Source organism: Methylobacterium sp. J-088 (assembly GCF_022829295.1).
Taxonomy (GTDB): Bacteria; Pseudomonadota; Alphaproteobacteria; order Rhizobiales; family Beijerinckiaceae; genus Methylobacterium.
In genome coordinates this window covers 1-56,964 of the sequence record NZ_JAKSYH010000140.1, presented here as the reverse complement: position 1 = coordinate 56,964, position 56,964 = coordinate 1, and the positions used below count along the sequence as shown (strand labels likewise).

Below are 56,964 nucleotides of genomic sequence, written 5' to 3'. Positions count from 1 at the left end.
GGGGCTTGTAGCCGGCGCCGGCCCCTCCTCACGCGGCCAGCGCCAGCCCTTCCTCGGTCTCGGCCGCCATGAACTGCGCCCGGGCGAGCTCGGCGAAGCGTCCGCCCTCGGCCACCAGCTGGTCGAAGGTGCCGGCCTCGACGATCCGGCCCTCGTGGAACACCAGGATCCGGTCGGCGTCGCGGATCGTCGCCAGACGGTGGGCGATCACGAAGGTGGTCCGCCCTTCCATCACGGTCTCCAGCGCGCCCTGGAGCTTGCGCTCGGTGGCCGCGTCGAGCGCCGAGGTCGCCTCGTCGAGGATCAGGATCGGCGGGTTCTTCAGGAGCGCCCGGGCGATCGAGAGCCGCTGGCGCTCGCCCCCCGAGAGCGACCGGCCGCGCTCGCCGATCACCGTGTCGAGGCCGGCGGACTGGCGCGCCATGAAGGTGCTGGCCTGGGCCCGCTCCAGCGCGTCGAGCATCTCGGCATCCGTGGCGTCGGGACAGCCGACCTGCAGGTTCTCGCGGATCGAGCGGGCGAACAGCATCGGCTCTTGGAACACCACGCCGATGTTGTGGCGCAGGCTCGACAGGCCGACGTCGCGGATGTCCATTCCGTCGATCCGGATCGAACCGGCGGACGGGTCGAAGCTGCGGTGCAGGAGGCCCAGCGTCGTCGACTTGCCCGAGCCGGTGGTGCCGACCAGCGCGATCGTCTCGCCGGGGCGCGCCGAGAAGGACACGCCGTCCAGCGCCCGGCGGCGGCCATCGTACGAGAAGGCGACATCGTCGAAGGTGACCGCGCCCTCGAACCGCGCCACCTGCCGGGCCTGCGGCCGGTCGGCCACCGCCGGGACGGTGTCGTAGATCTCGAAGAACTCCGCGATCTTCGGCGCCTGCTGGAACAGGCCGTTGACGAAGCCGACCACGTGGTCGAGGCGCGCCACGAAGGCGGTGGCGAGGCTCATGAAGGCCACGACCTCGCCCACCGTGGTGGTGCCGGCCTGATACAGCCAGATGCCGGTGACGAAGATCGCCGTCATGGTGATGGTCGCGGACGCCCGGGTCGCCACGTTGGCGAGCGCCCACCAGGACAGGACCGGGATCTGCGCGGCCAGCAGATTGGTGATGATGCCGCGCATCGCGTCCTTCTCGGCCTTGGCGCGGGTGAAGGACTGGATCACCGCGACGTTGCCGAGCGCGTCCGAGGCGTGGGCGGCCAGCCCCGAATTGAATTCCTCGACCTGACACTGCAGCGTCTCGGTCCGGCGCATCACGAAGGTGGTCAGCGCGGTGAAGGCGAGCACCAGCACCACCAGGATCGAGCCGAGCTGCCAGTTGATCAACAGGGTCATCGGCAGGAGCACGCCGAGCGAGACCAGGGCGACCAGATGGTCGCGGAAGAAGCCGAGCCACAGCCAGGCCATGCCGTTGGTGCCCTCCAGCATCGCCTTCAGCACCCGGCCGGAATGGTTGGCCGAGTGGAAGGCGAGCGGCAGGTCGAGCACGTGCTCGAAGTAGCTCGCCATCGAGGACAGGCGGTTGCGGTGGGCCAGCCGGTCGGCGTGGAGCGCGATGAACACGCCCGCCGCGATGGTGAAGAACCCGAACGCCACCCAGGCGGCGAGCAGGGGCAGCATCGTGCCCATGGCGTCGCCGCCGCGCTTGAGATGGGTCAGCTGGTCGATGATCCGGCCCATCAGCAGCGGTTCGGCGAAGGCCGCCACCGCCAGCACGACGTTGGTGGCGGCCAAGCCGATCGCCAGCCGCCGCTCCGCCTTCAGGAATCCCAGGACCCGCCCGTACAGACGAACCATCACGACCGCTCCGCCACCCCTGGCGCGGCCCGTGTGACCCGGGTCCTGCGCCGTCTCTTAAAGAAGGTCGCTTGGCCGGCGGCGTCGCCGCCTCTGCCGTCAAACCCCTCGTACGACAGGCGTATGCCAGGTTCTGCCTGAACGCGCGATGACGGATCGATACAGGTTGGAAACATCCGCACTTACTGTTCGTTCAGCAAGGTCCCCTAATCTCGAGGGTTACCCGGCCGTTCCCGGTCCCGACAAGCCGGCCGGCGGGTGACGGTCACGCTGCTCCGGGCGGCGCTGCCGGTCCCGAACGGGACGGGGCCGCCCGATGGGCGACGCTACGATGGGCGACGCTACTTGGCGGTGAGCAGCGCCCAGTAGACCTTATACTTCGAGCCCGGCGCGTAGGCGGTGGCGATCCCCATCTTGGTCGCCTTCGGGTCGAGCATCGTGGCGTCGTGCGGGGGACTGTCGCGCCAGCCGGAAAAGGCCTCCGCCAGGGTGTGGTAGCCCGCCGAGAGGTTGGCGTTCACGTCCGCGTAGCCGAGCCGCTCCACCGCGGCCTTGACGGTCTGAGCCCGGCTCGGCCGGTCGGCCAGCGCCATCGAGGCCGCCTCGGCCTCGGCCAGCCGCTGCAATTCCGGGTCGACGGTGAGCGGCGCCGCACCGCGGTTGCGGCGGTACGACGAAATCATGTCGCGGGCCGCCTCGATATCGATATGCGCGCTGGTGTTGGCGAGCGGCAGATAGATGCTCGGCAGCGCCGAGGAGGCCGGCGCCTGGGCGGCGCAGGCGCCGAGAAGCGCAAGCGCCGGCAGGCAGAGCACCCGCGGCAGAGTCCGTCTCGTGTGTCGTGCGCCCACGTTTCCTGGTCCCCACCCCGGCAGCCGGCTCGGTTGCCGGAGCCATATAGGCCTTGTCGGACCCGCCTGCATCCGCGCTGCAGAATCACCGGCTCGACGTGATATGACGTTCGGTGTCATAACGTCCGAGGCTTTTTCGTCTTCCATGGCACGCGCGCGGCTCCTGCTCGATGACAAGAGGGTCTTCGCGGATGGTATGATCCTTCAGCTCAAACTGTGGGAACTTTAGCCTCCCGACCGGGTGCGTGGTTCAGTGCACGGCTTCAAATATCCGCTGTTCTACGGTGGTGAGGGTCAGCGGATCCTGGCTTACGACAATGAGGCGGGGAAGGGTGATCACGTCCATCGCGGTGCGGAGGAAACGCCCTACCTGTTCACGACGTTCGAGACGCTGCTGGATGACTTCCTGACCGAGGTCGGCGTGCTGCGCGGAGGTGATCGATGAGCGATGAAGTGACCGTCGTCATCGGCGGATCGGTGGAGGATATGCGGGGGCGTTTCCTCTCGGCGGTGCGGCGTGCGGAGGCGGGCGAAGCCGTGGAGCCGGAACGCGTCGTCACCTTCGAGAACTGGGCGACCTTCCTTAAGACCTTCTCGACGGCCCGCATCGCGGTGCTGGAGGCCCTGGCGGCAGGGCCGGCCGACTCGATCACCGCGCTGGCCGGCTCGCTCGGCCGGAATTACCGACGCGTTCACGACGACGTGGCGGCTCTGGAGAAGGCGGGCCTGCTGAAGCGGACCGGGACACGGGTGATGCTCGCCGCCGAGGGCGCGTGTGCGCATCTCGACCTGAGGCCTGCCCGGGCGCGCCCGTAGGGGCGCCCTCCTCCTGAAGGCAGAGCCCGGGGTTCGTCGCCTCAGCCCCCGGCGCTCCGCAAGCCGCGGTCGCGCGGCGCCCGGGCCGGCTCCTCTTCGGTCCCGGAAGCCGGCGCCGCCAGCCCGAACCGGCTGGCGATCTCGCCCATGGCGGTCTGCATCGAGTCGAGGCCCTGCACGGTCACGATGCTGGAGCCGGGGCCGAGCGGCGGGATGAAGCCCGCCTCGCAGAGGGTCGCGAACACGGAAAAATTCAGGTCGGTCAGCACCTTCTGGCCGAGGCTGACGTCGGTGATCCAGACCAGCAGCTCGAATTCGAGGAACGGGTCGCCGATCTTCTTGAACACCACCCGGGGCGCGGGCTCCTTCAGCACGTCGGCGTGGGCCGTCGCGCAGGCCGTGATCATCTCGGCGGCCCGCACCGGGTCCTGGTTGCGCAGGACGCTGACCGTAATGCTCACCCGCCCCGAGCGGTCGCCCCGCACCCGGTTCTTCACCACGCCGGAGATCAGGTTGGAGTTCGGCACGATCACGGCCGAGCGGTCGAAGGTCTGGATCTCGGTGGAGCGCACCGAGATCCGCTTCACGATGCCCTCGGAATCACCGATCACCACCTGATCGCCGACCCGGATCGGCCGCTCCCACAGGAGCAGCAGGCCCGAGACGAAGTTGTTGACGATCGACTGGAGGCCGAAACCGATACCGACCGACAGGGCGCCGGCCACCAGGGTGAGCTTTTCCAGGCTCAGGCCCAGATACGAGAAGGCGAGCGCCAGCGCGAGCAGGAAGCCGCAATAGCCCGCCACCGTGGTGATCGAGTTGCGCAGGCCGGCGTCGAGGTCGGTGGCCGGCAGGTAGGTGTTCTCCAGCCAGCGCTGCACGCCCTTGGTGATGAACACGCCGACCGCCAGGATCCCGATCCCCAACGCGATGCTGGACAACGAGATCGTGACGTCGCCGACCTTGAAGCCGAAGAAGGCCTGCCGGACCGAGGAGACGATGTCGGTCGAATCGAGCCCCCAGGGCGCCAGCACCAGCAGGGCCGCCACCAGAAACAGCACGACCCGGGCGCCTCCGGTCGCGAGGACCGAGATCTGGTTCAGCGAGCGCTTGCGCAGGCCGGTATTGGCCTGGAGCGTGGTAGCGAGCCGGGTCTCGTCGGAGAGCGCGCGGCCGATGAAGATGTCGACGCTCTGCACCAGCAGGTAGAGCAGCACCAGGATGCAGGCGGCCCAGATCAGCTGATCGATCAGGAAGGTCGCGAAGGCGACGTAGCCCACCAGCGCGCCGAGCCCGATCACCGCCACGGCGGCCCAGCCGAGGAGGCGGGCGGGACCGCCGATGCTCGTGGTCGATTTGGTCGGCACGTAGGGGCCGAAGCAGGCCTCTTCCTCCTGCTCGGTATCGGCGAAGCGGTGCAGTCCGATCGCCAGGATCAGGGCGGTCGCCACGGCGCCGAGGCCGCGCGTCGCGATGGAGATCGGCAGCGCGGCCGAGATCCCGGAATTCAAGGCTTCCACGGACTTCACCACCGTCACCACCGTGGCGATGCCGACCGCGAGCCGCGTCAGGCGCGTGGCCGCCGCGTCGCCCACGGGGGCGGGACGCCAAGCGGGCTTTTCCGGGCTCAGCAGCCCGTCGCAGAGCGCCTCCGCGAAGGCGATGAAGGCGAGCCCCCCGGAGATCGCGGCCGCCACCGGCAGGAGCCGGGACGGCAGGAGGTTGGTGGCATCGAGCGCGTAATAGACCGCGTAGGACCCCGCCACCGCCGGCACCGTCCCGAGCAGGATCACCCGCCAGGCGGCGAGCAGGCGCGCGCGCCGCGACGGATCGGTCGTGCCCACGTCCCGGTGGGCGCCCCGGGGCGCGATGTTGCGCCGCCCGAAATACAGCGCCACCGAGATCCCGAAGGCGAGCCCCAGGAACAGCAGGTTGGTGAGGCTGCCGTTGCGGGAGAACAGGAGGCCGATATCGGACACCGCGCTCTGCAGCGCGCGGGTATCGCGCGGCACGTCGGCCATCACCTTGGCCCAGAGGCCGGGGCCGATCAGCGGCTGGGAGCGCTGGAGCAGGTCGCGGGTGAAGGATTCGCGGCGGCGATTCGAGACGCGGTCGACGATCTGGTCACCCTGGACCACCAGGGAGCGGGCCAGCCGCTGGGTCTCGTCGATCCGGGTGACCGCGGCCTCGCGCTCGGCGCGCTGCTCGGCGACCTCCGGGCTCTCCTGCGTGTCCTTGGGCTTCGGTCCGAGCTGGGTCAGCCGCTCGCGGGCGGCCTCGAGGGGGCCGTCGAGCCGCGTGACGAGGCCGCGGATCTCGTCGGTGACCGTGGCGGCGCTGTCGCGGATGGCGGTGAGATCGGCCACCGTCAGGTCGGTATGGCCGAGCTGTTTCTCGCGGGCGTCGAGTTCTGACTTGGCGGCGTCGAGCTTGGCCCGAACCGCCTTGTACTGCTCGGGGACGTCCGCCTGGACCGGGGCGGGCTTGGCCGCGGTCGGTTTGGCCCCAGCGGGCGTGGTCTCCGCGGGCTTGGTCTCCGCAGGCTTGGTCTCCGCAGGCTTGGCCTCCGCAGGCTTGCCGGCAGGCGCCTGAGCCTGGGCGGGGGCCTGAGCCGGCGTCGGGGTGGGCGTCTCGGCACAGGCTGGCGGGGATGCGGCGGCCAGGCCGAGCATCAGGGCGGCAAACAGGGCGGGCAGGCGGGACGGGCGCGCGCCGCGATCCAGCGTGCAGGTACGCTCGGGCGTACGCGTCATGGGCGACCTCGCGTCGGGCGCGCCGGACGCACGGTCGGCATCCGGCATCGGCGAATCGGCGGCGATTAGGGGACCGGGCGGTCCCTGGCAGCCCCGCGCTCTGCGGGAGCAATAGGGCGAAACCGTGCCCCTGCCCACCCTGCGCCGGATCCGGCGGGTGCCCCCCGGGGGGCTTGGCCCGAGGATGGCATTCGGAGGCATCGGGTGGGTGCGTCCCCAGGGCCTGCCCGGAAAAGCTTCACAAGGGCGTCATGCTGGGATTACATGAACCCCTCATGGACAGGGCCTTTTCGTCATCACGCGAAAGGGCTTGGCCGGCGATCGCGCCGGCTCGGCCCGGCCGCGTTCCGGATCTGATCGCCCCGACTGGCGCCCCCACGCGCCGGCCCGCCGCCCTGTTGCTCCCTCCGCCGCTCCCCCCAGGTCGCCGCCCCGTGCGCCGGCCCGCCCGACATCGGCTTCCGGCCGGTTCGGACGGACCGGTGAGGCGTCGGCCCGGTCCCGCGCGTTATCCGCGTCAGAGCTAGTGTTGAAGAGTCGCGCCGATGATGGATCTCCAAACCCTCGTCCTCAACGCGGATTATCGGCCGCTCTCGTATAATCCGCTCTCCCTCTGGTCGTGGAAGGACGCCTTCACGGCCCTGTTCCTCGACCGGGTCACCCTGGTGGCGAGCTACGACGTCGAAGCGCGCTCGCCCTCGCGGTCGCTGCGGGTGCCCAGCGTGGTGGCGCTGAAGAACTATGTGGCGCTCGCCCGCAGCCCGGCCTTCACCCGCTACAACATCTACCTGCGCGACGGCTTCAGCTGCCAGTATTGCGGCCTGCGTCTGCCCTCGGGGGGCCTGACCTTCGACCACGTGGTGCCGCGCTCCCGGGGCGGCCTGTCGAGCTGGGAGAACGTCGTGGCGGCCTGCTCGCCCTGCAACCTCCGCAAGGCCAACCGCACCCCGGCCGAGGCCGACATGCCGCTGGCGATCGAGCCCCGGCGACCGACCCGCTACGAACTGCACCACCGCCAGCCGGAATTCGACCACAAGCAGTATCACCACACGTGGCTCGACTACCTGTACTGGGACAGCGAGCTGGAGAGCTGAGGCGGGCATTGCCGATTGCGTATTGCCTGCAGAGCGTCACCATGGAAACCTTCGCCACCGGACGCGTCGACACGCATCGAGCCGCCCAGCATCAACACGCCATTTGGAGGAGCGTGCGGCGCGAGCAGACGTACAGGCGGTGATCGAGTCCGTGCGCAAGGCCCCGGATGTCCCGGCCGAACCCGGCGATGACAGGCCGGACACACGTCGCAGCCAGCAACTCGGCCGGTCGGCTCATGGCGTCCCCGGCGGCCCGCCTCACCAAGCCGGCGTGAAGCGGGGCGGCTCGTTGTACATCGGGACGTTGTGGTTGCGCGGCAGGTAGTCCCGCACCAGCACGGGCGGCGGGACGACCGGGACCACCGGAACGGGCCGCACCCGGACCCGGTGGCGGATGACGCGCGGCTCGGGCCGATCCCCGGGCCAGGCCACGGGGGACGCCAGGACGGGCCCTGCGACGAGCAGGGCCGCGGCGACCGCGAGACAGCGACGACCACGCATGAACAGGCTCCCGCCGACAACCAAGACCAGACCGTGCCGTATCAGAACTTGATGGCCGCGCCGGCGCGGACGGTGTTCAGGTTGACCTTGTGCCCGTCGAAGCTGTCGAACAGCACGTACTGATACTCGGCGCGCAGGAGGATGTTCGGCGTGATCGCGTATTCGATGCCGGCCCCCAGCGCGACGCCAGCGACGACCTTCGTCCGCGACCGCTGATCGTTGTACGTGGCTCTGAACTGATTGACGAAGGTGCTCGTCCCGGCCAAGCTGGCGTTGTACGCGCTGACGTCGAAGCCGGAATCGGAGTAGCTGAGCGAGTCCGCGACGCGGGCGCGGCCGATCGCGACGCCGCCCGTGACGTACGGCATGAGGCTGTCGATGGCGTAGCCGAGACGGGCCCGCAACGTCCCGTAATCGGTGATCCGCGTTGCGGAGGTCCCGTTCAGGTTGAGAGTCTCCTGCAGACCCAGCGAATTGGTCTTGGTGCGACCGATACTGTCGGAGGAAGAGCCCAAGCGGCCGAAATTCGTGTAGTCGCCCTCGATGCCGAACACGAAGCTGTCGTACTGGACGTTGTAGCCGACATAGCCACCGAAGCTCGCGGAGCCGACGCGCCGCGATGGCGGGCTCAGCAGGGCCGAGGCACCGAAATCCGACTCGGCGGTCGAGTTGTGCGAGCGCTCGTAGACCATCGGCGAGAGCGCGTTCTTGAACCCGAGCGCCGCCGAGGTGTAGCCGCCATGGCCGCCGACATACACGCCGCTCCAGTCGATCACCCGGACCGGGGCCGGAATCGGATCGTAATCGGCACCGCGTAGGTAATCGTAATCCAGGTCTGCAGCCCGGGCGGTGTTGACGCCGCAGAGACCGAGAACCGCCAGCAGCGGAAAGGTGACGGTACGCATCGGGATCGTCCTGGAACTGAGTGACAAGCGGCGGATCGAGCCTCAACTCCGTGGTAGTCGAGTAACCTTAATCATCCGTTGATCGGAACGAGTTTCCAGGTTGCAATGCTGATCTATCACTGTTGTCAGCGGTCTCTCGGACGACATCGATCGGCATCGGATATGTCTTCGGCTGCATCCGCGGCCCGCACGGCAGCACCGAAACGCGAAACGGCGCGGAGGGCATCCGCGCCGTCGCCGTCCGGTGATGAGATCGGGCTGCGATCAGTACTTGCGCACCAGCGGGCCGGGGATCGGCTCCGGCATCAGCGGCGGCAGCGGCGCCGCCACGATACCGCCGAGGTAGTAGCGCAGGCCGATCTTCACGTCGTGCGCCTCGATGTCCTTCACCTTGATCGCCTGGAGGCTGCCGGTGCAGCACGGCACGTAGCCGGCGCCGGTCTCGGCCTTGCCGAGGTTCAGGTAGCGGTAGGCCAACTCGATCTTCAGCGCGTCGGTCACGTTGTAGGCGAGACCGGCATGGAGCGCCCAGGCGAAGCTGCCGCTCGACTTGTCCTTGTAGAACTTGCTGCCGCTGTTGGTGTTGTAGACCGCGTTGCCGTTCGCGTCGTAGACCGGCTTGTAATTGTAGGAGGGCGCGCCGCAATCGCAGCCATAGACCGGGTTGCCGTAATCGTAGCCGTAGGTCGGGCTCGTGAACTGCTGGTTGGTCGAGTAGGACGAGATGTGGTTGAAGGCGTAGCCGACGCCGCCGCCGATGAACGGCGTGATGCCGTACCACGTGCCGAGGTCGAAATACGCGTTGGCGAGCACGACGGCGGAGTCGAAGTTGCCGCTCGACTTGTTGACGCCGTAGGAGCCGAGGCCGTCATCGTAGTCCGGGCCGCGGTAGTACTCGCTGCCGCGCAGGCCGGTGGCGTAGCGATACTCACCGGTGATGTCGCCGCGGAGGAACGGGGTGAACTGGTAGCCGACGCCGACACCCGCGAAGCCGCCGCCGCCGATCACGTTGCCGAAGGAGCGGTTGGCGTCCGGGTAGCCGGTGTAATCGTAGGCCTCGCTGTACTTCGGGCGGGTGTAGACGCTGGCGCCCACGTCGCCGCGCAGGTACCAGCCGCCACCGACCTCGATCGGCTCGGGCGGCGGAGGCGGCGGCGGAGGCAGCAGGTCCGCCGCAGCGGCGAGGCAGGGCGCGCCGACGCTCGCCGCGAGCGTCAGGCTACGCACCAAAGCGTTGAGCTTGGAGCGGGCCATAAGAATTCCTTTACTGGATCCGTGAGCCCGACGCTCCGCGTGCGTGCTCTGTGGTTAGCCTGTGAAGAATGCGCGCAACGTCTTAAATCCGGCTTAACGTTAAGTCTTAGCCTTGCGTGTTCTCGACCGCCCGGCGCAAACCGTTGCTCCACAAATATTGGCCGGCCTCCATTGAGGCACGCAGTGGCCTCTTCGAGGATCGACTGTACAGGGAGAAAGACTGCATGAACCGGATGCGCCCCGCCGCTTGGGACGACCTTTGGGCCGGGCCTCGGATAGTCGCGGGTCCGGGCCGAGCGGGCTGAGTCGCCCATGCTCCCCGAGGACGTGCGCATTCTGGCGCTGATGCTGCCCGAGGCGGTGGCGGGCGCCCATAGCGGCAACCCGGATTTCCGCGTCGGCGGCCGTGTGTTCGCGACCCTGTGGGTCGAGGAGGCGCGGGTGGTGCTGCGGCTCGCGCCCGGCGATCAGGCCACCCTGTGCGAGGCCGAGCCGGACCTGTTCACGCCGCTCGACGGGGCCTGGGGCCGCCGGGGCTGGACCAACCTCGATCTCGACCTGTGCGAGGAGGAGACGCTCCGCACCGCCCTCCTGGCAGCATGGCGGATGACGGCGCCGCCGGACTTGAGCGCGGCCTACGATTGATCCTCAAAGTCCTGGTTTCAAAAGGTCTCCGACCTTTTGCGGGTCCAGGGCAGAGCCCTGGCGTTGGGCAAAGCCCAAACCGGGCGAAGCCCGAGCCTCGGGGGCTCCGCCCCCGAACCCCGCCAAAGGGCTGAGCCCTTTGGGATCCCGGATTTCAGGCCGCGGCCTTGGTCACGGCATCGACCACCTCGTCGACCACGTCGTTGACGAGGCCGCGGTCGTCGCCCTCGGCCATCACGCGGATCACCGGCTCGGTGCCGGAGGGTCGGATCACGAGGCGGCCGGCATTGCCGAGGCGCTCGCGGGCATGCGCGATGGCGCTGACCACGCTGTCCTGGCGGAGCGGTTCTCCGGCCTTGTAGCGCACGTTCTTCAGGATCTGCGGCAGCGGCTCGAAGCAGTGGCAGACCTCGCTCACCGGCCGGTTCTGACGCTGCACCACGCTGAGCAGCTGGAGCGCCGCCACGAGGCCGTCGCCCGTGGTGGTGTAGTCCGACATGATGATGTGGCCGGATTGCTCGCCGCCGAGGTTGTAGCCGTGCTCGCGCATATGCTCGAGGACGTAGCGGTCGCCCACCGCGGTGCGGGCGAGCGTCAGCCCGAGGTCGCCGAGATAGCGCTCCAGGCCGAGATTCGACATGATCGTGGCCACCACCCCCGGCTGGGTCAGGCGCTCGTCCTCCTTCCAGGAGCGGGCGATCACCGCCATGAGCTGATCGCCGTCGACCACCTGCCCCTTCTCGTCGACGATCAGCACCCGGTCGGCGTCGCCGTCCAGGGCGATGCCGATATCGGCCCGGCGCTCGCGCACCTTGGCCACCAAAGCCGCCGGCGCGGTGGAGCCGACATCGCGGTTGATGTTGAAGCCGTCCGGCTCGGTGCCGATGGCGATCACCTCGGCGCCGAGCTCCCACAGGGTCTCGGGGGCGACCCGGTAGGCGGCGCCGTTGGCGCAATCGACCACGACGCGCAGGCCCTCCAGCGTCACCTGCCGCGGCAGGGTGCGCTTGGCGAACTCGATGTAGCGGGCATGCACGCTCTCGATCCGCTTGGCCCGGCCGAGATCGTTGGAGCCGGACAGGCGCTTGTGCATGTCGGCGTCGATCAGGCCCTCGATCTCGTGCTCGATCGCGTCGTTCAGCTTGAAGCCGTCGGGCCCGAACAGCTTGATGCCGTTATCCTCGAACGGGTTGTGCGAGGCCGAGATCATCACGCCGAGATCGGCCCGCATGGAGCGGGTCAGCATGGCGACGGCCGGCGTCGGGACCGGCCCGAGCAGCAGCACGTCCATGCCGACCGAGGTGAAGCCCGCGACCAGCGCGGTCTCGATCATGTAGCCCGACAGGCGCGTGTCCTTGCCGATCACCACCCGGTGGCGGTGGTCGCCGCGCTGGAACACGAGGCCCGCAGCCTGCCCCACCTTGAGGGCCAGTTCGGGGGTGATCACCCCGTTGGCACGGCCGCGGATCCCGTCGGTTCCGAAATACTTTCGCACGAAGTCGTCTCCGAGGCGCGGTCTCACCGGCCGGACAAAGCTAGCAGACAATCGTTTACGCCGGATGCAGCGCTGCCGGCCGGGTCCATTCGGTGCTTCCCGACAAAGGCGGTCGAAATGGGGCCGAGCGCCTGAGGGTCGCTACAGGATCCGCGGGAGCGACGCGCCGACCAGGGCGAGGCCCGACAGGGTCAGGAGGCTCAGCACGAGGGTGCGGAACGCCGCCTCGCTGATGCCGAGATAGACCCGCGCGCCGAGCAGTGTCGGGATCAGCATCGCCGGCAGCACCACGGCCAGCATCGGCAGCATGGCCCGGGTGACGAGACCGGAGGCCACGTAGGTGACGATCGTAACGGTGAGCATGGCGAGGTTGAAGTTCTGGATCACGGCGCGCTGCACATCGCGCTCGTAGCGGCGCAGGGTACACCAGAGGGTGGGCAGCACCCCCGTGAACCCGCCGAGCGCGCCCATCATGCCGCCGCCGAGGCCGACCAGCGCGTCGGCGAACCGGCCGCCGACGGTGATGCGGGGTAGGTTCCTGGCGAACAGCATGGCCGGGCACCAGACCAGCAGCAGCAGGCCCAGGATCGCCTTGAACCAGTCGGCGTCGAGCCGCGGCAGCAGGAGGATGCCGAGGGGGATCCCGGCGAGACCGCCGAGCACGAAGGGCGCAAGGCGCCGAAGGTCGAAGCCGCGCCGGACCGAGACGGCGGCCACGACCTGTCCGGTGAAGGCCCCGGACACCGCCAGGAACGCGCCGAGCTTGGGATCCAGCACCCAGGCCCAGAACGACAGGGAGACGAGCCCGAAGCCGAAACCCGAGAGCCCCTGCACGAAGCCGGCGGCAACGGCACCGAGGGCGACGACGAGATAGGTCGAGACCGGCATGAGGGTTGGCAGCGCCTTGTGGAGAGGCCTGTGTTTCCGATCCGAAGGGATGGGCCGAGTCTCCGGCCAAGCTGGCGGTACCGTTTCGCCGACAGCGGCTCCGGTTTGTCAGGCACGAAAAGGGCGCCTCGCGGCGCCCCTCTCGATCGTCGTCTTGTCCGGTGCTTCAGGCCTGCGGCTGCGGCTCCAGGCCACCGTCGCTCTCCTTCGGCCGGCCGCGGCCCGCGGAGGGGACCGAGGAGCCCCGGGCCGGGGTCGGCGGCACGTCGCCGCCGTCGCGGATCGGGGGCTTACCCTTCAGCAGGTTGCGGATCTCCTCGCCCGAGAGGGTCTCGTATTCGAGGAGCCCCTGCGCCAGGGCCTCCAGATCGTCCTTGTGCTCGGCCAGGATGCGGCGGGCCTCCTCCAGGCCCGTCTCCACCAGACGGCGCACCTCGGCGTCGATCTTCTGGGCGGTCGATTCGGAGACCGATTGCTGCCGGCCCATCGACATGCCGAGGAAGACCTCGTCGTTGTTCTCGCCGTACGCGACGGTGCCGAGCTCGGGGCTGAACCCCCAACGCGTCACCATCATCTTGGCCAGCCGCGTCGCCTGCTCGATGTCCGACTGCGCGCCCGAGGTCACCTTGTCCTGGCCGAAGGTCATCTCCTCGGCGATGCGGCCGCCCATCATGATCGCCAGCCGCGAGGTCATCTGCTCGAAGCTCATGGAGAGCTTGTCGCGCTCGGGCAGCTGCATGACCATGCCGAGCGCCCGGCCGCGCGGGATGATGGTCGCCTTGTGGACCGGGTCGGTCGCCGGGACGTTGAACGCCACGATGGCGTGGCCGCCCTCGTGATAGGCGGTGAGCCGCTTCTCGTCCTCGGTCATCACCAGGGTGCGCCGCTCGGCGCCCATCATGACCTTGTCCTTGGCGTCCTCGAACTCGTGCATCGTGACGATGCGCTTGCCCCGGCGGGCCGCCAGCAGGGCCGATTCGTTGACGAGGTTCATCAGGTCGGCACCCGAGAAGCCGGGGGTGCCGCGGGCGATCACCTTGAGATCGACATCGGGGGCCAGCGGCACCTTGCGGACGTGGACACGCAGGATGCGCTCGCGGCCGGTGACGTCCGGGTTCGGCACCATGATCTGGCGGTCGAACCGGCCGGGACGCAGCAGGGCCGGGTCGAGCACGTCGGGGCGGTTGGTCGCCGCGATGATGATCACGCCCTCGTTGGCCTCGAACCCGTCCATCTCCACGAGGAGCTGGTTGAGGGTCTGCTCGCGCTCGTCGTTGCCGCCGCCGAGGCCGGCGCCGCGGTGACGGCCGACCGCGTCGATCTCGTCGATGAAGATGATGCAGGGCGCGTTCTTCTTGGCCTGCTCGAACATGTCGCGCACGCGGCTGGCGCCGACGCCCACGAACATCTCGACGAAGTCGGAGCCCGAGATGGTGAAGAACGGCACGTTGGCCTCGCCCGCGACCGCCCGGGCGATCAGGGTCTTACCGGTGCCGGGTGGGCCGACCAGCAGCACGCCGCGCGGGATCCGGCCGCCGAGGCGCTGGAACTTCTGGGGGTCGCGGAGGAATTCCACGATCTCCTGGAGATCCTCCTTGGCTTCCTCGACGCCCGCGACGTCATCGAACGAGACGCGCCCGTGGGCCTCGTTCAGGAGCTTCGCCTTCGACTTGCCGAAGCCCATGGCGCGGCCGGCGCCGGACTGCATCTGGCGCGAGAGGAAGATCCAGGCGCCGATGAAGACGAGGATCGGCAGCCAGCTGACCAGCAGCTGGATGAACCAGGGGGTGTTGTCGGACGGCGGACGGGCCGTGATCTGGACGCCCTTGCCCTGAAGCTTGGAGACCAGGCCCGGGTCGTTGGGCGCGTAGCTGGTGAAGTTGCCGCCGCCCACGTAGGTGCCGGACACGTCCTGCCCGGAAATCACCACCGACTGGATCTTGCCGGCATCGGCATCGTTCAGGAGCTGGCTGTAGGCGATCTCGCTGCCGCCGCCCCGATGCCCCGGGTTCTGGAACAGGGTGACCAGGGCCAGCACAAGCAGGAAGATGACGACCCACAAGGCAAAGTTGCGAAAATTCGGGTTCATCGATCAATCCTTGGCGTGTGCGACCCCCAGGACGGACGCGTCGTCCGGCGCGACCGGTCCATCCGTGCACACAGCGCCAATGTAAGCGGGGGGGCCTCCCTTGCCAAGTAATCGCGACGCCCCTGCGGCGAGGGCAGCACTCTTCGCCCTCGGCCGGCGTGGCGGTGCGGGGGCGAGGCTCACCGTACCGGCGGACGCCGTTGCGATCAGGAAGCCCGCGAGGCTGCGCCGGACCGCCGCCCGGCCCCGCAGGGCCGGCAGCAGCCATCCAAGGACCAGGGTCTCGAGCCGTTCGAGCCGGCGGGGCGCAGCCCCCGCCTGGGTCAGGGCGCGGTCGAGGCAGCGCAGGACGATCGCGTCCGGCAGGGCCGCCAGCACGGTTCCGTCGAGGCGCAGGGCCGGGCCCTCCGTCGGCAGGCAGGCGGCTTCGAGGGCTTTGTCGGCGGCGATGCACAGCGCCGCCTCGTCGCGGGCTGCGCGCTCGGCGAGGCGCGCGAGGCGCGCGGGGGTCAGGCCCTCCCGTTCCAGGATCGGCCAGACCGCGCGCAGGCGTCCCCGGGCGAAGCGGGGGTCGGCGTTGCTGGGATCGCGCAGGTAGGGGATGCCGCGGGCCTCGCACCACGCGACGAGCGCGGCCTTGGGCAGGGCGAGGAAGGGCCGGCCCAGGGAGATCCCGGGTGCCAGCGCCCGCTCGGCGCGCATGCCGGCGAGCCCCGCGGGACCGCTGCCGGCGGCGAGCCGCATCAGCACGGTCTCGGCCTGATCGTCGAGGGTATGACCGGTGAGGACGCGGGCTGCGCCGATGGCGGCGGCATGGGCGGCGAGCAGCCGGTAGCGGGCGGCCCGGGCCGCCGCCTGAAGGCCGGTGCCGGGCTTCGCGTCCGCCCAGGCGAGAATCGCGTGCGGCAGGCCGAGCGCCCGGGCGGCGGCGGCGACGCCTTCGGCCTCCGCGCGCGCATCCGGGCGCAGACTGTGATCGACGGTCGCGACCTGCACGGTCGCGCCCAGAGCGGCGGCGGCGTGCATCAGCGCGCCCGAATCAGGGCCGCCCGAGACGGCGAGCAGCACGCCGCCCCCAAGCCAGGGTTCAAGGGCCCGAAGCACAGAATCGTCCGCAGAGCCGGTCATGGATCCAAAAGGTCCGAGACCTTTTGCGGGTGCAGGGCGGAGCCCTGCTGGGCTCGGGCGAAGCCCGACCTCAAGGCTCCGCCCCGATACCCTGCCAAAGGACTGAGCCCTTTGGCATCCCGCGTACGAATCAAGCGCCGCAGCGGGCGCGCTTCTGCTCGCGCGTGACGCCCTGGCGGACGCCCGCTCCGGCATTCGGGAACTTCCGGTCGAGCTCGGCCAGCGTCGCGCAGGCCTGCTCGCGGGCCCCGAGCGCGGCGAGCGTGACGCCGAGCTTCAGCATGGCATCGGGCGCCTGCGCGGAACGAGCGTAATCGGTGGAGACCTTCAGGAACTGCTCGGCCGCCTCGCGGTTGCGACCGCGGGCGAGGTAGCTCTCGCCGAGCCAGTAGGTGGCGCCGGCAACGCGGTTGTCGCGGGGATGCGACTGGATGAACTGGCGCAGGCCCATCTCGGCCTGCTCGTACTGCTTGCCGCGGTACAGCTCCACCGCAGCTTCGTAATCCGTGGTCGGATCGCCCGTCCGCGTGGCGGCGACGCTCTCGGAGGGCCGGGCCGGGATTGCACCCGTGCGGGCGGGCGGGCGGAGGTCGACCGGCTGGTCGTAGCCGGGGGCTGCCGCCTCGGCGTCGTCCTCGCCCTCGACGGCCCCTTCCATGGCCCCTTCGATCGCCCCTTGGGGCAAACGCTGCGGCCGCGGCGCGGCCTCGGCCGCTTGGGTTGTCTCCCGGGTCGTCTCTCGGGTCGTCTCTTGGGTTGCCTCGATGGCCTCCCGCGGCGGCAGCGGCGCGGAGGGCTGGGTGCTGCCGAGCTGCATCGGCGCGCCCTGCGCCCCGGGCGTTTGCGACGGGTCGAAGGCGTCGCCGCGCTTGCCCGGCCGACCGGAACCCGGATTGACGCCGTTGACGGTCCCGGCGGGTCCGGAGGACGGCGCGGCCGCAGGCGCGGGCTTGCCGGCGCCCCTACTCTCGCTTTTGCCCTCGCTTTTGCCTTTGCCCTCGTTCAGCCGGAACTCGACATCCTCCTGGAACTTGCGCAGCTGCTCCTTGAGCTGGCGGTTCTCGTACTGGAGGGTCTCGATCTGCCCCGCCATCACGCGGGACTGGTTCTCGATGCGCCCGAGGCGCACCACCAGTTCCGAGGCGTCCTGCGCGGCGGCCGGGTGGCCGAGGAGCGCGGTGCCGAGGGCGGTGGCGAGGGCGAGACGGGTGCGAAGGCGGGCGAGCATGGGGCGGCTGCGGTCCGAGGGCGGCGCGTGGCCGTAACAGATGCGCCGGTCCGCGGCAAAACTGGGGCGGAAATCGATCTCCACCCCAGCGAACCTGCCTGGCGTTACGCCCCGGCGCCGCGGTCCAGCACGATCACCGCGCGGCGGTTCTGCGACCAGCACGAGATGTCGTTGCACACCGCCACCGGCCGCTCCTTGCCGTACGACACGGTGCGCATCCGGTTGCCCGTGATCCCGCGGGTGGCGAGATAGTCGTTCACCGACTGGGCGCGGCGGGCGCCGAGGGAGAAGTTGTACTCGCGGGTGCCGCGCTCGTCGGCATGGCCCTCGATGATGAAGGTGTAGCGCGGGTAGCGCTGCAGCCAGGCGGCCTGCTTGTCCAGCGTCGCGGTCGCGGTGGGCGTCAGGTCGGTGGAATCGGATTCGAAGAAGACCCGGTCGCCGATATTGACGACGAAGTCCTGCGCGCTGCCCGGGGTCGCGGCGCCGGCTCCGAACGCGGAGGCGTCGGCGAGGTCCTTGTCGTTGCTGCAGGCGCCGAGGCCGAGACCGGCGACGAGGGCGAGGCCGAGGGCGGCGGCACGGAAATGCTGGGGCATGATCGTCAAAACTCCTCGAGCGGTGCCGAAGGCCGGCTGCGGGTCTTCGAGGCGGGTCCGCGTCGTTCTGATGCCGTTCGTAGGCGCGGATGGTTAAGCGACGGTTCCACCGGGCGGCACGGGCGCGTGGTGGCGATCCATGCCGCTCGGCGCCGTGCGCTGACGCACCCGGGACGCGCCCGGAATGCGGCAGCGCCGGGGCGGCGGGGGCCGAACGGCGATTTCGGCCGCGCCGGTGGCGGCGCTGCAACAGCAGCGCGCGGTCCCGAACCGTCCGGTAACGGACACTCGGCGGCCGTTAAGACATCATCAATCTTGCCGCTCCCTTAATCGGCGGCCCGAACACCGGACATCCGCCATGCGCCCCGCCCAGAGCGTCCTCATCGTCGAGGACAGCTACCTGCTCCTCGAGATCATCGCGAGCCTGTGCGAAACCCACGGCATCCGGGTGGTCGAGGCCTCCACCGGCGAGGCGGCGCTGACGCTCCTGCGCGCGCAGGGCGCGGCCATCGACTGGCTGTTCACCGACATCCATCTGCCGGGACTGATCGACGGCTGGACGGTGGCGCACGCCTTTCGGACGATCCATCCCGACCGGCCGGTGGTCTACACCTCGACCGACACGACGGGCCGCAGCGGCGTGCCCGGCAGCTTCTTTCTGCGCAAGCCGTTCCAGGTCCAGGAGGTCGACCGGCTGGTGCGGATGATGGTCGAGGGCCTTGGTGAGGCGCATCTCGGCGCGCCGCTCTGCGCCACCGGCTGAGCGGGTTCAGCCGGCCCTGAACAGGGCCACGATCGCCGGCGCGGCGAGCCAGGTCTCCACCCGCGGACAGGTGAGGTCGCCAGCCGGCAGGGCGTCGTAGATCGAAAAACTCGCCGCGATGAAGCCCGGCAGGTCGTAGAGAACCGGGAACGCCTCGCCCACGACCTTGGATTTCGCCGCCTTGGCCTTGAACAGGTACGATCCGGTCAGCCCGAACTGCTCGGCGACCGCCGGGTAGATCGGCCAGATCACGTCCTGGGTCAGCTCGTCGCCGAGGTAATCCTCGATCTCCACGGGCTCGGGGGCGATCCCGCTCTCCACGAGCAGGCGCCGGGCGATGTCGCCGACGACATGTGCCTTCGGGTGGTTCATCAGGTGCATGAAGGCGCCCCGGCGCGCCCAGCGGGTCAGCTCGCGCTCCAGGCCGAAACCCACGGCCTCGGCGGCGCCGACGAGTTCCCGCACGGCCGGATCCCAATGGTCGAGATAGCCGAGGCGTCGGAAGACATCCTCGCGGAACAGGGCGGCGGTGCGCTCAGGCGCGAGGCCGAGCCGATGAGCGGTCAGTACGATCGCCGAGTGGTACTGCCCCATCGGCGACGGCGCGAGCTTCAGCGCGGCGAGGTCCGAGGCCTGGCCGGCATAGACCATGTCGGGGTGGAAGGCCGAGAACACGATCGAGGGAAACAGCTTGAGCCGCGGGTCGGCGGCCCGCAGGGTGGCGGCGTCGCCCCCCGGGATCAGCCCGGCCGGGAAGGTCTGCGAGAAGACGTGGTCGTGGGCCAGCAGCGTCCGGACCAGGCCGTCGATATGGCCGTGGTCGCGCTTCAGCGAACCCATGGGCAGGTAGCGGACCGGGCTCTTCGGCGCGAGCAGGCGCATCGCCTGGGCGACGCCCCGGGCCTGGCAATTGCCCAGCACCGCGATGCTCGGCCCGTCCCGACCGGTGACCGCGCGGGCGCGGTTCCGCCATGGTGTCGCCCAGGTGGGGGCCCAACTGGTCGTCGGAAACGTGAACGCGCTGCGGGCGCGCCGGGGCAGGTCGTTCAGGGCCACGTCGCGTGCCGGGGTCAGCAGACGGGTCAGCGGTCCCGAGGGCCGTCGCCGTCGTGAGGAAGAGGGTTCGAAGATGGCGTTGAATCCGTATACGGGTCTACCGGCCGAGCGATTCTGGCGCAAGGTCGTGACCAATGTGCCGCCCTTCGCGGTGAATCCGCACCCGAAGGACACGTTCGTCATCGCGCCGACCGACAAGGTCGCCACCGGCGGCTCGTGCTTCGCGCAGCGGGTGGCCGAAGCAGTGCGCGGCGCCGGGTTCAACTACTATCTGACCGAGCCGCCGACCCCCGGCATGAGCGCCGAGGAGGCCAATGCCCGCCAGTTCGGCACGTTCTCGGCACGCTACGGCAATCTCTACTACACGCGCCAGTTCGTGCAGCTGTTCGACCGGGCCTACGGGCAATTCGAGCCGGAGCTGAAGGCGTGGCGGCGCGATGACGGCCGCTACGTCGATCCGTTCCGTCCCACAGTCGAGCCGGCGGGCTTCGCCAGCGAGGCCGAGGTGATCGCGGCCCGCGACGCGCATCTGGCCGAGGTGCGCCGCCTGTTCGAGACGCTCGACGTGTTCGTGCTGACGCTCGGCCTCACGGAAGGCTGGCGCTGGCGGGCCGATGGCGCGGCGCTGCCGCTCGCCCCCGGGGTCGCGGGCGGAACCTTCGATCCGGACCTCTACGAGTGCGTCAACGCGGGCGCGGGCGAGGTGCTGGGCGACCTCAACGGCTTCCTCGACCGGCTCTGGAGCGTGAACCCGAAGGCGCGGGTGATCTTCACGGTCTCGCCGGTTCCGATGATCGCCACCTACATGGACCGGCACGTGATGGAGTCGAACAGCTACTCCAAGTCGGTGCTGCGGGTGGCGGCCGGCGAGGTGGTCGGCCGCGGCGACCCGCGGGCGGTCTATTTCCCCGCCTACGACATCGTCACCAGCAACGTGAATGCCGGGCGCTACTACAACGAGGACCAGCGCACCATCAACGACGCGGGCGTCCGCCACGTCATGCGCCTGTTCCTGGCGACTTTTGCGCGCGACCGGGTCTCCCCGGCCCCGACCCACGCGCCCGTGGACCTCGCCGCGGAGTTCGAGGGCAATGCCGGCGTGATCTGCGACGAGGAGGAGATCGAGCGCAGCGTGGCGTGAGGCCTCCGTTGCTTCCGGCCGGTCCTTTCGGGCAAGCTCGGCCCGTCGGGCGCCCACGCCCTCCGGAGACGAAGCCTTGAGCCTGCCCCCGCCCCGCCAGCCCGACCACGCCATCGATCCGGTCTTCGTGAAGCGGCACTCGCCCCGGGCCTTCACGGGCGAGGCCGTGCCCGAGTCCGAGCTGATGCGGATGATCGAGGCGGCGCGCTGGTCGCCCTCGGCCTACAACTCGCAGCCCTGGCGCTTCCTCTACGCGCTCCGGGGCGACGCCCACTGGGACACGTTCTTCGACCTGCTGGTGCCCGGCAATCAGAAATGGGTCTCGGGCACCGGCGCGATCCTGTTCCTGGTCTCGAACGGGTTCATGAAGGTCGGGGATGAGCTGAAACCCTCCTACAGCCATTCCTTCGACGCCGGCACCGCCTCCCTGGCGTTCCAGCTCCAGGCGATCCACCAGGGCTGGCACGCCCACGGCATGGTCGGCTTCGATCATGTCCGCGCCCCGGAGGTGCTGCGCCTGCCCGAGAACCACCGGATCGAGGCCGCCTTCGCGGTCGGCCGCAAGATTCCGGAGGCCGAACTCAGCGAGGAGCAGCGGCCGCGGGAGACCCCGAACGGCCGCCGGCCGATCACCGACTTCACCATCGCGGGGCCGTTCCCGCCGGCCGCGGGCTGAAGCGGGCCGGAACCGGCGCCAGCAACTGCGGATTGTGTCCGCATCGCAGATCCGTCCTGAGCCCGGCCGGCATCACCTTCGAGCCGAGCCCAGGCATGTCCGATCCGCCCTGCGACATTCGGGAGCTGGCTCATGGGTTCGTCCGACAGCGGCACCACGGCCGCCGCGTTCCTCGATGACGGGCGGTTCGATCATGCCTCGGGCCTGCAAAGCGTCGCCGACCGCCACGGGGTCAGCCTCGATGCGGTGCGTCACCTCGTGCGGGCGCTGGAACGCGGCCAAGGGACCATGGCGCAGTTCGACCATCCCGACCTCGGCGGGATGGGCCAGTGGTTCTCGGGCGGCATGGTGATGGTTGGCCGGATGTTCGACGATGGGCTGAAGGCGCGGGTCGATGCCCTCTGCACCGAACTCGCCGCCGCGCTGCCGGCGAGCGGCTTTTCGGAGACGGCCCCGGCGGCGCGGCGCGGCGGCGCGTGGTGGCCGGCGGAGCTCGGGTCCCCGGCGAGCACCGGTTCGCAGAACGGGATGCGCTACGCCTATTTTCCGGAGAGGCGGCGGCTTGCCGTCGAATCGGGGGCAGGCGTGGCGGTCTACGACACGGGCGAGCACCACATCACGGGGGTCTCGCAAGCGAACGGCAGCCTCGGCTTCACCGGGCAGGCCGGCGCCATCGATCTCGCCCGGCTGCGCCGCATCGAGGCGGAGACAGCTGCCCCGCGGCAGGCGGATCCGGCGGAGGCGCAGACACCGGCACCCGTGCCGGATCGTGATCCGCCCGGCGACGTGCTCGCCACCATCGAGCGGCTGGCCGAACTGCACGCCCGGGGCGTGCTCACCGACCGGGAATTCTCCGACAAGAAGGCGGAGCTGCTGGCACGGCTATAAGGCCTGTCCCGATTTCGCGCTCTGATATCCGGGATTCCAAAGGGCTTCGCCCTTTGGCGGGTCGCCAGGGCAGAGCCCCGGCTGATCAATCAGGCGATGCCCGCGCGCAGCAGGTCGTGGACGTGGACGATGCCCACCGGCCGCCCGTCCGAAACCGCGAAGATCGCGGTGATGAGCCGGCGGTTCATCACTTCCAGCGCCGCCTGGGCGAGCTTGTGCGGCTCCACGGTGACCGGATCGCGGGTCATGATCGTGGAGACCTGCGTGTCGAGGAGCGCCGGGCCCATGTGGCGGCGCAGGTCGCCGTCCGTGACGATGCCGACGAGGCGCCCGGCCGCATCCGTGACGCCGACGCAGCCGTAGCGCCGCGCCGCGATCTCGATCAGCACCTCGGACATCAGCGCGGTCTCGTGGACCAGCGGCATGTCCTGCGGCCCGTGCATCACCTGCTGCACGGTCTTGAGACGGGCGGCGAGCGTGCCGCCGGGATGCAGGGTGTGGAAGCGCGCCGAGGTGAAGCCGCGCCGCTCCAGCAGCGCCACCGCCAGCGCGTCGCCCAGCGCGAGCTGGATCAGGCTGGAGGAGGTCGGCGCGAGGTCGTGCGGGCAGGACTCGCGGACCCGGGGCAGCTCCAGCAGCACGTCGGCGGCCCGGCCGAGCGTGCTCTCGCCGTTGCGGGTGATGGCGACCAGCGGAATCGAGAAGCGGCGGCTGAAGCCCACGAGGTCGGAGAGTTCCGCGGTCTCGCCCGACCACGACAGGGCGATGATCACGTCGTCCCGGGCGATCATGCCGAGGTCGCCGTGGCTCGCCTCGGTGGGGTGGACGAAGAACGCGTGGGTGCCGGTGGAGGCCAGCGTCGCGGCGATCTTGCGCCCGACATGGCCACTCTTGCCGATGCCGCTGACGATCACCCGGCCCTTGCTCTGCAGGATCGTCTGCACCGCTTCCTCAAAGGCCACGCCGAGCCGGCCCTGGAACGCCGCACTCGCCTCTTGCAGGGCCGCGATGCCGAGCTGCAGGCTGCGGATCCCGAGATCCCGGGTGGTGGCCAGATGCGGCGCCGGCGCGTCGTAGAGGTCGTCGCGCAGGGCGCTGGAGGCGGGAGCGTTCATCGGTTCCGTTCTGAACCCGGCGCCGGGCCGGCGATGCGAAGCGTGAGTGCCGACGCTAGGCAGCCGTCGTGGTTGAAATGTGACGCCGGGACGACGCAGCGCCGCAGGTCGGCCGCCCGCAACGCGGTTGAAGCCGCGCCCGCCCGGGTCCATGCTGGCGCCACGCCACACAAATCGAGGGCTCCAGCCCCATGTCGATCCGCTTCCCCGATCCCGATCCCGCCATCCTCGCCCGGCGCGAGGCGATCCTGGCCGGCCTCGCGCCCCTGGTGGCGCCGGAGGCTTTGGTCGTGAGCGAGGACGAGCGCCGGGCCTTCGAGACCGACGGGCTGACCGCCTACCGGCAGATGCCGCTGGCCGTGGTGCTGCCCTCCACCACCGCGGAGGTCTCGGCGATCATGGCGTATTGCCACGCCAACGGCGTGCGGGTGGTGCCCCGGGGTGCCGGCACCTCGCTTGCGGGCGGCGCCATCGCGCAGGCCGACGCGATCATCCTGGGCGTCGGCAAGATGACCAAAGTCCTCGACATGGACTTCGCCAACCGCACCGCCCGGGTGCAGAGCGGCATCACCAACCTGGCGATCTCGGGGGCGGTCAGCCACGAGGGCTTCTTCTACGCCCCCGACCCGTCGAGCCAGCTCGCCTGCACCATCGCGGGCAACATCGCGATGAATTCCGGCGGCGCGCATTGCCTCAAATACGGGGTGACCACCAACAACCTGCTCGGCGTCACCCTGGTGCTCAACGACGGCACCGTGGTGGAGATCGGCGGCCAGCACCTCGATGCCGGCGGCTACGACCTGCTCGGCCTCGTCTGCGGCTCGGAGGGGCAGCTCGGCATCGTCACCGAGGCGACGGTGCGGATCCTGCGGGCCGCCGAGGGCGCGCGGCCGGTGCTGGTCGGCTTCTCGAAGGTCGAGGATGCGGGCGATTGCGTGGCGGCGATCATCGCGGCCGGCATCATCCCGGTGGCGATCGAATACATGGACCGCGAGGCGATCCTGATCACCGAGGACTTCGCCCAGGCCGGCTATCCCCGCGACGCCGAAGCGATGCTGATCATCGAAGTCGAGGGCTCGGATACCGAGTGCAGCGCGATGCTGGCGCGGATCGAGCGCATCGCGGAAGGTTTCCGCCCGACCAGCCTGCGGGTCTCGCGCTCGGAGGCGGAATCGGCCGCGATCTGGAAGGGCCGCAAATCGGCCTTCGGGGCCACCGGCCGGATCTCCGACTACATCTGCATGGACGGCACGATCCCCACCGGCCAGCTCGGGCCCGTGCTGGAGCGGATCGGCGCGATCTGTGCCGGGAAGGGCCTGCGGGTCGCCAACGTGTTCCACGCCGGCGACGGCAACCTGCACCCGCTGATCCTGTTCGACATCAACAAGGCCGGCGAGTTGCAGAAGGCCGAGGCAGCGGGCGACGAGATCCTGAAGCTCTGCGTCGAGGTCGGCGGCTGCCTCACCGGCGAGCACGGCGTCGGCATCGAGAAGCGCGAGTTGATGCGCTTCCAGTACGATCAGGTCGATCTCGATCAGCAGATGCGGGTCAAGGCGGTCTTCGATCCGGACTGGATGCTGAACCCCGCCAAGGTCTTCCCGCTGGAGGGACGGCTTGCGGCCTGAACCGGAGCCGACCCTCCTGGCGAGCCCTCAGGCCGCCTCGTTCTTGCGGCGGCCGCGACCCGCGGCACCCTGGCGCCGGCCCTGCGGGGCAGCGGAGACCGTATCGTCCACGGCCTCATCGTCCTGATCAGCCTGCTGGCCGCGGCCGGGCTGACCGAGGCCGAGACTCTTCGCCAAGGCCGAGCGCTGCGCCGAGTAATTCGCCGACGTGGTCGGGTAATCGGCCGGCAGCCCGAAGCGCTCGCGATAGGTCTGCGGGTCCAGGCCGTGCTTGGTGAGATGGCGCTTCAGCGTCTTGTACGACTTGCCGTCGATGAAGCTGACCAGCCCGTCGGGCCGGATCGACTTGCGGATCTGGGCCGGGGTCGGCCGCTCGACCGTATCGACGACCGGGGCGACCGACCCGGAGGCGATCGAATTCAGCGCGCCGTGGATGCTCGCGATCAGGCTGGGCAATTCGGCCGAGGGCAGCGAGTTGTTGGAAACGTAGGCCGCGACGACGTCCACGGTCCGTTCGATGTAATCCAGTTGGGCTGTCAGCACAGCATCAGACATTTTCTCTTCCTTGCTTCGAAACCTGGTGGGAACCGCTCTTTTCGCGAGTTAAGACACCGGTCGGAAAAAGCAAGCTCACCCTTATACGGATCTGCGCGCAGACATAAGTCTAAGTGTGCATTAAGAGCCCGTCTCTACAGTGTGCGGTTGCATTGGCGACAACGGGACGGCACTTCGCAGTCGCTTTAGCGCGGTCCGACGAGCGAATGCTGCGCGGATCCTGAAAGCAAGTTTTCGTTGATGGGAGAGACCTTTACGCCCTGAGGCGATCGAAGTCTCGGACGGTCCTGCGTTCGGGTTTAGCGATCTGCACACAACATCAGCAGCCTCCGCGCAAGATTTCGTGAAACCCGCGGGCCGCAGCGACATTCGGCCCCGTCGGGCGTCCGGTTGATTCGCGCGCCGATAACCTCAGGTCCCGCCACGCCGAAGGTCAGGCGAAGGTCTTGCGCGGGTCGAATGCATCGCGCACGGCTTCGCCGGCGAAGACGAGCAGGCTCAGCATCACGGCGATTACCAAGAAGCCCGTGAGCCCAAGCCAGGGTGCCGTGAGGTTGTCTTTGCCCTGGGCAAGGAGCTCACCCAGCGAGGGCGAGCCCGGCGGCAGGCCGAAGCCGAGGAAGTCCAGCGAGGTCAGGGTCGTGATCGAGCCGTTCAGGATGAACGGCAGGAAGGTCAGCGTTGCCACCATGGCGTTCGGCAGCAGGTGGACGGTCATGATCCGAATATTCGACAGGCCGAGCGCCCGGGCGGCGCGGACATACTCGAAGTTCCGGGCGCGCAGGAACTCGGCGCGCACGACGCTGACCAGCGCCACCCAGGAGAACAGCAGCATGATCCCGAGCAGCACGAAGAAGCCCGGCGCGATGAAGGCCGAGATGATGATGATCAGGTAGAGGGTCGGGATCCCGCCCCAGACCTCGATGAAGCGCTGGAAGGCGAGATCGACCCAGCCGCCGAAATAACCCTGCACGGCACCCGCCACCACGCCGATCGCGGACGAGATCGCCGCCAGGATCAGGCCGAACAGCACCGAGATGCGGAAGCCGTAGATCACCCGCGCCAGCACGTCCCGGGTGGTGTTGTCGGTTCCGAGCCAGTGCCAGGGGATGTCGGCGCAGGTCGTGCCGCCGAGTTTTTCCGCGACCGGCCGGCACTGCGCGTCCGTGAGCATCCAGGTCGGCGGCGACGGCGAGGGGGTCGGTAGATCCTCGTTGATCGTGTCGTACGAGAACCGGATCGGCGGCCAGAGCGCCCAGCCGTTCTGCGCGATCTCCTTGCGGATCTCGGAGGAGCGATAGTCGGTCTGCGCGAGGAAGCCGCCGAATTTTTCTTCCGGGTAGTCGACCAGCACCGGCACCAGCCACTCGCCCTTGTAGGACAGGAGGATCGGCCGGTCGTTGGCGATGAACTCGGCGAACAGGCTGGCGACGAACAGGATCGTGAAGATCAGGAACGACGCGGAACCGAGGCGGTTGCGGCGGAAATTGTCGAGCCGCCGCCGGTTGATCGGCGACAGGCCACGGCGCCCGGCCGGGGCGAGCGGTGGGGGGGCGCCCTCGTCCGGCCGCAGGACGATCGGCTGGGCGCCGGGCATGGGCGCGGGCACGGCCGAGCCCTCGCCGGGGCGGGCGACTTCGTTCATGGCTGGAGACTCCCAGACGGGCGCAGGCTGGCCCGCCCCGCGATGCGGCGGGCGGTGTTCACGCATCCGGATTGGGGAAGCGGGCAGCTCTCTCCGCTTCTCTCCCTCCCACCGCTGCGAGGGAGGGCGGCCCCTGCGTCAGCAGAGGTCGGGAACGGGGACCCGGCTCCAGGAAAAGGCGCGACCGTCATGAGGGTCGGAGCCGCATTCTGCACGGGCGCTCCCTCTCTCCCGACCCCCTTCGGGCGCCACCCGCCCCCACGAAGGGGGGAGGAAGAGAAGCGGAGGCGCCCGATCTCGGTTTTCAAGCGCGCCGGGACCAGGGGCGGAAGGACGGCGCCCGTCCCTTCAGCCCCCCTCAGCCGTCGAGCCGGGTCGCGGTGCCCTCGATCTCGCTCGGGCGCAGGCCGCCGCTGCGCTCCATCCAGTTGCGCAGCAAGCGGACGTTCCGGCGGTTGGCCTTGAAGGCCGCGTCGAACAGGTCGCCCGCGATCGGCACCGCGCCGATCAGACCGTCGAAGGCCACGTTGAGCCCCATCCGGGCCACCAGCCAGCGCGGCGCCCCGAGGCGCTTGGCCTCGTAGACGATGAAGGACGAGATCACCATGCCGGCCACGTCGCCGATCACCGGGACGAGGCCGATCAGCGCGTCGAACCCGACCCGCCGGTTGATCCCCGGGATCACGAAGGCCGTATCCATCAGGTGGGCCAGCGTCTCCAGCCGGGCGAGGCTCGCCTCGCGGCCGAGATCCGCCGACAGGAACGGTGGGCGAGCGCCGAGGCGGTCCTCGCCGCCGGGACGGGTCTCGGTCCGGGCGAAGCGGCCGGTCGAGGGGGCCTGGGTGAAATCCATGGTTGCGGTCCGTGCGGAAGCCATCGCTCTCAACGATGTGGCCCCACGGTCGGATCCCCGCAAGGAACGGCCGCGCGTCCGTCATGGCCGGCTCCGGGCGAGCCCGCTCATCCGGTCGAGGGCGGTATCCAGGGTGGCGTCGTCCTTGGCGAAGCAGAGGCGCACGAGGGTCCGCACGGAGGCGTCGGGGTAGAAGGCGCTCACCGGGATCGCCGCCACGCCGTGCCGTGTGACGAGCGCCTCGCAGAACGCGGCATCGTCCCCGAGGCCGAGGCCCGCGATGTCGAGGTTAAGGAACCACGTCGCCTGCGCGGGCAGGACGTCGAAGCCGAGCGCCCGCAATCCGCCGGCCAGCCGGTCGCGGGACCGGGCATAACCCGTCCGCATGGCGTCGAACCAATCCGGGGGCTTGGCGAGGCCGTAGGCCACCGCCTCCTGAAGGTTCGGCGGCGTGGTGAAGGTGAGGAACTGATGCGCCTTGGCAAGCCCCTGCATCAGCCGGGCATGGCCCATCACGAAGCCGACCTTCCAGCCGGTGAGCGAGAAGATCTTGCCCGCCGAGCCGATCTTCACGGTCCGCTCGCGCATGCCGGGCAGCGCCATCAGCGGCGTATGGCGCGCGCCATCGAAGACCACATGCTCCCACACCTCGTCGCAGAGCACGGTCACGTCGAAGCGGCAGCACGTGCGGGCCAGCAGCGCGAGGTCGTCCTGCCCGAACAGGGTGGCGCTGGGGTTGAGCGGATTGTTCACAAGCACCACCCGGGTGCGGTCGCTGAAGGCCGCCTCCAGGGCGGCCTCGTCGAGGCGGAACGCCGGCGGCGTCAGGGTCACGACCCGCGGCACGCCGCCGGCGCGCCGGACCAGCGGCAGGTAGGCGTCGTACATGGGGGCGAACAGCACGACCTCGTCGCCGGGCTCGACCAGCGCCAGCAACGCACCGGCCAGCGCCTCTGTGGCGCCGGAGGTCACCATCACCTCGGTCTCCGGATCGAGGTCGAGACCCTGATGCGCCGCGTAATGCGCTGCGATCGCCTGACGCAGCGCCGGCACGCCCATCATCGGCGGGTACTGATTCCAGCCGTCGACCAGGGCCCGGGCGCCGTGCTGGCGGATGTCGGCGGGCCCGGGATCGTCTGGAAAGCCCTGGCCGAGATTGACCGCGCCGTGGGCCCGGGCGAGCCGCGACATCGTCTCGAACACCGTCGTGGGCAGCGTCGCGAAGACCGGATTCATGCGGCGTGAAACGGGTGGTCGGGCCGGGACGGACTCAGCATGGCCGGCCTGTAGCATGGGCTTCGATCCTTGAGGAATGTGCGCATGCGCACAGACGTATCGCGCCTCCAAGATCGGGGGGCTGACGAATGTTGACTTTCATCACTCGTATCGTAGGTTCTCAACACGGCCGGTGCGGCACACCTGCCGGCAGGGCTTCGCCCCCTCGCTCTGCCATCAGGAAGCCGCCCCGGTCCTCTCGAAGGACCATCGACTTGCGGGTCGGTGGTCCTTTCGGCTGTTCGGGGCTAGGCTTTCGATCCGGAACGCCGCCGCCCGATCGCGCAGGGCGGATGAGCGGCCAATGTCGTGGTCGGCGTGCGAAGCCATGATCGCCAGCGACCGTTCGGAACCGACGATGCGGACGGCCTCACGCTGCCTTCTCCTCGCACTGCTGATCGCGGGTCTCGGTGTGACCCTGCGGCGCGCCCTGCCGGTGACCCCTGTGGACGGGGCGCTCCAGGCGGTGTTGCGCGCCTATGCGGCTCCGCAACAGGAACACCAGCAACACGACTGAAACCTCACCGCCCTAGTGACGGCGCATTAGGCAGGCATCGCTTCCACGCTGTCCCGGTGGCGAAGATGTCGCCGCAGTCAGGAGCCGTACAGGCCCCAGATAACATCATGGGCCTGGACTCCGCGTCAGGTGTCGTTTCCGCCGCGCCACGACACGAAACGGCAACGATCTCAGACTCAGCCTCCGGGACCAGCGTCGCGGGGGCCGGCACAGGGGTTTGGACACGCGGGGCTAGGGCCTTCCATGGTCGCCAGTGCGGCGGGCCCGGGCTCCCGTCATACACGAGTCAGACATGAACGAGAGTTCACCGATCCGGACCGACACCGCCCGCGCCTACCAGCCCGGTGAGACGCCCGTGCGCCATGTCGGGCGGCGGCGGTTCCGGCCGATCCGCTGGCTGGTGATCCTGGTGCTGCTCGCCGGCGCCGGGGCGATCGGCCATCGCTGGTACGAGGCCCGGACCACCAAGGGGGCCGAGCCCGCGACGGCACAGCATACCGGCGGCCATGGCGGCCGGCGCGGCGGGGCCGACATGCCGCAGGCGGTGGGGATCGCCGCGGTGACGACCGGCGACATGCCAGTGATCCTCCAGGGCCTCGGCACGGTGACGCCGCTCGCCACCGTGACGGTGAAGTCGCAGATCAGCGGCTACCTGATGGCGGTGAAGTTCCGCGAGGGCCAGGCGGTCAAGGCCGGCGACGAACTCGCCCAGATCGATTCCCGGCCCTACGAGGCGCTGCTCGCCCAGTACCAGGGCCAGCTCGCCCGCGATCAGGCGCTCCTTCAGAACGCGAAGCTCGACCTCCAGCGCTACCAGACGCTGAACCGTCAGGATTCGATCTCGAAGCAGAACGTCGATACCCAGGCCGCCCTGGTGAAGCAGAATGAGGGTACGATCGCGGCCGACCAGGCGCTCGTCGACCAGCAGAAGCTCAACATCGCCTACACGCACATCACGTCGCCGGTGGACGGGCGGGTCGGCCTGCGGCAGGTCGACCAGGGCAACTACATCTCGGCCGCCTCCACGGCGATCGTGGTGGTGACCCAGCTCCACCCGATCTCGGTGATCTTCACCCTGCCGGAGGACGACGTCGCCCGGGTGATGCGTCAGGTGCGGGCCGGGACCAAGCTCACCGTGCGGGCCTACGACCGCGGCGACGCCCACGAGATCGCCACCGGCCGGCTCGATACGGTCGACAACCAGATCGACACGACCACCGGCACGGTGAAGCTGCGCGCCCTGTTCGACAACGCCGACGAGGAGCTGTTTCCGAACCAGTTCGTCAACGCCAAGCTGACGGTCGACACGGTGCGGGAGGCGACACTGGTGCCGAATGCGAGCCTGCTCCAGGGCACGCCCGGCACCTACGTCTACCTGATGGACGGGGACAACAAGGTCACGGTTCGGCCGATCAAGACCGGCGAGACCGACGGGACCAACACGGTGGTGGCCTCGGGACTGAAGCCGGGGGATCGGGTCGTCACGGATGGCACCGACCGGCTGAAGGATGGCGCGCCGGTGCGGATCACCGAGGGGGCCGCCGCTGCCGGCGACGGCAAGGCGGTCGAGGCGAAGCCGGACGGCAAGGGTGATGTGAAGCCCGAGGCACCGGCCGACGCGGCGGATTCTCAAGGGACAGCGGAGGGCGGTCGTCGGCACCGGCGCCGTCAGGCGCAGTGAGTTCGGGGCTGGCGCGACGGTTCCCCTCCCCCCTCTGCGGGGGAGGGTACCCTGCGCAGCAGGGGGGGAGAGGGGAGCCCGGCTTCCGGAGGGGCCGTGGCCTGCATGAAGGCCGAAGCCTCGTTCTGCACCGTCGCTCCCCTCTCCCGACCCTCGCTGACGCGAGGGCCACCCTCCCCCGCAGAGGGGGGAGGGAGAACGGGAGCGCGCCATGAACCCGTCCCGCCTGTTCATCCTCCGCCCGGTCGCCACGACACTGCTGATGCTGGCGATCCTGATCGTCGGCGGCGTGTCGTACCTGAACCTGCCGGTCTCGGCGCTGCCGGCCGTCGACTATCCGACGATCCAGATCCAGACCTTCTATCCGGGCGCCAGCCCCGAGGTGATGACCTCCTCGGTGACCGCTCCCCTGGAGCGGCAGTTCGGCCAGCTGGCCAACCTCAACCAGATGACCTCGCAATCCTCCGCGGGCGCCTCGGTCATCACCCTGCAGTTCAGCCTGGACCTGTCCCTCGACATCGCCGAGCAGCAGGTCCAGGCGGCGATCAACGCCGCCGGTAATTTGCTACCTTCAGACCTGCCGGCACCGCCGATCTACGCCAAGGTCAACCCAGCCGATGCGCCCGTGCTGACGCTGGCGCTCACCTCCAAGACGCTCCCGCTCACCCAGGTCCGCGATCTCGCTGAGTCGCGCCTCGCCCAAAAAATCAGCCAGGTGGCGGGGGTCGGCCTCGTCAGCATCTCAGGGGGGCAGAGGCCGTCCGTGCGGGTACGGTTCAACGCCCGCGCGCTCGCCGCCTATGGACTCAACATCGACGACCTGCGCACCACGATCACCAACCTCAACGTCAACACGCCGAAGGGTACGATCGACGGGCCCAAGCAATCCTACGCGATCAACGCCAACGACCAGATCCGCGACCCGAAGGCCTACAATTCGGCGATCATCGCCTATCGCAACGGCGCACCGGTGATGCTCTCGGAGGTCGCCGACGTGGTCGAGGGGCCGGAGAACACCAAGCTCGGCGCCTGGGCCGATGCGACACCGGCGGTGATCCTCAACATCCAGCGCCAGCCCGGCGCCAACGTCATTGCCACGGTCGACAAGATCAAGGCGCTGCTGCCGCAGATGCAGGCGAGCCTGCCGGCCGCCGTGGTGGTGGCGCCGCTCACAGACCGGACCACCACGATCCGCGCCTCCGTGGAGGACGTGCAGTTCGAGCTGGGCCTCGCCATCGCGCTGGTGGTGCTGGTGATCTTCCTGTTCCTGCGCAGCCTGTCGGCAACCCTGATCCCGAGCCTGTCGGTGCCGCTGTCGCTGGTCGGCGCCCTCTCTGTGATGGACCTCTACGGCTTCTCCCTCGACAACCTGTCGCTGATGGCCCTGACCATCGCGACCGGTTTCGTGGTCGACGACGCCATCGTGGTGATCGAGAACATCGCCCGGCACGTCGAGGCCGGCGATTCGCCCCTGGAGGCGGCGCTGAAGGGCTCCCGCGAGATCGGCTTCACCATCATCTCGCTGACCGTCTCGCTGATCGCGGTGCTGATCCCGCTGCTGTTCATGGGCGACGTGGTCGGGCGCCTGTTCCACGAATTCGCCATCACGCTGGCGGCCACCATCGTGATCTCGGCGGTGGTGTCGCTGACCCTGGTGCCGATGCTCTGCGCCCGGCTCCTGAAGCACGTGCCGGAGGCTCAGGTCCGCCGCCGCGAGGGCGCGATCTCCCGGCTGGGCCGGCGCGCCATCGACGGCACGATCGAGGCCTACGGCCGGGCGCTGCGGGTGGTGCTCAACCACCAGGGCCTGACCCTGCTGGTGGCCGTGGGGACGCTGGGGCTCACCGTCTACCTGTTCGTGGTGATCCCGAAGGGCTTCTTCCCCGTGCAGGACACGGGCGTGATCCAGGGTATCACGCAGGCCGACCAATCGGTCTCCTACGCCGCCATGGCCGAGCGCCAGCAGCGCATGGCCGAGATCGTCCTGAAGGACCCGGACGTCGCCAACCTGTCGTCGTTCATCGGGGTCGACGGCCAGAACGTCACCCTCAATTCCGGCCGGATGCTGATCAACCTGAAGCCCCGGGACGCGCGCACCGCCTCGGCCAGCGCGATCATCCGGCGGATCTCGGCGGCGGCCGCCAACCAGCCCGGCATGCGGCTCTACATGCAGCCGGTCCAGGACCTGACCATCGACACCGCGGTCTCGGCGACCCAGTACCAGGTGATCCTCGAGAGCCCGAACATCGAGGATTTCGAGACCTGGGTCCCCCGCTTCACCGAGGCGCTGGCCCAATCGCCCGTGGTCCGGGACGTGGCCAGCGACCACCAGGGCGAGGGGCTCGCTGCCTACGTGACCATCGACCGGCCCACCGCCGGCCGCTACGGCATCACCCCGGCGACCATCGACAACGCCCTCTACGACGCCTTCGGCCAGCGGATCATCTCGACGATCTTCACCCAGTCCAACCAGTACCGGGTCATCCTGGAGGCCGACCCGAAGCTGCACACCACCCTGCGCAGCCTCGATTCGATCTACCTGCCCTCCTCGACGGCGACCAACGGACAGGTGCCGCTCTCCGCGGTGGCGCGGATCAGCGAGCGGCGGGCGCCACTTTTGATCTCGCATCTCGGCCAGTTCCCGGCCACCACCGTGTCGTTCAACCTCGCCCCCGGCGCGGCCCTGGGGCAGGCCGTCGAGGCGATCGACGCGGTCAAGGCCGAGATCGGCCTGCCGCCCTCGTTCCGGGTGGTGCCACAGGGCTCGGTCTTCGCCTTCCAGTCGGCGCTCGGCAACGAACTGTTCCTCGTGCTGGCGGCGATCGTCACCGTCTACATCGTGCTGGGCGTGCTCTACGAGAGTTTCATCCACCCGATCACGATCCTGTCGACCCTGCCGTCGGCGGGGATCGGGGCGCTGCTCGGCCTGATGCTGTTCGGGCTGTCGCTCGACATCATCGCGGTGATCGGCATCGTGCTCCTGATCGGCATCGTGAAGAAGAACGCCATCATGATGATCGACTTCGCGCTCCAGGCCGAGCGCGAGGACGGGCTCGATCCCCGGGAGGCGATCTTCCAGGCCTGCCTCTTGCGTTTCCGGCCGATCCTGATGACGACGCTGGCGGCTTTGTTCGCCGCAGTGCCGCTGATCCTCGGCACCGGGGTGGGCTCGGAATTGCGCCAGCCGCTCGGCATCTGCATCGCGGGCGGTTTGATCGTCAGCCAAGTGCTGACGCTGTTCACGACGCCGGTGATTTATCTGGCGTTCGACCGGCTGGAGCGGCGGATTTCCGGGCGGCGCCCGGAGATTGAGGGCGGCGAGGTGCTGCCATGATGAAGCGGGACGATGGTGCGGATCCCCCTCCCCCCTCTGCGGGGGAGGGGGGCCCCCGCGTCAGCGAGGGTCGGGACAGGGGAGCGACGCTTCCGGACGAGTCGCGCCGGATGTCCCATCCTGAACCGTCGCGCTGCCCCTCTCCCGACCCCCTTCGGGGGCCACCCTCCCCCGCAGAGGGGGGAGGGAGGGCGTGTGGCAGGTCCGATCCAGGCACGACGCAGAAAGGCCGGCGTCCTGGCAAGCCCGATCCACACCTGCGCGCCTTCGCCCGTGAGGAGCGGCAATCCTATACGCGGGCTGAGGATGCCGTCTGGCAGCAGGTGCGCGCCGGGCGCTTCCACGGTCTCAAGTTCAGGCGGCAGGTGCCGATCCCGCCCTACATCGCGGATTTCCTCTGTGCCTCCGCGCGGCTGATCGTCGAGCTGGACGGTGAACCACATGAGACCGAGGCACGTCGTCTCCGCGATGCGAAGCGGGATGCTTGGCTGAAGAGCCAGGGCTTTACGGTCCTGCGCTTCCCGAACGACCTTGTTCTAAGCAACCTCGGCTTGGTCCTGGATGCCGTCAGGGAAGCCGTCGCAACGCAGAAAGAACTTGGCTCCCCCTTCCCCCCTCTGCGGGGGAGGGTACCCTGCGCAGCAGGGGGGGAGAGGGGAGCGACGGTGCAGGATGAGACTGTGCCCATCGGGAAGGTTGAGCCCCTTTTGGAACCCGGGTCTCCCCTTGCGGGACTTCGTCCCGACCCGACCCCTGCTGACGAACAGGGCGCTCATCGGGCCACCCTCCCCCGCAGAGGGGGGAGGGAGATGTGCGGAATCGACTGCGCCTCTTCCGACGAGCACACGCCGGCTCCCCGCCCGGCCCACGGGTGCCACCCGTGAACATCTCCGAGCCGTTCATCCGGCGCCCGGTCGCGACCACGCTGCTGACCATCGGGGTGCTGCTTGCCGGGCTGTTTGCATTCCTGAAGCTGCCGGTGGCGCCGCTGCCGCAGATCGACTTCCCCGTCATCCTGGTCCAGGCCCAGATGGCCGGTGCCTCGCCCGACACCATGGCCACGACCGTAGCGGCGCCGCTCGAACGACGGCTGGGCGCCATCGCGGACGTCAACGAGATGACGTCGACCAACACGCTGGGCTCCACCCGGATCGTGCTGCTGTTCGGCCTCAACCGGGACATCGACGGGGCCGCCCGCGACGTCCAGGCCGCCATCAACGCGGCGCGCGCCGACCTTCCGACCGCGCTCCGGCAGAACCCGACCTACCGGAAGTTCAACCCCGCCGACACGCCGATCATCATCCTCGGCATGACCTCGGAGACGCTGACCCGCGGCCAGGTCTACGATTCCGCCGCCACCGTGGTGCAGCAGAAGCTGTCGCAGCTCCCCGGCGTCGGCAACGTCGATATCGGCGGCTCGTCCCTGCCGGCCGTGCGGGTGGAGCTCGACCCCACCGCCCTGTTCAACTACGGCATCGGCCTCGAAGGCATCCGGGCGGCCCTGGCCTCGGCCAATGCCAATTCGCCGAAAGGCGAGATCGACGCCGGTGAGCGCCGCTACCAGCTCTACGCCAACGACCAGGGCCGCAAGGCCGCCGATTACCGCGACATCATCGTGGCCTACCGCAACGGGGCCGCCGTGAAGCTCACCGATGTCGGGCAGGTCCTCGACGGCGTCGAGGACAAGCGCAACCTCGGCATCGTCAACGGCAAGTCCGGCGTGCTGCTGTTCGTCTACAAGCAGCCGGGCGCCAACGTGGTCGAGACCATCAACGCCGTGAAGCAGGCGCTGCCGCAGATCACGGCCTCGCTGCCCGGCGGCATCGACATCAAGCTCACCGGCGACCGCAGCGCCACGATCCGCGCCTCGCTCTCGGCCACCGAGGAGACCCTGCTGGTGGCGGTCGGCCTCGTGATCCTGGTGGTGTTCGGCTTCCTGCGCTCCTGGCGGGCGACGCTGATCCCGGCGGTGGCGGTGCCGATCTCGATCATCGGCACCTTCTCGGCGATGTACCTTCTCGGCTACTCGCTCAACATCCTGTCGCTGACCGCGCTGATCATCGGCACCGGCTTCGTGGTCGACGACGCCATCGTGGTTCTGGAAAACGTCCAGCGGCACATCGAGGAGGGCAAGCCCCGGCTCCAGGCGGCCTTGATCGGCGCCCGGGAGGTCGGCTTCACGGTGATCTCGATGAGCCTGTCGCTCATCGCGGTGTTCCTGCCGATCCTGCTGATGGGCGGCCTCGTCGGCCGGATCTTCCAGGAATTTTCCGTCACCCTGTCGCTGTCGATCCTGATTTCCCTGGTGCTGTCCCTCACCACCACGCCGATGATGTGCGCCCGGCTGCTGCGGGCCGAGGGGCACGGTCCGGACGGGGCACCCGCAGCAGGCCGCCGGCCGAACCTTCTGATCCGGATGCTGGAGGGTGGCTTCTCCCGGCTGCTCGGCGCCTATGGGCGGACGCTGGAGGTGGCGCTCGCCCATCCGCGCCTCGTGCTGCTGACCCTGCTCGCCACGGTGGGGCTCAACGTCTACCTCTACATCATCGTCCCGAAGGGCTTCTTCCCCGAGCAGGATACCGGCCAGATGATGGGCGGCGTCCAGGCCGACCAGCGCATCTCGTTCCAGTCGATGGAACAGAAGCTCAAGCAGGCGGCCGCGATCGTCGGCGCCGATCCGGCGGTGGAGAGCGTCGTCGGCTTCACGGGCGGGCGCGGCACCAACTCGGCCAACGTGTTCATCGGCCTGAAGCCGCTCAACGAGCGGGCGCCGATCTCCACCGTGATGGCGCGGCTGCGGCCGAAGCTCGCGCAGGTCGCGGGCGCGCGGCTCTACGTCTTCCCCCGGCAGGACCTGCAGATGGGCGGCCGCCAGAGCTTCGCCCAGTACCAGTACACCCTCCAGGGCGACACGCCCGAGGAGCTGTTCGCCGCCGCCCCGAAGCTGGTGGCGGCCCTCCAGAAGGACCCGACCTTCGCGGACGTGACCTCCGACCAGCAGGAGGGCGGCCTGGAGAGCCGGGTGGTGATCGACCGCAACACGGCCTTCCGCTACGGCATCACCCCGAACAAGATCGACAACACCCTCTACGACGCCTTCGGCCAGCGGCAGGTCTCGACGATCTACAATCCGTTGAACCAGTACCACGTCGTGATGGAGATCGCGCCGCGCTACCTGGAGACGCCGGAGACGCTGAAGCAGATCTACGTCTCGACCTCGGGCGGGAACGCGGCCGGCTCGGCGACCACCAACGCGGTGGCCGGAACCGTGGCGACGGCGGGCGGCGTCAACACCAACGCGGCAACCGGCACCAGCAGCCCGGGCAGCGCTTCGTCCACGTCGGGCGCCGGCTCGGGGGCGGTCGGCGGCGCGTCCGGGGGCACGGGCGCCGTCGCGGCTGCGGCTGCCGCCTCTGCCAGCACGGCCGACACCGCCTCGAACGCCGCCGCCATCGCGTCGGATTCGGCCCGCAACGCCTCGGCCAACGCCATCGCGGCCTCGAAGGGCGGCGCTTCGTCGAGCGCCCCCGTCTCGGCCGCCAAGGAGACCATGGTCCCGCTCTCGGCCTTCGCGCGGATCGAGCCCGGCAACGCACCCACGCAGGTCAGCCACCAGGGCCTGTTCGTGGCGACCACGATCTCGTTCAACCTCGCCCCGGGCAAGAGCCTGTCGGACGCCACCGACGCCATCGACCGGGCGATGGCCAACCTGCACCTGCCGGCCACGATCCACGGCGAGTATGCGGGCGCGGCCAAGAACTACGTCGCCTCGGCCTCGCGCCAGCCGCTATTGATCCTGGCGGCGATCCTGGCGGTCTACGCGGTGCTCGGGATCCTGTACGAGAGCTTCGTGCACCCGCTCACGATCCTCTCCACCCTCCCCTCCGCCGGTGTCGGCGCGGTGCTGGCCCTGCTGGTGACCGGGACCGACTTCACCATCATCGCGCTGATCGCGGTGTTCCTGCTGATCGGCATCGTGAAGAAGAACGCGATCATGATGATCGACGTGGCGATCGATTCGGAGCGGACCCGGGGGGCGAATCCCGTGGATGCGATCCGGGAGGCCTGTCTCCTGCGCTTCCGGCCGATCATGATGACCACGCTGGCGGCCATGCTCGGCGCCGTGCCGCTGATCCTGGCCAACGGCGAGGGCGCGGAACTGCGCCGGCCGCTGGGCATCGCCATCGTGGGCGGGTTGATCGTGAGCCAGATCCTGACCCTCTACACCACCCCCGTCGTCTATCTCACCCTTGACCGACTCAGGCACAGGGTGCTCGACCGCCGCAGGCGCGCCGGACGGGGCGGAGAAGCGGCCCTGCCGGCCGGAGAATGATGGTTAAGGTTTCACGTGAAACATCGGCCGTGTTCGCGCGCGCGACACTCCCTCCCCCCTTTGCGGGGGAGGGTACCCTGCGCAGCAGGGGGGGAGAGGGGCAGCGCGATGGTGCAGAACGATGCCGTGCCCGTCATGCTGACCGCGCCTTGTTCGGAAGCCGCGCTCCCCTCTCCCGACCCCTGCTGACGCAGGGGCCACCCTCCCCCGCAAAGGGGGGAGGGAGAGCGCGGCGTCACCTCGCGGCCCTCCTCCTCGCGGTCCCGCTCCTCGCAGGCTGCGTGGTCGGCCCCGACTATTCCCGGCCCTCCGTGGAGACGCCGCTCGGCTACAAGCAGGGCGGCGTCCGGGAGGACAGCGCGGCCTATGTCGCCGCGCGGAAGAAGGGGTTTCGCGAGGCCCGACCGAGCGACGCGGTCGAGCGCGGCGACTGGTGGCGGGTCTTCCGGGATCCGAATCTCGACCGGCTGATCCGCCTCGTCGATGTCGACAACCAGTCCCTGCGGCAGGCAGTGGCGAATTACCGGCAGGCCCGGGCGCTCGTCGCCTCGGCCCAGGCCGCCCTGTACCCGACGGTGATCGGCGCCCCGAGCATCACCCGCGCCGGCAGCGGCGGCACCGTCCGCACCAGCGAGTCCCTGGTCGGCCAAGCGAGCTGGCAGCTCGACCTGTTCGGCGGTACCCGCCGTACCATCGAGAGCGAGGCGGCGCTGGCGCAATCCGATGCCGCCACCATCGCCCTCACCCGCCTGACCATCCAGGCGGAGGTCGCGGCCGATTACCTGACCGTCCGCTACGCCGACTCGCTCCAGAAGGTGCTCGACGAGAATGTCGAGAACTTCAAGAAGACCGCGGCGATCACCGAGAACCAGTACGCCGCCGGCGTGGCGGCCCGGTCCGACGTGATCACCGCGCAGACCCAGGTCCAGACCATCGAGGCCCAGGCCATCGCGGTGCGGCTGACCCGGGTGCAGTACGTGAACGCCATCGCCACCCTGATCGGGCGCCCGCCCTCCGAGGTGTCGATCCCCGTGGGCGGCATCAACCGCAATCCGCCGGCCGTGCCGGTCGGCATCCCGGGCGATCTGCTGGAGCGGCGCCCGGACGTCGCGCAAGCCGAGCGGCTGGTTCAGGCGCAAAGCGAGCGCATCGGCGTGGCGGTGGCGGCCTTCTTCCCCACCGTGACGATCTCGGCCCAGGGTGGCGTCTCGGGGCTGACCCGCACCGGCCTGTTCTCGGCGGCCAACCAGTTCTGGTCGGTGGCGGGCTCGGCCAGCGAGGTCCTGTTCGACGGGGGCGCCCGCACGGCGGCCCTGCGCTCGGCCGAGGCCGCCTACGACGCCCAGGTGGCCAATTACCGGCAGGTGGTGCTCGCGGCCTTCGCGGAGGTCGAGAACCAGATGGCGGCCCTGCGCATCCTCGGCCAGCAGCAGACCGCCCAGGACAAGGCGGTCGAGCTGTCGCGCAAGGCGGTGGAGATCACGCTCAACGAGTACCGGGCCGGTACGCAGAACTTCACCACCGTGGTGACCGCGCAGGGCTTGCTCGTGTCCAATGAGATCAACGCCCTGCAGGTGCGGCTGAGCCGCTTCACCGCGGCAGTGACGCTGATCCGGGCGCTGGGCGGCGGCTGGGACGTGCGCTCGCTCCCGAGCGATTCCGAGCTGAAGGGCCCGAGCCTGCCGATCGACCGGGGTGGCCAGGCGGTCCGCCCCGACGAGTAGGGCTCAAGCACCTCTCTTTACGGTGATGGGTTTCAGAAGGGACGCGTCCCTTTTGCGGGTGCAGGGCAGAGCCCTGCGGTACGGATCCTGGGCCCCTTTCGAGGGTCCAGGATCCGTATGCCGGGGTTTCACCCCGACACCCCACCAAAGGGCTGAGCCCTTTGGGAACCCGGTGGCCGGAACGGACCTCCGGCAGGACGGGTTGTCCCGCCGGTTTGCTGCACCGCAGATGGACGGGAGTTGGGGATGGCCGAGCAGACGACAGCCCTCAAGAACGATGCGGCTTGCGGCACCAAGCCGGCGCCGCCCTGCACGCTGGTGATCTTCGGGGCGGGCGGAGACCTGACCAAGCGCCTGCTGATGCCCTCCCTCTACAACCTCGCGGGCGCCGGGCTGCTGCCGGCGGGCTTCTCGATCCTGGGCGTCGATCATAACGACGGCACCGACGAGGGCCTGCGCGACACCCTGACCAAGACCCTGGAGGCGTTCAGCAAGGACCCGACCTCCGAGTTCCACGCCGACCATATCGACCCGAAGAGCTGGGGCTTCATCCGGGAGCGCCTTCACTACCTGAAGGGCGATTTCGAAAAGCCGGAGACGTTCGCCGCCATCAAGGCGAAGGTAACCGGCAACGCGGTGTTCTACTGCGCGGTGGCGGCGCGGTTCTTCGGGACGATCGTGGACGGGCTCGGGCAGGCCGGCCTGCTCAAGCAGGAGGGCGACAGCTTCCGCCGGGTGGTCATCGAGAAGCCGTTCGGCTCCGACCTCGCTTCGGCCCGGGAACTCAACGCCCGCATCCTCAAGCAGGGTGACGAGAGCCAGTTCTTCCGGATCGATCACTTCCTGGGGAAGGAGACGGTCCAGTCGATCATGGCGTTCCGCTTCGCCAACGGGCTGCTCGAGCCGGTCTGGCGGCGGGAATACATCGACAGCATCCAGATCACGGCGGCCGAGACGGTCGGCGTCGAGGAGCGCGGCGGGTTCTACGAGCCCACCGGTGCGCTGCGCGACATGGTGCCGAACCACATGTTCCAGCTCCTCTGCATGGTCGGCATGGAGCCGCCGAACTCCTTCGACGCGGAGGCCGTGCGCACCGAGAAGGCTAAGCTCGCCGAGGCCGTGCGGCCGATTCCACCGGAGGATGCGGTGCGCGGCCAGTATGCGGCCGGCACCTCGGAGGGGCGCGACGTGCCGGCCTACCGGGACGAGCCGCATGTCGCCAAGGACTCGGTCACCGAGACCTACATTGCATTGAAGCTGCACATCGAGAACTGGCGCTGGGCCGGCGTGCCCTTCTACATCCGCACCGGCAAGCGCATGACCGGGCGGCGCACCGAGATCGCGGTTCTGTTCAAGCCGGCCCCGTTCAAGATGTTCGAGGAGACGCCGACCGCCGACCTGGGGCCGACCGTAATGCGGATCCTGATCGACCCGGATCACGGGGTGAGCACCGAATTCAACGTCAAGGTACCGGGGCCGCAGATGAAGATCGGCCGCGTGCGCTCCGGCTTCCGCTACAAGGATTTCTTCGCCGACACGCCGAATGTCGGCTACGAGACGCTGCTCTACGATTGCATGACCGGCGACGCGACCCTGTTCCAGCGGGCCGACAACATCGAGGCCGGCTGGGCGGCGGTGGACCCGCTGCTCAAGGGCTGGCCGCAGGCGGACGTGACATTCTATCCCGCGGGGAGCACTGGCCCCAAGGAGGCCGACGAGCTTCTGGCACGCGACGGCCGGCACTGGCTGGGGCTGGACGGCGAGACCGATTGATTCGTTCGCTCAAAACGGAAAGCAACGGGCTCCGCGTCTCTCCCTCCCCCGCAGAGGGGGGAGGGAGATGCGGATGCGAGACCTGTTACACCTCGGACATACAACCTACCCCCCCCTCACCGCCGCTTGAACGGCAGCATCGCGGCCACCGCCAGCGCGTCGACCCGGTTGTTGAGCGGGTCGCTGGCATGGCCCTTCACCCAGTGCCACGCCACCTCGTGGCGCTCCCGGGCGGCGTCGATGCGGCGCCAGAGATCCTCGTTCTTCACGGGCTTCTTGTCGGCGGTGCGCCAGCCCCGCGCCTTCCAGTTGTGGATCCAACTGGTGACGCCCTGGCGCAAGTACTGGGAGTCCGTGAACAGGTCGACCCGGCAGGGGCGCTTCAGCGCCTCCAGCGCCTCGAGCGCCGCCAGGATCTCCATGCGGTTGTTGGTGGTGTGGGCCTCGCCCCCGGAGAGTTCCTTCCGGGTGTCGCCGAAGATCAGGATGGCGCCCCAGCCCCCCGGCCCGGGATTCCCCGAGCAGGCGCCATCCGTGTAGATCTTGACCCGCGTCGGCTCGACCGCGGTTTCGGTCACGTCGGTGCTCATCCGGTCTTCAGCCCTGCCGCCCGTAATCCTGCGCGTCCCGCGCCTGGCGATGGAAGGCGAGCCGGCGGTCGAATTCCCGGGGGTCCTTCGGCTTTACCAAAGCGCCGGGCGGCACGTTCAACCAGTCGACCAGCCGGGTCAGCATGAATCGGAGCGCCGCCCCCCGGCACAGGATCGGCAGGGCCGTGACCTCGGCGGGCTCAAGGCGGCGCACAGCTTCGTAGCCGGCAAACAGGGCTGTCGCCATGTCGTGGTGGAAGGTGCCGTCGGGCTCGAAGCACCATGCGTTGAGGCACACCGCGATGTCGTACGCGAAGGCGTCCGTGCAGGCGAAATAGAAGTCGATCAGGCCCGACAGGGCGTCGCCGATGAAGAACACGTTGTCGGTGAAGAGATCCGCGTGGATCACGCCCCCCGGCAGATCGTGCGGCCAGTGTGCCTCCAGGAAGGCGAGGTCGTCTCGGGTGCGTGCCGCGAGACCGGGCTCCACCGTATCGGCCTGATCTTCGGCTTGCGCGAAGAGCGGTCGCCAAGCCGAGACCGAGAGGCTGTTGTCCCGCACCATCGGGAAATCGCGGCCGGCCGCATGCAGCGCGGCGAGCGCCCGGCCGAGTTCCCGGCAATGCTCGACGCCGGGCGTTTTGACCGAGACGCCTTCCAGGAAGCTGACGATGGCGGCGGGCCGGCCGCAGAGCTGCCCGAGGGCCTGACCGGCCCGGTCGCGCACCGGCTGCGGGCAGGCGAGACCGCGGGCGGAGAGATGCTCCATCAGCCCGATAAAGAACGGCAGGTCGGCTTCCCGCACCCGCTTCTCGTAGAGCGTCAGGATGTAGGAGCCGCCGGTGGTCTGGAGAAAGAAATTCGAGTTCTCGACGCCCTCGGCGATGCCCTTGAAGGAGAGCAGGCTGCCGATCGCGTAAGCCGACAGGAAGTCGGCGAGCGCCGTGTCGGATACCTCGGTGTAGACGGCCACGTGTTCGCGCTCTGAATTTTTTGGAAGTTCAATACGACGAGGGGCGCCGAAGCGCCCCCGCACAAAGCCTGCTGCGCCTGTGTCCAGGCTGGCCTGTGTCCAGGCTGCCTACTCGGCGGCCTCGCTGCGCAGCTCCCGCGGCAGCGGGAACACCATGTCCTCAATCACGGTCGAGACCGTGTCGACCACCACGTCGTAGCGGGCCGCGAAGGCGTCGATGATTTCCTCCACCAGCACCTCGGGCGCCGAGGCGCCGGCCGTGAGGCCGAGCTTGCGGATCCCCTCGAAGGCTGGCCAGTCGATCTCCTCGGCGCGCAGCACGAGGCGGGTGATCGGGCAGCCGACGCGTTCGGCGACCTCGCGCAGGCGCTGCGAATTCGAGGAGTTCGAGGAGCCGACCACGATCAGGGCATCGACCAGCGGCGCCACCTGCTTCACCGCCTCCTGGCGGTTGGTGGTGGCGTAGCAGATGTCGTCCTTGTGCGGCCCGGTGATGGTCGGGAATTTCTGCTTGAGCGCCTCGACGATGTGGCGGGTGTCGTCCACCGACAGGGTCGTCTGGGTCACCCAGGCGAGGTTGTTGGGATTCTCGGGGTTCAGGGCGCTGATCTGTTCCAGATCCTCCACCAGGGTAATCGAGCCCTTGGGCAACTGGCCCATCGTGCCCACCACTTCCGGGTGGCCCGAATGGCCGACCAGCAGCACATGGCGGCCGCGCTTGTGATGGATCTCGGCCTCGCGGTGGACCTTGGTGACCAGCGGGCAGGTGGCGTCGATCGTGGTCAGCCCACGCGAATCGGCATTGGCCGGCACGGTCTTCGCAACGCCGTGGGCGGAGAAGATCACCGGGGCGGCACCGTCCGGCACCTCGTCGAGTTCGCGGACGAACACGGCGCCCTTCCGCTTCAGGCTCTCGACCACGTACTTGTTGTGCACGATCTCGTGCCGGACGTAGACGGGCGGCCCGTAGATCGCGAGCGCCCGCTCCACCACGTCGATGGCCCGCACCACGCCGGCACAGAAGCCGCGGGGGGCGCAGAGCAGGATCTCCAGCGGCGGCTTGCCGGTGGTGCCCGCGACGGGCTCGGAAGGCGTGATCGTAGCGGTCATGCGGGCGATGTGGCGAGGGTGGGGCCGTCCTGTCAACAGGATTGCCCTACGAACCGGGCAGGAACAGGGAAGCGGAATGGCTCTGTAGCACGTTTGCCGCGGGAATTGGAGCCGCGTCCGCTGCCAACCTCACGGGGTGCCGCGCGACCGGATCCCGACCCTGCGTGGGGAGCGAGGCCGCACGGACGCCTGCGGCAACCTGTCAGAGCCGCCGGATCCCCGTGACCGCGCCGAAACTGTTCGCCTGGATCCGCTCCACCGCCCCGGCCAAGGGCTCGGCCGCCACCGCCATGTGGTAGCCGTTGGCGTGGATCAGCGTCTCCGGGTCGAGCATCAGCCCAACATGGCCGCGCCAGAACACGAAATCGCCCCGGCACAGGCCGGTCAGTGCGAGGGGCAGCGCCTGCCCGAGATCCCGCTCCTGCATGTCGGCATCGCGCGGACAGGCGAGCCCCGCCGCGTCCAGGCAGAGCTGCACCAGGCCCGAGCAGTCGAGCCCCAGCGTCGTCCGGCCGCCCCAGAGATAGGGTGTTTCCACGAGGCGCGCGGCCGTGCCGGCGTAGTCCGGCGCATGGTCCGCCACCGGGGCGCAGTGCCGGGCGAACACGTAGCCACCCGGGGTCTTCAGATACGCGCCCGCCGCCCCGGTCACCACCAGACGCGCCCCGAGACTCAGATGGGCGAGAACCGGCCGCTTCAGGTCGGGTTCCGGATACAGGAAGGTGCGCAGAGCCGTGACCCGGTGGGTCGGCTCCGGCCCGGCGGGGCCGAGGCTGTCGGCCGGCAGGTAGCCGACATAGCCGTCGCGGGCGAGTTGCACGAAGGCGAAGCCGTTTGCCGCGTCGTACAGGGTGACGGCGTCGCCGAGCAGCGCTTCGGTGTCGAGCCCGGCTTCCGGGGTGGGCGCGCGCCGCAGAGGAGCCGAGGGCGCCGTCACCCGTCGGGGGCTGCCCGCCACGAAGCGCGCGGCGGCCACGCGACCGCGCAGGCGCTCATCGGCGATGTCGGCGCGGGCGGGCGTGATCCGGGGATCGAGGGATTCGGTCATGGGGGAATGCTATCAGACCGGGTTCACGATGGGATGAACGCCCGGCGGCATGGGCAGGAATCCGTTGCGCGATCCCGTCTGCGCTTCTATGTCGCACGGGATACCGAATGGGAAAGGATGCGGGTCCGAGGTTTTCGCGTGCTCGAAGGCCCCGCCGAACCGGTGCGTCGCGGGGGCAAAGCTTGATCAGCCATGCGCCGTCATGGTCGGTCACGGATCTTTGATGCACTGCACAACCGCCCCGGAAGGCGCTATGTCTATCCCATGAAGACCGCGAGTCGCCCCGTGAAGAAGACACAGAAGAGCTTCGCCGACCTCCCGCCGATCCGAGTGCGCCGCGAGCCGCCGACGGTGAACGAGGCGGTCGCGGCCGCCCAGGACCTCGCCGACGATGTCGAGCAGCAGGCCGAGATCGCGGCCGGCCTGATGGGCCTGCCCGTCGACGAGGTCCGCCCGCATGTCCTGGCGGCCAAGACGGTGAAGCCCGAGCGCATGCCGGAGCGGATCCTGACCCAGGCCAGCCCGAGCCGCGCGCCGCGCACCGTCGTGGTCGAGCGGCGCACCCGCCCGACCGTGGTGATCGAGCGCCGCACCCGGCCCCTCGCGCCGCCGCGCTGACGGGATCCGGCCCTACCAGGGCAGCGTCGCGCCTCGGTAATCGAGATAGTGCGCGCCCGGCTGGCCGAGCCGGGCTGTGATAACGTCTGCGAGGCCCGTGACGCTGGTGGCGACGTCGATATCGGCCTCCGCGCCGCCCATGTCGGTGCGGACCCAGCCCGGATGCAGGATCAGCACCGAGACGGACTCCGCCCGGTGGCGGATCTCGAAGCTGCGCGCCAGGGTGTTGAGCGCCGCCTTGCTGGCCCGGTAGGTCTCCCAGCCGCCGGTCTCGTTCAGGCTGACGCTACCGAGAATCGAGCTCATCAGCGCGAGGCTGCCGCCCGGCGCCAAGCGATCCAGGAACGCCTCGACGAAGCGGATCGGGCTGACCGCGTTGGTGAGATAGACCTGCGCGGCGACATCCCGCGGCACCGCATGCACCGGATCGTGCGCCTGCGTGGCGACCCCGGCCACCACGAAGATCAGGTCGAAGCGCTGGTCCGCCAAGCGGTCGTGCAGGGCGGCGACGCTCGCCGCGTCGTCGATATCGGCGGTCTCGACGCGAAGCGTCTTCGCATCGAGGCGGGCGAGATCGGGGGATGAGCTGCGCTGGGTCGCGGTGACGTGCCAGCCGCGCGCCAGGAAGGTCTCGACGAGGCCGAGCCCAAGACCGCGGGAGGCCCCGACGATCAGAGCGTTCTTCTGGGATTGGGTCATGATGGGTCTCCGGGATCGGCCTGATAAGGCTTCATTGAGTCCCGTGGTTTCATGACCGGGTGAGGGTCCGCGTTGGGTGGATTTTCGCCGTTCTGCTTTCGGGCTGCAGAGCATGAGAACGGACGTCGTCTCGTGCTCAATCACGGCCCGCTGCTTCAGGTCCGAACGTCTCCGCTGCAGGCTCAAACTGTCATCGGCGTCACCCAATCATTCCGACGCCCAGTTATAAACCTATCGGTCATCAAAATCGGCCAATCTCGTTAGAATAGTAAAAATAATACCTCAGGTTGGAATCAGTATATTTTGACATCAGGGAATTTTTCTATCATAAAACAATACCTTACTGTAACATGTACAATAGCATACGGTCTGAGGGCCCCGATCGCGAATGCGGGCGTTATTTTCGACCGAAGGCCTTCATCCCAGGAACGCTTTCCGCCAATGGCGGGACATGCTGTGCACGCAGATGGTACCGAACGAGATCCGGAACCTTGCTGCTGCGCCGTTCCACGGTCGGATCGAGTTCACCGCGATCGGATCTTTGCCGATCACCCGAAGCGTTCAGAGTTCCACCCGTACCGAAGTGACACCTGAGGCGGTTCGTCGGAATGGCCGGGGTGATCGCCTCTACGCGGTCTTCACCGAATCTGGCCATCATGCCGTCCAGCAGAACGAGCGTGAGGCGGTGGCCCGGACCGGTGATTTCGTCGTGCTCGATCATCGCCCCGGCGTCAGCGAGATCGAGACCGGCAGCGTCCTGATCCTCGACCTGCCGCGAGAGCGCTTGGAGAGTGTGCTGGGCCCGTCTCAACTGTTCACGACCCTTACAGTCGGGACCAACCTCGCCTCCACGACGCTCGCGAACACTTACATACGGGAACTGATCCGGGTGGGAGATCGGCTCACCCCCGACGCGGCGACGCGCATGGCGTCGATTGGGGTTGATCTAATGGTGGCCAGTCTCGCCGAAAGGTTGGTGCAGGAGGTGCCCCGCTCCATTCAGGGCAACGCCACGGTCCAACGAGCCAAGGCCTACATCGACGATCACTTGGGTGACACGACCCTTGACCCGCCGCAGCTCGCTGCCGCGGTCGGCGTATCGCTGCGCAGGCTGCAGGAGCTGTTCCAAGAGCGGGGCCGACACATCTCCGACTACATCTGGGGACGCCGGCTAGAGTTAGCGGCCAAGCGCTTGAGCGATCCGGCTTGCGCCCACCTGTCGATCGGCATGCTGGCTTACGGCTGCGGCTTCAGCAGCCAGGCGCATTTCGCACGCCGCTTCAAGGATCGCCACGGCATAAGCCCGAGCGAATACCGGCAGGCGCATAGGTGGAACGTACAAATGGTCGCGGCCACTTCCAAGCTACCGTTCGAGTCAGCTTAGAGCGCTCTCCGCCGAAGTGGACACCGGTTCGGCGCAAGAGAGCGCGTCACATTAAGGGCTTGGAGCCGCGCACGATTGCAGCGCGATCGGGCACGGCCCTCGTAACTCGACTGGGTCGGAAGCGGAACGTCCGCTTCGGGGCCTAGGCTCAGGGTCCGCTCCCCATCCAGTGCTGAAGGTGCTGGACGGCTGACGAACGGCCGCTTTGTGGAAGCGATAACGCCGGTCTGAGTGGCTGGGTTGGGTCGGAAGCAGTCCCGATACCCCCAGACGGGCCGGGCTCTACCCCAAAACATCAATCCGCCGTCTGCACCGACCACGTGGCGTGGCGGATGCCGGGCATGCGGGCGAGCTCGTTGGTCACGGCGTCGAGTTCCTCGGCCTTCACGGCGCTGGCGGTGAGCGTCGCCACCACGTCGACCGCGCCCTCGCCGCGCTCCTCCACCGCGACGTTGCCGACCGGGTAGTTGGCCGCCTCCAGAAGTTCCACCAGCAGATCCTGAGCCGGGCCGGCCTCGCCGGGCGCGGTGGTGACCTGGGCCTCGTAGGTCGCCTCGGTGGCGGATTCGCGGATCGGCGCGCGGTTGATGGCGTTCACCAGAGGCCGCAGCGCCGTGTTGCAGGCCAGCACCGTCGCCATCACGAACACCGCCTCCAGGGGCAGGTCGGCGCCGCAGAACGCGCCCACCGCGGCCGAGCACCAGAGGGTCGCGGCCGTGTTGAGGCCGCGGACGTTCATGCCCTCCTTCATGATCACGCCGGCCCCGAGGAAGCCGATGCCCGAGATCACGTAGGCGACGGTCCGGACGCCCCCGTCCGGGCCGCTCAGGCGCATGCCGAGATCGACGAAGGCGCTGGCTCCCACCGCCACCAGCACGGCCGTGCGCAGGCCCGCGGTGCGCTGCCGGTATTGCCGCTCGGCCCCGATGATCGTGCCCAGCACGAAGGCCACGAGCAGGCCGATCGCGGATTTCGCTTCTTCGGGGAGGGCGGCATAGCTGGTCATCGGCGGTTCTTGTGAGCGGGGCGGTGACGAAACCGTGACATCGTGGATCGGCTCGGGCCCGAAAGCCCCAGGAAACCGGGATTGACGGCCGTACCGGGCAGCGGGCACACCGGCAACAGATTGAGGATCCCTTAAGAATTCGGGACCCGGCCGAGGAGGCGTGCAGGATGCAGGACAGAGCCCAGGCGGCGGATACGGTCCGCGCAGGATCTCGCCACGCGAAATCTTGTCGCTCATGAGCGGCGCCCTTGCCGAACGCCGGCCCGAGACGATCCCGGATGCCGCCCTGCACGGCCGCGTCATGGCGCTGCGCGAGGGGCTGGAACGCGGCCTGATCGGCAGTGCCGGCCTCGTCGAGCGCCTGCTGATCGGGCTCCTGACCGGCGGCCACCTGCTGATCGAGGGCGCGCCCGGGCTCGCCAAGACCCGCGCGGTCAAGCGCTTGGCCGATGGGCTCGACGGCTCCTTCGCGCGCATCCAGTGCACCCCGGACCTGATGCCGGCCGATCTGACCGGCACCACCGTCTGGCGGCAGGATAGCGGCACCTTCGAGTTCCTGCCCGGGCCGCTGTTCCACGCCCTGGTGCTGGTGGACGAGGTCAACCGCGCGCCCCCGAAGGTGCAGTCGGCCCTGCTCGAATCCATGGCCGAGGGGCAGGTGACGGTCTCGGGCCACACGCACCGGCTGTCCGACCCGTTCATGGTCGTGGCGACCCAGAACCCGATCGAGCATGCCGGCACCTTCCCGCTGCCCGAAGCCCAGCTCGACCGCTTCCTCCTGCACGTCGTGGTCGACATGCCCGACGAGGCCACCGAGCGGGCGATCCTCGACCTCGTGGAGGGCGAGATCACCCATCACGTCGACGCCATGACCATGCGGCTGTCGCTGGCGGACGTGCGGGCGGCCCGGGAGGCGGCGCTGTCCACCTACGTGTCGCCGGCGCTCAAGGATTATCTGGTCCGGCTGGTGGCGGCGACCCGCACCGATGCGGCGGCGCCGGACCTGCGCGCCCTGATCGAGCATCCGGCCTCGCCGCGCGGCACCCTGGCGCTGATGATGGCCGGCAAGGCCCGGGCCTGGCTGCGGGGCCGCGACCACGTCACCCCCGAGGACGTCACCGAACTCGCCCGCGACGCCCTCGCCCACCGGATCGGCCTGACCTGGCGGGCGGCGGCCGAGGGCAAGACGGCGCGCGGCGTCGTCGGCGCGCTGGTGCAACGGGTGCGGGCGCTCTGACGGTGTTCGGGCTGAAGATCCCGCGCCGCGCCCCCCCTCTCCCCTCTGCGGGGGAGGGTACCCTGCGCAGCAGGGGGGGAGAGGGGAGCGACGATGCAGGTTCGAGCGTCGGCCTTCGTGACGGTCGCGCCCCGTCCGGAAGCCGGCTTCCCCCCTCGCGGGACTTCGTCCCGGCCCGACTCGGCCTGACGGCCGGGCCACCCCCCCCCGCAGGGGGGGGAGGGATCAACGGCGGCATCCACCTCTCGGGCGAGGCCCTGATGGGCCTGCGCCACCTCGCCCGGCGGGGCTCCGCGCCCGCCACCCGGACGCTCGCGGGCCTGCCGGGCGGCATCGTCACCCGCCGCCGTGGGCGCGGCTCGGAGCCGGAGGATGTCCGGCTCTGGTCCGAGGGCGACGACCGCCGCTTCATCGACCGCAACGCCACCGCGCGGACCGGGCAGCTGCATGTCCGCACCCACCACGACGAGCGCGACCGCGCCGTGGTGCTGCTGGCCGATTTCCGGCCCTCGATGCTGTTCGGCACCCGCCGGGCGCTCCGCTCGGTGGCGGCCGCCGAGGCCCTGGCGCTGCTCGGCTGGCGGGTCGCGGCCGATGGCGGCCGGGTCGGCCTCGCGGTGGCCTCCGCCGGCGCCCCCACGGTGCTGCGGCCGGCGGGCGGCGAGCGCGCCATGATCGCGGTGACCGGGGCGCTGGCCCAGGCCCATGCCGACGCGCTGGCGGCCGAAACCGGTTCGCCGACCCGCGCGGAACCCCCGCTGGAGGCGACGCTCGGCCTCGCCCGCGGCCTGCTGCCGGCCGGCGGCCACCTCGTCGTCGCCAGCGCCCTGGACGATCCGGGCCCGGGCTTCGACGAACTCCTGACCCTGCTGGCCGAGCGGATCGCGATCCGCCTGATCCTGGTGAGCGACGCCTTCGAGCGCGCCCGGCCGCCGGGCTACTACCCCTTCGCCCTCGCGGATGGCCACCGCGGCACGGCGCTTCCCATAGCCGGCGCATCGGGCGAATCCGCCGAGGCCCGGCTCGCCGACTATGCCCGCCGCGGCATCGCGGGGGTACGTCTCGACGTCGAGTCCGGGCCTGAGGCCTACGCGCCGCTGATGGAGCGCCTCGATGCGGTGCTGTGAGGCCGGACCCGGCGGATCGCCGCGATGAACGCCGCCACGATACCCATCGAGACCCCGCTCGGCCTCGATCAGCTCCGCGGTCTCCATCTGCCGGGCGGTGCCGCCGGGGCCGTGCAGGGCGAGATCGTCGCGGCGGCGCTCCTGGGCTTCCTCGCCGCCCTGCTGGTGGGGCTGGTGCGCTATGGGCGCAGCCGGTCCCGGGCCACGGTACGCCGGGCGGCGCTCACCGAACTCACCCGGAGCCGCGGCCTCGATCCGGAGGCGCGGCTCCTGGCCCAGGCCCGTCTGCTGCGCCGCCTCGGCCGGACGCTCGGCGGCGAGGTTGAGAGCCGGGCCGTGGGGGCGGACTGGGCGGCCCGCCTCGACGGTCTGTTCCGGACCGATTTCTTCACGCGGGGCGCCGGGCGGGTGCTCGCCGACGGCCTGTACCGCCGGCAGACGCCGGATCTCGACGCCCTGGATGCCGAGCTCGGCCGCCTGATCGGACGGCTGCGGACATGAGTGGTGTTCTGCCCGCTTGGCTCAGCGCCCTCCTGTCGGCCTTCGACCTCGCCACGCCCTGGGCGCTCCTGGCTCTGCCGCTGCCGCTGCTGGCCGCGCGCCTGATCCCCGCCGAGCCGGAGGGCGGCAGCGGGGCGCTGCGCGTCCCCGGCACGGTGGTCGGCGCAGGTCGCTCCGGCGCCGACCTCGCCGCCCGGGGCCGGCGCCGGGCCGCGCTGACCTGGACGCTCTGGGTCGCCCTGGTGGCGGCGCTGAGCGGCCCGCGCCTCGTCATGCCGGCGACCGCGCTCCCGGCCTCGGGCCGCGAGATCATGATCGCCATGGATCTCTCGGGCTCCATGGAGCGGCGCGACTTCACCCTCGACGGCGAGACCGTGAACCGGCTCACTGCGGTCAAGCGCGTCGGCACCGACTTCATCCGGCGCCGGGCCGGGGACCGGATCGGCCTCGTGATCTTCGCCGATCAGGCCTACGTGGCCGCCGCGCCGAGCTTCGACACCGCGGCGGTCGCCCGGGCGCTGGACGAGGCGACGATCGGCATCAGCGGCCGCTCCACCGGCATCGGCGATGGCCTCGGTCTCGCCCTGCGGCGGCTGGACCCGCGGGATGCCGGCGACGACGGCTCTGGGACCAAGCCCGGCATGAAGGCTGCGAAGGCTGTGATCCTGCTCTCGGACGGCGCCAACAATGCCGGCCAGACCGCCCCCAAGGACGTGGCCGAGCTCGCCAAGGAACTCGGCATCAAGGTCTACACGATCGCGCTGGGTCCCCGGGACATGGCGGATGCCGACGGCGAGCAGGATGTGGTCGACACCGAGACCCTGCGCGACATGGCGCAGGCCAGTGGCGGCGAGGCGTTCCGGGTACGCACCACCGACGATCTCGTCCGCGTCGCCGACGCCATCGACCGTTTGGAGGGAGGCCGTGCCCTGGCCCCGCCCCTGCCGCTGCGCCGGGACCTCTGGCCCTGGCCCGCGGCCCTGGCGTTGCTGAGCGCGGCTCTGTTGCTCGCCAGCCGGAGGGGGGCGTGATGCGGAACGGTTTTGGGCTTGCGTCCGATCACGCACCGATCCTGTTGGTTGCGAGGCGGCTCCGGACTGACGCGCGTCTCCCTCCCCCCTCTGCGGGGGAGGGTGGCCCGACGGGCGCTCTCTGCGTCAGCAGGGGTCGGGTCGGGACGAAGTCCCGCGAGGGGGGAGCGACGCTTCCGGATCAGGCAGGCCCAGCGTGCGGGCCGGCGCCATATTCTGCACCTTCGCTCCCCTCTCCCCCCCTGCTCCGCAGGGTACCCTCCCCCGCGGAGGGGGGAGGGAGTGTCGCGCGCGCCATCTCCGGTTCGGCCCCATGAGCACCCCCATGAGCGCCCTCGACGCCCTCGCGCTCCTGCGCCCCTGGTGGTTCCTGGCGATTCCGGTTGTCGTCCTGCTGGCCCTGCGGGCCGCGTCGCGCTCGGCGCCGCTCGGCGACTGGGCCCGGGCGGTGGATCCGGCGCTGATGGCCCATCTGGCCCGCACCGGCGCGGTGCTCGGCGGACGGCGGCAGGCGAACCTCGCCGCCGCGCTCGCGGCCGGGCTGATCGCCCTGGCGTTGACCGGACCCGCGGTGGAGCGCGCCGACGCACGCACCTTCCGCAACCTCGACGAGACCGTGATCGTCGTCGACCTGTCGCGCTCGGTCGCCGAGGGCGGCCATCTCCAGGGGGTCCGGCAGGCCGCCGCCGCCGTCGCCGAGGCCGCCGGCACCCGGGCGGTTTCCCTCGTGGTCTACGCGGGTGACGCCTACCTCGCCGCCTCCCCGACCACGGACCGCGACAGCCTCGGCACCACCCTGTTCGCGCTGGACGCCGACACGGTGCCGGACCGCGGCTCCCATCCCGAGCGCGGTTTGGCGCTGGCCCGCCGCACCCTCGCGGAGGCCAACGTGGTGTCGGCCGACGTGGTGCTGATCAGCGACGGCGACGGCATCGGCGAGGCCGCCACCCGCGAGGCGCGCGCGATCGCCGGGCAGGGCTGGCGGCTCCAGGCCCTGTTCGTCCCCGCCGACAAGCCGCTGCCGTCGAACGCGCCGAAGCCCGACCGGGCTGCCCTCGACGCCCTCGCCCGGGCCGGCGGTGGCACGACCGCCGATATCGCGGCCCCCGGCCCGGTGCTCGACGCGGTCGGGGCTGGCCTCGCCCAGCACCTCGCGGCGGGCGGCTACGGCGTGCTGGCCTACGCGGATCTCGGGCGCTGGCTGCTGCTGATCGCGGCTCTGCCGGCCCTGTTGCTGTTCCGCAGGAGTGCTTGATGAGGCGCGCGAGATGCGGCTGACCCTGCCCGAGACGGGCTTTTCCGCTCCGCTCCGCGCCGGCCTCCCGCCGCACTGGCGGAGGCTTGCCCGGATCGCCGGTCTGGCGCTTGCCGGCCTCGGCCTTCTGGCCCTGCTCGCGGTCTCGCAGCCCCGCACCGGGTTCGGGCGCCTGTTGATGGGGATCGGCCTGCCGGGGCTTGCCGCCGATGTGTTCGCTGATCCGGCCTGGCGAGCCGCCGCGCTCTACGAGGCCGGCCGCTACGCGGACGCGATCGCGCTGTTCCGCTCCGGGGGACGCCGGGCGAGCTACAATCTCGGCAACGCGCTGGCGCGGGCCGGCGATCTCGACGGGGCACTCGCCGCCTACGACGAGGCGCTACGCTTCAACCCCCGGGACGCCGACGCCCAGGCCAACCGTTCGCTGATCGCCCGGATGCGCGCCGAGGTGATCGACCGCGGACCCGGTGGCGGCATCGCCAACGGTACCGCCCAGTACGGCGCCCGCTACAACAACACCGCCAATCAGGACCAGAACAACGACATCAACGCCGCCTCCAGCGGCGAGGGTCTGGCGGGCAACAAGGAGTCGAATGCCAGCGCGTCGCTGCCCGGCAACAGCAAGGTCGCCCGCCGCGGCAAGGCCGAGCAGCAATCGATCGACGCCGGGAAGGGCCAGGCAAGGGGTTCGGCCGGCGATGCGGCCGGCCGCGGCCGGACCGGGGGCGGCGCCGCCATGGTGGCCGAGGCCCCCGAGCGCGAGGTTCGCCGGGTGACCAAGAGCTTCGAGGCCCACGAGATCCGCCCGGACCGGCTCTGGCTCCAGACCCTGCCGGACGATCCAGGCCGCTATCTCAAGCTGCGCCTGCGCGCCGAGCAGACCCGCCGGGTCGAGGCCGGCACCGCGATCCCCGCCGGGAGCAACCCGTGGTGAGTTTTTTCGGGGTTTTAGGGCTGCGCATCGGTGCCGAGACGCGCGATCCCCCTCCCCCCTATGATATTCACACATCTTCGGTGGACGCCGCCGTTGGCGGCCGGGCGCGACCGGCCCCCTCTCCCGTGCGGGAGAGGTCTGCTCTCGCAGAGAGCCGGGTGAGGGACGGGAAGGTTCAGGTTCGAGCACGCCATTACGGTGCGTGCAGGGGGCGCCGTTTTCGGGAAGGTCACACACCTCTCCCTCCAGGAGAGGGGACCCGCGCCTTATCCGATAGCCCCAGGGGCCGATCGAGAGGTGTGGACGCGGTAGCCCGCAAGGGGGGTACGGAGACGCGCGCATGGCCTCTGTCCCTGTTCCTTGGCCTCACCCACCCCCCCGCCCGGGCAGATACTCATCCCGGCTACCTCAACCTACAGGTAACCTGCCACGGCCAACGTCAAACCCACACCC

Annotated in this window: 48 protein-coding genes; 24 read left to right on the top strand and 24 right to left on the bottom strand. The window is 69.7% G+C overall.

Annotated elements, in window-relative coordinates:
• Positions 1 to 28 precede the first annotated feature (28 nt).
• On the bottom strand, positions 29 to 1,798 hold the full coding sequence (locus MKK63_RS16050) for a glucan ABC transporter ATP-binding protein/ permease (RefSeq protein ID WP_244003456.1): 1,770 nt from the start codon (positions 1,796 to 1,798) through the stop codon (positions 29 to 31).
• 341 nt (positions 1,799 to 2,139) lie between these two features.
• On the bottom strand, positions 2,140 to 2,649 hold the full coding sequence (locus tag MKK63_RS16045; RefSeq protein WP_409564519.1) for a CAP domain-containing protein: 510 nt from the start codon (positions 2,647 to 2,649) through the stop codon (positions 2,140 to 2,142).
• A 253-nt stretch (positions 2,650 to 2,902) separates the two neighbouring features.
• Between MKK63_RS16045 and MKK63_RS16040 the strand changes: the two genes are divergently transcribed.
• Both MKK63_RS16040 and MKK63_RS16035 read left to right on the top strand, forming a co-directional pair.
• Positions 2,903 to 3,094, top strand: a complete 192-nt coding sequence (locus MKK63_RS16040) for a DUF6516 family protein (protein ID WP_244003445.1) — start codon at positions 2,903 to 2,905, stop codon at positions 3,092 to 3,094.
• Entirely contained in the window at positions 3,091 to 3,465 is a 375-nt protein-coding gene (locus MKK63_RS16035; protein ID WP_244003443.1) for a hypothetical protein, read from the top strand. The genes MKK63_RS16040 and MKK63_RS16035 overlap by 4 nt, the downstream gene beginning before the upstream one ends.
• A gap of 41 nt (positions 3,466 to 3,506) precedes the next feature.
• Here the strand turns inward: MKK63_RS16035 and MKK63_RS16030 are convergent, their stop codons facing one another.
• Entirely contained in the window at positions 3,507 to 6,218 is a 2,712-nt protein-coding gene (locus MKK63_RS16030) for a DUF3772 domain-containing protein (protein WP_244003441.1), read from the bottom strand.
• A 545-nt stretch (positions 6,219 to 6,763) separates the two neighbouring features.
• Here MKK63_RS16030 and MKK63_RS16025 point away from each other — a divergent pair.
• Positions 6,764 to 7,312, top strand: coding sequence for an HNH endonuclease (locus MKK63_RS16025; protein WP_243917628.1), 549 nt, complete (start codon positions 6,764 to 6,766; stop codon positions 7,310 to 7,312).
• 258 nt (positions 7,313 to 7,570) lie between these two features.
• Here MKK63_RS16025 and MKK63_RS16020 read toward each other — a convergent pair whose 3' ends face one another.
• The 3 genes from MKK63_RS16020 to MKK63_RS16010 form a co-directional block, all read right to left on the bottom strand.
• Positions 7,571 to 7,813: a hypothetical protein gene (locus MKK63_RS16020; RefSeq protein ID WP_244003438.1), complete on the bottom strand. Its 243-nt coding sequence runs from the start codon at positions 7,811 to 7,813 to the stop codon at positions 7,571 to 7,573.
• 41 nt (positions 7,814 to 7,854) lie between these two features.
• A complete protein-coding gene (locus tag MKK63_RS16015; protein ID WP_244003436.1) occupies positions 7,855 to 8,718 on the bottom strand; it encodes an outer membrane protein in 864 nt (287 codons plus the stop codon).
• 264 nt (positions 8,719 to 8,982) lie between these two features.
• Positions 8,983 to 9,972, bottom strand: a complete 990-nt coding sequence (locus tag MKK63_RS16010) for an outer membrane protein (protein WP_244003434.1) — start codon at positions 9,970 to 9,972, stop codon at positions 8,983 to 8,985.
• Positions 9,973 to 10,284: 312 nt separating this feature from the next.
• Here MKK63_RS16010 and MKK63_RS16005 point away from each other — a divergent pair, with 312 nt between their 5' ends.
• Positions 10,285 to 10,617, top strand: coding sequence for an MmcQ/YjbR family DNA-binding protein (locus tag MKK63_RS16005; RefSeq protein ID WP_244003432.1), 333 nt, complete (start codon positions 10,285 to 10,287; stop codon positions 10,615 to 10,617).
• 154 nt (positions 10,618 to 10,771) lie between these two features.
• On the opposite strand, the gene glmM is transcribed toward MKK63_RS16005, so the two are convergent.
• The 6 genes from glmM to pal form a co-directional block, all read right to left on the bottom strand.
• Positions 10,772 to 12,112, bottom strand: a complete 1,341-nt coding sequence (gene glmM / locus MKK63_RS16000; RefSeq protein WP_244003430.1) for a phosphoglucosamine mutase — start codon at positions 12,110 to 12,112, stop codon at positions 10,772 to 10,774.
• 141 nt (positions 12,113 to 12,253) lie between these two features.
• Entirely contained in the window at positions 12,254 to 13,000 is a 747-nt protein-coding gene (locus MKK63_RS15995) for a sulfite exporter TauE/SafE family protein (protein WP_244003428.1), read from the bottom strand.
• A gap of 166 nt (positions 13,001 to 13,166) precedes the next feature.
• Entirely contained in the window at positions 13,167 to 15,089 is a 1,923-nt protein-coding gene (ftsH, locus tag MKK63_RS15990; protein ID WP_244003426.1) for an ATP-dependent zinc metalloprotease FtsH, read from the bottom strand.
• A 3-nt stretch (positions 15,090 to 15,092) separates the two neighbouring features.
• Positions 15,093 to 16,217: a tRNA lysidine(34) synthetase TilS gene (tilS, locus tag MKK63_RS15985; protein WP_244003424.1), complete on the bottom strand. Its 1,125-nt coding sequence runs from the start codon at positions 16,215 to 16,217 to the stop codon at positions 15,093 to 15,095.
• A gap of 130 nt (positions 16,218 to 16,347) precedes the next feature.
• Positions 16,348 to 17,445 carry a tol-pal system protein YbgF gene (gene ybgF / locus MKK63_RS15980; protein WP_244003421.1) on the bottom strand — a complete coding sequence of 366 codons (1,098 nt, stop codon included), beginning with the start codon at positions 17,443 to 17,445 and terminating at the stop codon, positions 16,348 to 16,350.
• 104 nt (positions 17,446 to 17,549) lie between these two features.
• Entirely contained in the window at positions 17,550 to 18,044 is a 495-nt protein-coding gene (gene pal, locus MKK63_RS15975) for a peptidoglycan-associated lipoprotein Pal (RefSeq protein ID WP_244003419.1), read from the bottom strand.
• Between the two features lie 358 nt (positions 18,045 to 18,402).
• Between pal and MKK63_RS15970 the strand changes: the two genes are divergently transcribed.
• On the top strand, positions 18,403 to 18,807 hold the full coding sequence (locus MKK63_RS15970) for a response regulator (RefSeq protein WP_244003417.1): 405 nt from the start codon (positions 18,403 to 18,405) through the stop codon (positions 18,805 to 18,807).
• Positions 18,808 to 18,813: 6 nt separating this feature from the next.
• Here the strand turns inward: MKK63_RS15970 and MKK63_RS15965 are convergent, their stop codons facing one another.
• Positions 18,814 to 19,863: a WcbI family polysaccharide biosynthesis putative acetyltransferase gene (locus MKK63_RS15965; protein WP_244003415.1), complete on the bottom strand. Its 1,050-nt coding sequence runs from the start codon at positions 19,861 to 19,863 to the stop codon at positions 18,814 to 18,816.
• A 73-nt stretch (positions 19,864 to 19,936) separates the two neighbouring features.
• Between MKK63_RS15965 and MKK63_RS15960 the strand changes: the two genes are divergently transcribed.
• The 3 genes from MKK63_RS15960 (at position 19,937) to MKK63_RS15950 (ending at position 22,568) form a co-directional block, all read left to right on the top strand.
• Positions 19,937 to 21,004 carry a GSCFA domain-containing protein gene (locus tag MKK63_RS15960; RefSeq protein WP_244003413.1) on the top strand — a complete coding sequence of 356 codons (1,068 nt, stop codon included), beginning with the start codon at positions 19,937 to 19,939 and terminating at the stop codon, positions 21,002 to 21,004.
• 76 nt (positions 21,005 to 21,080) lie between these two features.
• Positions 21,081 to 21,680 (top strand): nitroreductase family protein, encoded by a 600-nt coding sequence (locus tag MKK63_RS15955; protein ID WP_244003411.1) that lies wholly within the window; start codon positions 21,081 to 21,083, stop codon positions 21,678 to 21,680.
• 132 nt (positions 21,681 to 21,812) lie between these two features.
• Positions 21,813 to 22,568, top strand: a complete 756-nt coding sequence (locus MKK63_RS15950; protein ID WP_244003409.1) for an SHOCT domain-containing protein — start codon at positions 21,813 to 21,815, stop codon at positions 22,566 to 22,568.
• An 89-nt stretch (positions 22,569 to 22,657) separates the two neighbouring features.
• Here the strand turns inward: MKK63_RS15950 and MKK63_RS15945 are convergent, their stop codons facing one another.
• Positions 22,658 to 23,683 (bottom strand): SIS domain-containing protein, encoded by a 1,026-nt coding sequence (locus tag MKK63_RS15945; RefSeq protein WP_244003407.1) that lies wholly within the window; start codon positions 23,681 to 23,683, stop codon positions 22,658 to 22,660.
• A gap of 191 nt (positions 23,684 to 23,874) precedes the next feature.
• Here MKK63_RS15945 and MKK63_RS15940 point away from each other — a divergent pair, with 191 nt between their 5' ends.
• Entirely contained in the window at positions 23,875 to 25,308 is a 1,434-nt protein-coding gene (locus MKK63_RS15940) for an FAD-linked oxidase C-terminal domain-containing protein (protein ID WP_244003405.1), read from the top strand.
• A 27-nt stretch (positions 25,309 to 25,335) separates the two neighbouring features.
• On the opposite strand, the gene MKK63_RS15935 is transcribed toward MKK63_RS15940, so the two are convergent.
• The 4 genes from MKK63_RS15935 to MKK63_RS15920 form a co-directional block, all read right to left on the bottom strand.
• Positions 25,336 to 25,863, bottom strand: a complete 528-nt coding sequence (locus tag MKK63_RS15935) for a MucR family transcriptional regulator (protein ID WP_244003403.1) — start codon at positions 25,861 to 25,863, stop codon at positions 25,336 to 25,338.
• 433 nt (positions 25,864 to 26,296) lie between these two features.
• Positions 26,297 to 27,508, bottom strand: a complete 1,212-nt coding sequence (locus MKK63_RS15930) for an ABC transporter permease (RefSeq protein WP_244003402.1) — start codon at positions 27,506 to 27,508, stop codon at positions 26,297 to 26,299.
• A 358-nt stretch (positions 27,509 to 27,866) separates the two neighbouring features.
• Complete coding sequence (locus MKK63_RS15925) at positions 27,867 to 28,361, bottom strand: DUF4112 domain-containing protein (protein ID WP_244003400.1); 495 nt, start codon at positions 28,359 to 28,361, stop codon at positions 27,867 to 27,869.
• A gap of 81 nt (positions 28,362 to 28,442) precedes the next feature.
• Positions 28,443 to 29,597 (bottom strand): aminotransferase, encoded by a 1,155-nt coding sequence (locus MKK63_RS15920; RefSeq protein WP_244003398.1) that lies wholly within the window; start codon positions 29,595 to 29,597, stop codon positions 28,443 to 28,445.
• 397 nt (positions 29,598 to 29,994) lie between these two features.
• Here MKK63_RS15920 and MKK63_RS15915 point away from each other — a divergent pair, with 397 nt between their 5' ends.
• The 7 genes from MKK63_RS15915 to zwf all read left to right on the top strand — a co-directional run bounded on the left by MKK63_RS15915 (position 29,995) and on the right by zwf (position 42,998).
• Positions 29,995 to 30,153, top strand: coding sequence for a hypothetical protein (locus MKK63_RS15915; protein WP_243917583.1), 159 nt, complete (start codon positions 29,995 to 29,997; stop codon positions 30,151 to 30,153).
• 292 nt (positions 30,154 to 30,445) lie between these two features.
• Positions 30,446 to 31,834: an MdtA/MuxA family multidrug efflux RND transporter periplasmic adaptor subunit gene (locus MKK63_RS15910; protein ID WP_244003396.1), complete on the top strand. Its 1,389-nt coding sequence runs from the start codon at positions 30,446 to 30,448 to the stop codon at positions 31,832 to 31,834.
• Positions 31,835 to 32,045: 211 nt separating this feature from the next.
• Positions 32,046 to 35,168, top strand: a complete 3,123-nt coding sequence (locus tag MKK63_RS15905; RefSeq protein ID WP_244003394.1) for an MdtB/MuxB family multidrug efflux RND transporter permease subunit — start codon at positions 32,046 to 32,048, stop codon at positions 35,166 to 35,168.
• Positions 35,165 to 36,052 carry an endonuclease domain-containing protein gene (locus MKK63_RS15900; RefSeq protein WP_313901771.1) on the top strand — a complete coding sequence of 296 codons (888 nt, stop codon included), beginning with the start codon at positions 35,165 to 35,167 and terminating at the stop codon, positions 36,050 to 36,052. The genes MKK63_RS15905 and MKK63_RS15900 overlap by 4 nt, the downstream gene beginning before the upstream one ends.
• Positions 36,049 to 39,501 (top strand): efflux RND transporter permease subunit, encoded by a 3,453-nt coding sequence (locus MKK63_RS15895; protein ID WP_244003390.1) that lies wholly within the window; start codon positions 36,049 to 36,051, stop codon positions 39,499 to 39,501. Before MKK63_RS15900 ends, MKK63_RS15895 begins: the two co-directional genes overlap by 4 nt.
• A gap of 185 nt (positions 39,502 to 39,686) precedes the next feature.
• On the top strand, positions 39,687 to 41,225 hold the full coding sequence (locus MKK63_RS15890; RefSeq protein ID WP_267426330.1) for an efflux transporter outer membrane subunit: 1,539 nt from the start codon (positions 39,687 to 39,689) through the stop codon (positions 41,223 to 41,225).
• A gap of 246 nt (positions 41,226 to 41,471) precedes the next feature.
• Positions 41,472 to 42,998, top strand: coding sequence for a glucose-6-phosphate dehydrogenase (gene zwf / locus MKK63_RS15885; protein WP_244003386.1), 1,527 nt, complete (start codon positions 41,472 to 41,474; stop codon positions 42,996 to 42,998).
• 116 nt (positions 42,999 to 43,114) lie between these two features.
• Here zwf and rnhA read toward each other — a convergent pair whose 3' ends face one another.
• From rnhA to MKK63_RS15865, 4 genes are all read right to left on the bottom strand, one after another.
• Positions 43,115 to 43,588: a ribonuclease HI gene (gene rnhA, locus MKK63_RS15880; protein WP_244003384.1), complete on the bottom strand. Its 474-nt coding sequence runs from the start codon at positions 43,586 to 43,588 to the stop codon at positions 43,115 to 43,117.
• A gap of 7 nt (positions 43,589 to 43,595) precedes the next feature.
• On the bottom strand, positions 43,596 to 44,561 hold the full coding sequence (locus MKK63_RS15875) for a homoserine kinase (protein WP_244003382.1): 966 nt from the start codon (positions 44,559 to 44,561) through the stop codon (positions 43,596 to 43,598).
• A gap of 108 nt (positions 44,562 to 44,669) precedes the next feature.
• Positions 44,670 to 45,671, bottom strand: a complete 1,002-nt coding sequence (gene ispH / locus MKK63_RS15870) for a 4-hydroxy-3-methylbut-2-enyl diphosphate reductase (protein ID WP_243917555.1) — start codon at positions 45,669 to 45,671, stop codon at positions 44,670 to 44,672.
• Positions 45,672 to 45,873: 202 nt separating this feature from the next.
• Positions 45,874 to 46,719: a C40 family peptidase gene (locus tag MKK63_RS15865; RefSeq protein ID WP_244003380.1), complete on the bottom strand. Its 846-nt coding sequence runs from the start codon at positions 46,717 to 46,719 to the stop codon at positions 45,874 to 45,876.
• 285 nt (positions 46,720 to 47,004) lie between these two features.
• Here MKK63_RS15865 and MKK63_RS15860 point away from each other — a divergent pair, with 285 nt between their 5' ends.
• Complete coding sequence (locus tag MKK63_RS15860; RefSeq protein ID WP_244003378.1) at positions 47,005 to 47,337, top strand: hypothetical protein; 333 nt, start codon at positions 47,005 to 47,007, stop codon at positions 47,335 to 47,337.
• 12 nt (positions 47,338 to 47,349) lie between these two features.
• Here MKK63_RS15860 and MKK63_RS15855 read toward each other — a convergent pair whose 3' ends face one another.
• Entirely contained in the window at positions 47,350 to 48,036 is a 687-nt protein-coding gene (locus MKK63_RS15855; protein ID WP_244003376.1) for an SDR family oxidoreductase, read from the bottom strand.
• Positions 48,037 to 48,424: 388 nt separating this feature from the next.
• On the opposite strand from MKK63_RS15855, the gene MKK63_RS15850 reads away from it, so the two are divergent.
• On the top strand, positions 48,425 to 49,420 hold the full coding sequence (locus MKK63_RS15850) for a helix-turn-helix domain-containing protein (protein ID WP_244003374.1): 996 nt from the start codon (positions 48,425 to 48,427) through the stop codon (positions 49,418 to 49,420).
• A gap of 295 nt (positions 49,421 to 49,715) precedes the next feature.
• On the opposite strand, the gene MKK63_RS15845 is transcribed toward MKK63_RS15850, so the two are convergent.
• Positions 49,716 to 50,426, bottom strand: a complete 711-nt coding sequence (locus MKK63_RS15845; RefSeq protein ID WP_244003372.1) for an MgtC/SapB family protein — start codon at positions 50,424 to 50,426, stop codon at positions 49,716 to 49,718.
• A 235-nt stretch (positions 50,427 to 50,661) separates the two neighbouring features.
• On the opposite strand from MKK63_RS15845, the gene MKK63_RS15840 reads away from it, so the two are divergent.
• From MKK63_RS15840 to MKK63_RS15815, 6 genes are all read left to right on the top strand, one after another.
• A complete protein-coding gene (locus MKK63_RS15840; RefSeq protein ID WP_244003370.1) occupies positions 50,662 to 51,663 on the top strand; it encodes an AAA family ATPase in 1,002 nt (333 codons plus the stop codon).
• Positions 51,664 to 51,923: 260 nt separating this feature from the next.
• Positions 51,924 to 52,790, top strand: a complete 867-nt coding sequence (locus MKK63_RS15835; protein ID WP_244003368.1) for a DUF58 domain-containing protein — start codon at positions 51,924 to 51,926, stop codon at positions 52,788 to 52,790.
• A gap of 24 nt (positions 52,791 to 52,814) precedes the next feature.
• Positions 52,815 to 53,291, top strand: a complete 477-nt coding sequence (locus MKK63_RS15830) for a DUF4381 family protein (protein WP_244003366.1) — start codon at positions 52,815 to 52,817, stop codon at positions 53,289 to 53,291.
• Positions 53,288 to 54,322, top strand: a complete 1,035-nt coding sequence (locus tag MKK63_RS15825; RefSeq protein ID WP_244003364.1) for a VWA domain-containing protein — start codon at positions 53,288 to 53,290, stop codon at positions 54,320 to 54,322. Before MKK63_RS15830 ends, MKK63_RS15825 begins: the two co-directional genes overlap by 4 nt.
• A gap of 325 nt (positions 54,323 to 54,647) precedes the next feature.
• Positions 54,648 to 55,577: a VWA domain-containing protein gene (locus MKK63_RS15820; protein ID WP_244003362.1), complete on the top strand. Its 930-nt coding sequence runs from the start codon at positions 54,648 to 54,650 to the stop codon at positions 55,575 to 55,577.
• A 13-nt stretch (positions 55,578 to 55,590) separates the two neighbouring features.
• A complete protein-coding gene (locus MKK63_RS15815; RefSeq protein ID WP_244003360.1) occupies positions 55,591 to 56,511 on the top strand; it encodes a tetratricopeptide repeat protein in 921 nt (306 codons plus the stop codon).
• The last annotated feature ends 453 nt before the right edge of the window (positions 56,512 to 56,964 follow it).

What these genes read in the sequence shown, in the direction of transcription:
- MKK63_RS16050 (WP_244003456.1), bottom strand. Translation starts at nt 1,798, where the DNA reads ATGGTTCGTCTGTACGGGCGGGTCCTGGGATTCCTGAAGGCGGAGCGG.
- MKK63_RS16035 (WP_244003443.1), top strand. Translation starts at nt 3,091, where the DNA reads ATGAGCGATGAAGTGACCGTCGTCATCGGCGGATCGGTGGAGGATATG.
- MKK63_RS16030 (WP_244003441.1), bottom strand. Translation starts at nt 6,218, where the DNA reads ATGACGCGTACGCCCGAGCGTACCTGCACGCTGGATCGCGGCGCGCGC.
- MKK63_RS16025 (WP_243917628.1), top strand. Translation starts at nt 6,764, where the DNA reads ATGATGGATCTCCAAACCCTCGTCCTCAACGCGGATTATCGGCCGCTC.
- MKK63_RS16020 (WP_244003438.1), bottom strand. Translation starts at nt 7,813, where the DNA reads ATGCGTGGTCGTCGCTGTCTCGCGGTCGCCGCGGCCCTGCTCGTCGCA.
- MKK63_RS16015 (WP_244003436.1), bottom strand. Translation starts at nt 8,718, where the DNA reads ATGCGTACCGTCACCTTTCCGCTGCTGGCGGTTCTCGGTCTCTGCGGC.
- MKK63_RS16010 (WP_244003434.1), bottom strand. Translation starts at nt 9,972, where the DNA reads ATGGCCCGCTCCAAGCTCAACGCTTTGGTGCGTAGCCTGACGCTCGCG.
- MKK63_RS16005 (WP_244003432.1), top strand. Translation starts at nt 10,285, where the DNA reads ATGCTCCCCGAGGACGTGCGCATTCTGGCGCTGATGCTGCCCGAGGCG.
- MKK63_RS15995 (WP_244003428.1), bottom strand. Translation starts at nt 13,000, where the DNA reads ATGCCGGTCTCGACCTATCTCGTCGTCGCCCTCGGTGCCGTTGCCGCC.
- ftsH (WP_244003426.1), bottom strand. Translation starts at nt 15,089, where the DNA reads ATGAACCCGAATTTTCGCAACTTTGCCTTGTGGGTCGTCATCTTCCTG.
- tilS (WP_244003424.1), bottom strand. Translation starts at nt 16,217, where the DNA reads ATGACCGGCTCTGCGGACGATTCTGTGCTTCGGGCCCTTGAACCCTGG.
- ybgF (WP_244003421.1), bottom strand. Translation starts at nt 17,445, where the DNA reads ATGCTCGCCCGCCTTCGCACCCGTCTCGCCCTCGCCACCGCCCTCGGC.
- pal (WP_244003419.1), bottom strand. Translation starts at nt 18,044, where the DNA reads ATGCCCCAGCATTTCCGTGCCGCCGCCCTCGGCCTCGCCCTCGTCGCC.
- MKK63_RS15970 (WP_244003417.1), top strand. Translation starts at nt 18,403, where the DNA reads ATGCGCCCCGCCCAGAGCGTCCTCATCGTCGAGGACAGCTACCTGCTC.
- MKK63_RS15960 (WP_244003413.1), top strand. Translation starts at nt 19,937, where the DNA reads ATGGCGTTGAATCCGTATACGGGTCTACCGGCCGAGCGATTCTGGCGC.
- MKK63_RS15950 (WP_244003409.1), top strand. Translation starts at nt 21,813, where the DNA reads ATGGGTTCGTCCGACAGCGGCACCACGGCCGCCGCGTTCCTCGATGAC.
- MKK63_RS15945 (WP_244003407.1), bottom strand. Translation starts at nt 23,683, where the DNA reads ATGAACGCTCCCGCCTCCAGCGCCCTGCGCGACGACCTCTACGACGCG.
- MKK63_RS15940 (WP_244003405.1), top strand. Translation starts at nt 23,875, where the DNA reads ATGTCGATCCGCTTCCCCGATCCCGATCCCGCCATCCTCGCCCGGCGC.
- MKK63_RS15935 (WP_244003403.1), bottom strand. Translation starts at nt 25,863, where the DNA reads ATGTCTGATGCTGTGCTGACAGCCCAACTGGATTACATCGAACGGACC.
- MKK63_RS15930 (WP_244003402.1), bottom strand. Translation starts at nt 27,508, where the DNA reads ATGAACGAAGTCGCCCGCCCCGGCGAGGGCTCGGCCGTGCCCGCGCCC.
- MKK63_RS15925 (WP_244003400.1), bottom strand. Translation starts at nt 28,361, where the DNA reads ATGGATTTCACCCAGGCCCCCTCGACCGGCCGCTTCGCCCGGACCGAG.
- MKK63_RS15920 (WP_244003398.1), bottom strand. Translation starts at nt 29,597, where the DNA reads ATGAATCCGGTCTTCGCGACGCTGCCCACGACGGTGTTCGAGACGATG.
- MKK63_RS15915 (WP_243917583.1), top strand. Translation starts at nt 29,995, where the DNA reads ATGCGGACGGCCTCACGCTGCCTTCTCCTCGCACTGCTGATCGCGGGT.
- MKK63_RS15910 (WP_244003396.1), top strand. Translation starts at nt 30,446, where the DNA reads ATGAACGAGAGTTCACCGATCCGGACCGACACCGCCCGCGCCTACCAG.
- MKK63_RS15905 (WP_244003394.1), top strand. Translation starts at nt 32,046, where the DNA reads ATGAACCCGTCCCGCCTGTTCATCCTCCGCCCGGTCGCCACGACACTG.
- MKK63_RS15900 (WP_313901771.1), top strand. Translation starts at nt 35,165, where the DNA reads ATGATGAAGCGGGACGATGGTGCGGATCCCCCTCCCCCCTCTGCGGGG.
- zwf (WP_244003386.1), top strand. Translation starts at nt 41,472, where the DNA reads ATGGCCGAGCAGACGACAGCCCTCAAGAACGATGCGGCTTGCGGCACC.
- rnhA (WP_244003384.1), bottom strand. Translation starts at nt 43,588, where the DNA reads ATGAGCACCGACGTGACCGAAACCGCGGTCGAGCCGACGCGGGTCAAG.
- ispH (WP_243917555.1), bottom strand. Translation starts at nt 45,671, where the DNA reads ATGACCGCTACGATCACGCCTTCCGAGCCCGTCGCGGGCACCACCGGC.
- MKK63_RS15865 (WP_244003380.1), bottom strand. Translation starts at nt 46,719, where the DNA reads ATGACCGAATCCCTCGATCCCCGGATCACGCCCGCCCGCGCCGACATC.
- MKK63_RS15855 (WP_244003376.1), bottom strand. Translation starts at nt 48,036, where the DNA reads ATGACCCAATCCCAGAAGAACGCTCTGATCGTCGGGGCCTCCCGCGGT.
- MKK63_RS15850 (WP_244003374.1), top strand. Translation starts at nt 48,425, where the DNA reads ATGCGGGCGTTATTTTCGACCGAAGGCCTTCATCCCAGGAACGCTTTC.
- MKK63_RS15845 (WP_244003372.1), bottom strand. Translation starts at nt 50,426, where the DNA reads ATGACCAGCTATGCCGCCCTCCCCGAAGAAGCGAAATCCGCGATCGGC.
- MKK63_RS15840 (WP_244003370.1), top strand. Translation starts at nt 50,662, where the DNA reads ATGAGCGGCGCCCTTGCCGAACGCCGGCCCGAGACGATCCCGGATGCC.
- MKK63_RS15835 (WP_244003368.1), top strand. Translation starts at nt 51,924, where the DNA reads ATGGGCCTGCGCCACCTCGCCCGGCGGGGCTCCGCGCCCGCCACCCGG.
- MKK63_RS15830 (WP_244003366.1), top strand. Translation starts at nt 52,815, where the DNA reads ATGAACGCCGCCACGATACCCATCGAGACCCCGCTCGGCCTCGATCAG.
- MKK63_RS15825 (WP_244003364.1), top strand. Translation starts at nt 53,288, where the DNA reads ATGAGTGGTGTTCTGCCCGCTTGGCTCAGCGCCCTCCTGTCGGCCTTC.
- MKK63_RS15820 (WP_244003362.1), top strand. Translation starts at nt 54,648, where the DNA reads ATGAGCGCCCTCGACGCCCTCGCGCTCCTGCGCCCCTGGTGGTTCCTG.
- MKK63_RS15815 (WP_244003360.1), top strand. Translation starts at nt 55,591, where the DNA reads ATGCGGCTGACCCTGCCCGAGACGGGCTTTTCCGCTCCGCTCCGCGCC.